Consider the following 57,671-nt stretch of genomic DNA (forward strand, 5'->3'; position numbering starts at 1 on the left):
ACCCCACCCCCCCCCCCCCCCCCCCCCCCCCCCCCCCCCCCCCCGCCCCCCGCCCCCCCCCCCCCCCCCCCCCCCCCCCCCCCCCCCCCCCCCCCCCCCCCCCCCGTGCGGGAGGGACCTACGGACCTACGGGTGAGGCGACGTCAGGTGGTCGGCGGCGGAGTCTGCCCCGGACCCTGGCCCTGTCCCGGAGCCTGCCCCGGACCCGGACCCGGACCCTGGCCCGGACCCGCACTCGGACCCTGGCCCGGGCCCTTAGTGCCGTCGTCGTCCTTGTGGGCGATCCGCTCAAGGGCGTCCTTGGCCTTGCCGGTGCCCGATTCGATCTTGGCGCTGTACTTGCCCTTGGTCTTCTCGTCGACCATCTTCGCAGCCTTGTCCAGACCCTGGTCGATCTTTGCCTCGTGCTGCTGGGCGAGGCCCGAGACCTTGTCCTTGGCCGGGGCGAGCTTGGCCTTCAGTGAATCCAGGAGACCCATGGGTCACCTTCCCTCCGGTGCGTCCGTATGCCGTGCCCTGTCGCCAGGAGCCCGCTACTTCCGGGCGCTTTCGCCGGCCTCGTTGTCCGCGGCCTCGTCCGCCGACTGCTGCTTCGGGATCTCGACGGCCTCGACCACCTCGACGACCTCCACCACGGGGGCCTCGTCGCCCGCCTCGGCCCGGTCGGCCGACTCCGTCGACGTGTCGGCCTCGACACTGTCCGCGGCCTCCGCCTCGGCGGCCTCCCCGCTCCGCGCTCCGGCCTCCGCCTCCTCCGGCGCGTCCGTCACGGCGACAGCCTGGGCCTCCTCCGTCGACGCCTCGGCAGCTTCCTTGCCCTTCCGCCGAAACATTGCAAAAACGCCCATTTCAACTCCATAGCGTACTCGTGTGGGAAAAGCCCCGCGGCGCCCGGAGCGCCCTGTTGCGCCACCCGGCGCAGCCGGTACGGAAAACCGGCGGTCGGAACCTCGCAACTGGCAACGAACCCGGTGGCGGACCGTCACGTCGCTCATTCGGGGACCTGTCGGGAGGTTTGCGAGACTGTGACGGTGAGAAGTGCAGCTCCCGCCCCGCGGGTCATCGCCGTCGTCGGTCCCACAGCGGCCGGAAAGTCCGATCTGGGCGTATTTCTCGCCCAGCAACTGGGCGGCGAGGTCGTCAACGCAGACTCGATGCAGCTCTACCGAGGGATGGACATCGGTACCGCCAAGCTGACGCTGGAGGAGCGCGGTGGCATCCCGCACCACCTCCTCGACATCTGGGACGTGACGGAGGCCGCGAGCGTCGCCGAGTACCAGCGCCTCGCCCGCGCCGAGATCGACCGGCTGCTGGCCGAGGGCCGCACCCCGATCCTGGTCGGCGGCTCCGGACTCTACGTACGGGGCGCGATCGACTCCCTGGAGTTCCCCGGCACGGACCCGGCCGTACGGGCCCGCCTGGAGGCCGAGCTGGAGGAGCGTGGCTCCGGGGTGCTGCACGCCCGCCTGGCCGCGGCCGACCCCGACGCCGCGCGCGTGATCCTGCCCAGCAACGGCCGGCGCATCGTCCGGGCCCTGGAGGTCATCGAGATCACCGGCAAGCCCTTCACCGCCAACCTGCCAGGACCCGACCCGATCTACGACACGGTGCAGATCGGCGTCGACGTGGCGCGCCCCGAGCTCGACGAACGGATCACCGCGCGCGTGGACCGGATGTGGGAGGCAGGACTTGTCGACGAGGTGCGCACCCTGGAGGCGCGGGGACTGCGGGAGGGGCGCACGGCCGCCCGCGCGCTCGGGTACCAGCAGGTGCTCACGGCGCTCGCGGGGGAGTGCACCGACGACGAGGCGCGGGCCGAGACCGTACGCGCCACCAAACGCTTCGCGCGCCGCCAGGACTCGTGGTTCCGGCGCGACCCGCGGGTCCACTGGCTGAGCGGCGCCGTGGCGGACCGGGGGGAACTCCCGGGGCAGGCGCTGACGTTGGTCGAACGAGCGGTTACAGCCTGATCACGTGATGGCATCGGGACGCCATGCCCGTCATTCCAGGGGTCTCTGGCGTGCCATCATCGAGCATCGATCGACCAAGTGGAGTCCGAGTGGGAGGGCGCGTGGCGATGGAGGCCGGCCCTCGTGACACGGAACAGCAGGACGCGGTCCCGGGCGAAGCTCCGGGGACCGCGCCCGGCTTGAGCCCGGACGGACCGGACGACGCCGAAGGCTCGTCCGTCGAGGTCGACGCGGACGAGGTCGAGGTCGAGCTGAGGCCGCAGCGCAGGCTGCGGATCTGGCAGCTCGCGCCCATCGTCGGCCTCGCCGCCGTCGGGTCGCTGATGTTCGCCTTCCCCCTCGCCTTCGGCTCCGGCGACGGCGGTGCCGTCGTCGCCATGCTCGGTCTCCTGATCAGCTCCTGCGCCGCCGGCTGGGGGATGATGGCGGCCCGCAGGGTCGGCTCCGCCTGGCCGGGCCTCCCGGCCCGCGGCTCCGGCGAGCGGCCGAACTGGCGCGTGATCGCCCTGTACGTGTTCTTCAGCGCGCTCCTGGTGGCCCTGGCCGTCTGGCGCGTGGCCCGCCTCCGCTGACGGCCGCCTCCGCTTCCGGCTCGCCCCCACCGCCGGCCCGCCTCCGCCGACGGCCAGCCCCGCTGGCGACGGGCCCCCGCCCGAGGGGTGGGCCTTCGAGCGGCTGTCGGACCCGGCCCGTACAGTTGATCCCGTGACCACCACGCAGACCTCGCCACTCGCATTCCTCAAGGGCCACGGGACCGAGAACGACTTCGTGATCGTCCCCGACGCGGACAACGTCATCGAGCTGCCCGCCGCCGTCGTCGCGCGGCTGTGCGACCGCCGCGCCGGCATCGGCGGCGACGGTGTGCTGCACGTGGTCCGCAGCGAGGCCCACCCCGAGGCCCGCGCGATGGCCGGCGAGGCCGAGTGGTTCATGGACTACCGCAACGCCGACGGCTCGGTCGCCGAGATGTGCGGCAACGGCGTCCGCGTCTTCGCCCGCTACCTGGAGCACGCCGGGCACGTCACGGCCGGCGAGGTCGCCGTCGCCACCCGTGGCGGGGTCAAGCGCGTCCACCTGGACAAGGACGGCTCCGTCACCGTCTCGATGGGCCGCGCCAGGCTCCCCGAGGACGGCGTCACCGTCTCCGTCGACGGCCGCAGCTGGCCCGCCCGCAACGTGAACATGGGCAACCCGCACGCGGTCGCCTTCGTCGACTCCCTCGACCACGCGGGCAACCTCTTCACGGAGCCCCCGTACGCCCCGGCCGAGGTCTTCCCGGACGGCGTGAACATCGAGTTCGTCGCCGACCGCGGCCCGCGCCACGTGGCCATGCGCGTGCACGAGCGCGGCGCTTCCGAGACCCGCTCCTGCGGCACGGGCGCGTGCGCCGTCGCCGTCGCCACCGCCCGCCGGGACGGCGTCGACCCCGCCGTGAGCGGGACGCCCGTCACGTACACCGTGGACGTCCTCGGCGGGACGCTGACCATCACCGAGCACCCCGACGGGGAGCTGGAGATGACCGGCCCGGCCGTCATCGTCGGCGAGGGCACGATCGACCCGTCCTGGCTCGCGGACGCCTGAGCCCGCGCCATCGGCCGGCCCGGGCCTCCACGTCGACGGTCCCGGGCCTCCGCAGGCACGACGGCGCGCGACGGACACATTCGAAACTGTCAACGACTGACCGTTCGCTCGAATGGGTGATCCGTTTCACGCTGGGCGAGAGCGGGACTGCGCCGCGTGGTGGGGTCGGTAGCATCAAGCACCGGCCCTGCGGGCACGCCCTGCCCGTCCACCGCCGGTCGACGTCGCCGGAGGTGCCCCATGAGTGCAGAGGCCACCAACCCTGTGAGCGATGCGGAGGCCACCGGCCCCGACGCTCCCAGCCGCAGGCGCGCCCGTCCGAGGATCGACCTCCGCAGGCTGGGCCGCGCCGCACTGCTCGGTCCCACCACCAGGGGCAGGCTGCCCGACGCCATCGGACACGTCGCCGAGGCGCACCGGGCGCACCATCCCGACGCCGATCTGGCCGTGCTGCGCAGGGCCTACGTACTGGCCGAGTTCTCGCACCGCGGTCAGTTCCGCAAGAGCGGTGAGCCGTACATCACCCACCCCCTCGCGGTCACCCTCATCCTCGCCGAACTCGGCGCCGAGACCACGACGTTGACCGCGGCCCTCCTCCACGACACCGTCGAGGACACGGAAGTGACGCTCGATCAGGTACGGGAGGAGTTCGGCGCGGAGGTCGCCTATCTCGTCGACGGCGTCACCAAGGTGGAGAAGATCGACTACGGCGCCGCCGCCGAGCCGGAGACCTTCCGCAAGATGCTCGTCGCCACGGGCAACGACGTCCGCGTCATGTCGATCAAACTCGCCGACCGGCTCCACAACATGCGCACGCTCGGCGTGATGCGCCCGGAGAAACAGGTCAGGATCGCCAAGGTCACCCGTGACGTCCTCATCCCGCTCGCCGAGCGGCTCGGCGTTCAGGCGCTCAAGACCGAGCTGGAGGACCTCGTCTTCGCGATCCTCCACCCCGAGGAGTACGAGCGGACCCGCGCCCTCATCGCCGACAACACGGGCGCGGGCGACGCGCTGGCCGCCATCGCCGAAAGCCTCTCCGCCGTCCTGCGCGAGGCGGACATCGCCGCCGAAGTCCTCGTCCGGCCACGGCACTTCGTCTCCGTCCACCGTGTCCACCTCAAGCGCGGCGACCTGCGCGGCAGCGACTTCGGACGGCTCCTCGTCCTGGTCGCCGAGGACGCCGACTGTTACGCCGTGCTCGGCGAACTCCACACCTGTTTCACCCCGGTGATCTCGGAGTTCAAGGACTTCATCGCGGCCCCCAAGTTCAACCTGTACCAGTCCCTGCACACCGCCGTCGCAGCCCCCGACGGCGCCGTCGCCGAAGTCCTCATCCGTACGCACCAGATGCACAAGGTCGCCGAGGCCGGCGTCGTCGCCCTGGGCAATCCGTACACGCCCCCGGTCGGCGGCGACGGTGTCGAACCCGCCGAGGACGGCGAGCGCGCCGACCCCACCCGGCCCGGCTGGCTCTCCCGACTCCTCGACTGGCAGCAGTCCACCCCCGACCCGGACACGTTCTGGACCTCGCTGCGCGCCGACCTCGCCGAGGACCAGGAGATCACCGTCTTCCGCGCCGACGGCGGCGCCCCCGGCCAGATCAGCCTGCCCGCCGGGGCGAGCTGTGTGGACGCCGCCTACGCCCAGCACGGCGCCGCAGCCCACGGCTGCCTCGGCGCGCGCGTCAACGGCCGTCTGGCGACGCTCAGTACGGTCCTGAACGACGGCGACACCGTCCAGCTCCTGCTCGCCCAGGACACCGCCTCCGGGCCCTCCCCGGAGTGGCTGGAGCACGCCCGTACGCCCGCCGCCCGGATCGCGATCACCGCCTGGCTCCAGGCGCACCCGGAGGCCGCCAAGGCGCCCGAGGCCGACCCGAGGCCGCCCGTCTCCGTCACGGCCGACCGGCGACGCTCGGGCGCCAAGCTCCACGCCGACCTGCCCGGCGCCCAGGCCACCGCCGTACGCCCGGCAGGCTGCTGCACACCCGTACCCCCCGACGAGATCACCGGCTTCCAGGTACGCGGCGGCTCCGTCACCGTCCATCGCGCGGGCTGCGCGTCCGTCGACACGATGAGGCGCCTCGGGCGCGCGCCCGTCACCGTCCACTGGGGCGACACCGCCGAGTGCCGCGTCACGCTCGTCGCCGAGGCCTTCGGCCGGCCCCGGCTCCTCGCCGACCTCACCGAGGCGATCGCCGCCGCCGACGTGGCCGTCGTCTCGGCGACCGTCGAGCCCCCGAGCGAACAGCGGGTCCGGCACACGTACACCCTGCAACTCCCGGACGCGGCAGGACTGCCCGCCCTCATGCGCGCCATGCGCGACGTGGCCGGGGTGTACGACGTCGGCCGAGCCCAGCACCCCGCCACGCCCGAAGCCTGAGGCGCCTGAGGATCGCGCATCCGGCGGGCCGGGCCTTCGCGCGCCCTGCGGGCCGTCCCATGGACCGGCCGTCCGCGCGTCCGACGGCCCGTGATCGCGTCAGCACGGGGGTGACTCCTTCGGGTGGTCGGCGCGCGCGTCGCCCGGGGGAGCGGCGACGGCACTGGTAGCCGTAGCCCATGCCGCTCACACCACCCCGGAATCCCTCCCCACGCGCGCGGTGGTTGCGCTCCGCCGTCCTGGTCGCCGCATCGGCCGGACTCGTCGCAGCCGCCGTCCCCGCTCCCGCGCCGCTCGGCATCGGGGACCCCCTCTTCCCGCACCTCGGCAACCCCGGCTACGACGTCCTCGCGTACGACATCGCGCTCACCTACCCGGGCGGGAACACCGAACCGCTCGCCGGAGTGACCCGCATCGAGGCGCAGGCCACCGCCGACCTGGAGCGGATCAACCTGGACTTCACGCACGGGACGGTCTCCGCCGTCACCGTCGACGGTGAGCCGGCGACCTTCGAGACCAGCGGCGAAGACCTCGTGATCACGCCCGCGCGGGCGACCGAGAGCGGCGAGGCCCTGACCATCGCCGTCACCCACACCAGCGACCCAAGCGGCCCCCTCGACGCGGGCGGCTGGATCCGCACGGGCGACGGACTCGCCATGGCCAACCAGGCCGACGCCGCCCACCGCGTCTTCCCCTCCAACGACCACCCCGCCGACAAGGCGTACTTCACCTTCCGGATCACCGCGCCGACCGCGCTGACGGCCGTCGCCAACGGCCTGCCCGCGGGCCGGACCACCGACGGGGCCACCACCACCTGGACCTATCGCACGGCCCACCCGATGGCCACCGAGCTCGCCCAGGTCTCCATCGGCAGCACCACCGTCGTCCACCGGACCGGGCCGCACGGCCTTCCCCTGCGGGACGTGGTCCGCACCGCCGACCGCGAGCTCCTGGAGCCCTGGCTCAAGCGCACCCCCGGACACGTCGAGTGGATGGAGCGCCAGGTCGGCCCCTACCCCTTCGAGACCTACGGAGTGCTGATCGCCGACGCCGAGACCGGCTTCGAGCTGGAGACCCAGACCCTTTCTCTCTTCGAGAGAAGGCTCTTCACCGACTCCCGCTTCCCCGAGTGGTACGTCGACTCGGTCATGGTCCACGAGCTCGCGCACCACTGGTTCGGCAACAGCGTCTCGCCTCGCACCTGGTCCGACCTGTGGCTCAACGAGGGACACGCGAGCTGGTACGAGGCCCTGTACGCGGAGGAGACCGCCGGGCAGTCCCTGGAACGGCGCATGAAGGCCGCCTACGGCGCCTCCGACACCTGGCGCGCGGACGGAGGACCGCCCGCCGCCCCCGAGCCGCCCACGCCCGGCCAGAAGATCAGCCTCTTCCGGCCCGTCGTGTACGACGGCAGCGCACTGGTCCTCTACGCGCTGCGCGAGGAGATCGGGAAGGAGGCCTTCGAACAGCTGCAGCGCCGGTGGGTGAGCGAGCACCGGGACGCCACGGCCTCCACCGCCGACTTCACCGCCCTGGCCGCCGAGGTCGCCGGGCGTGACCTCACGTCCTTCTTCACCGGCTGGCTGTACGCCGAGAAGACCCCGCCGATGCCCGGGCACCCGGACTGGCGCTCCCAGCCGGCGGACGAGGCACGGGGCGCCGCGAAAGGCGCGGTGAAACCCGGATGACGCGCCCGGGCCGACCGTGTCACCATCATCAGGTCGACGACGCGGCCGGCCCGGGAATCTTTCCCCGCCGTCACACGTTGTGATCGACGCAACGACTTCCCATCGACGTAAGGATCAAATGACCTCCTCTTCATCCCCTTCCCAGGACGAGCAGAGCTTCGCGGATTCGCGCCGCACCGAGAGCCTTCGGGCCGATGCCCTGATGGAAGAGGACGTCGCCTGGAGCCACGAGATCGACGGAGAGCGGGACGGCGATCAGTTCGACCGCTCCGAGCGCGCCGCCCTGCGGCGCGTGGCGGGCCTCTCCACCGAGCTCGAGGACGTCACCGAGGTCGAGTACCGGCAGCTGCGCCTCGAGCGCGTCGTGCTGGTCGGCGTATGGACCTCGGGGACCGTCCAGGACGCGGAGAACTCCCTCGCGGAACTCGCGGCCCTCGCCGAGACGGCGGGCGCCCTGGTGCTCGACGGCGTGATCCAGCGCCGTGACAAGCCGGACCCGGCCACCTTCATCGGCTCGGGCAAGGCACGCGAGCTGCGGGACATCGTGCTCGAGACCGGTGCCGACACCGTCGTCTGTGACGGCGAGCTCAGCCCCGGTCAGCTCATCGCCCTCGAAGACGTCGTCAAGGTGAAGGTGGTCGACCGGACCGCCCTGATCCTCGACATCTTCGCCCAGCACGCCAAGTCCCGAGAGGGCAAGGCGCAGGTCGCGCTCGCGCAGATGCAGTACATGCTGCCGCGGCTGCGAGGCTGGGGTCAGTCGCTCTCCCGGCAGATGGGTGGCGGCGGCGGTGGCGGCATGGCCACCCGTGGTCCCGGTGAGACCAAGATCGAGACCGACCGGCGTCGGATCCGCGAGAAGATGGCGAAGATGCGCCGGGAGATCGCGGAGATGAAGACCGGCCGTGACATCAAGCGGCAGGAGCGGCGCCGTCACAAGGTTCCGTCGGTCGCCATCGCCGGTTACACCAACGCAGGCAAGTCCTCGCTCCTCAACCGGCTGACCGGTGCGGGTGTGCTGGTGGAGAACGCGCTGTTCGCCACCCTCGACCCGACCGTGCGCCGGGCCGAGACGCCCGGTGGCCGGGTGTACACCCTGGCCGACACCGTCGGGTTCGTACGGCACCTGCCGCACCACCTCGTCGAGGCGTTCCGTTCCACCATGGAGGAGGTCGGCGACTCCGATCTCATCCTGCACGTGGTGGACGGCTCGCACCCGGCTCCGGAGGAGCAGCTCGCCGCCGTGCGCGAGGTGTTCCGGGACGTCGGCGCGGTGAACGTGCCGGAGATCGTCGTCGTCAACAAGGCGGACGCGGCCGACCCGCTCGTCCTCCAGCGACTGATGCGCGCCGAGCGGCACGCGATCGCGGTCTCCGCCCGCACGGGCGAAGGCATCGAGGAGCTGCTCGCGCTCATCGACGCCGAGCTGCCGCGCCCGCAGGTCGAGATCGAGGCCCTCGTGCCGTACACGGAAGGCGGTCTCGTCTCCCGGGTGCACGCCGAGGGTGAGCTGCTCTCCGAGGAGCACACGCCGGAGGGCACGCTGCTCAAGGCTCGGGTCCACGAAGAGCTCGCGGCGTTCCTCATGCCGTTCGTCCCGGCCGCGCACTGACACCGGTTCGTCCCAGAGCCGACAGGAAGGCCCCGCTCCTCATCGAGGAGCGGGGCCTTCCGCATGTCACACCCGTACGGCGATCAGCGGGCGAACTTCTTGCTCACCATCTCGTGCGCGTCCTTCGCGCCCTTGCCCAGCTGCGGTCCCGCCAGCCAGCCGTTGCCGCCGGCCGGGCCGATCGAGGTGTTCGACACCAGCGCCGGCTTGCCGTTCGGCATGGTCCGGATCCAGCCGCCGCCCGAGGAGCCGCCGGTCATGGTGCAGCCGATGCGGTACATGGTGGGCGTCGCGGGGGCCGTGGTCATCCGGGTCGGCCGGTCGACGCACTTGTGCATGATCAGACCGTTGTACGGCGCCGCCGCCGGGTAGCCCCAGGCGCCCATCATGCCCGCCCGGGAGTGGGCCGGGGCCGAGAAGTCGATCGGCAGTGCCACGCCGACGGTCTCCTCCAGCGACTTCTTGCCCTGCTGCGGCTTCACGTGGAGCACGGCGTAGTCGTACGGCCAGGCCGCGTTCGAACCGCCGCGGTTGATCCACTCGCCCGAGGTCACGGCCCAGTCCGCCCAGTACTGACCGTACGGCGCGACCTCGTGCGGCTTCGCGTTGCGCAGCGCGGACGGGGACTTGCCGAGGTCGTTGTAGGCCGGGACGAAGGTGATGTTGCGGTACCAGCCGCCCCGCTGACCGGCGTGGACGCAGTGGCCGGCGGTCCACACCATGTTGGACTTCCCGGGCCGGCGCGGGTCCTTCACGATCGTGCCCGAGCAGACCATGCTGCCCTGCGGCGAGTCGAAGAAGATCTTGCCGACCGGCGCCGCGTTGCGGTGGTACGGAGTCTTCTCCCGCTGCGCCTGGATGGGACGCGGCAGGGGGTCGCTGCCCCCGGAGCCCGCCGCGGTCGTCACCGTCTGGTCCGGGCTCTTCGCGGACTGCATGCGCTCGGGGTTCCAGAGCCCGTCGATCACGGGGTTGACGAAGTCCTCGGCCTCACGGAGCCAGGTGTCCTTGTTCCAGTTCTTCCACTCGCCGTCCTTCCACTTGTCCACGTCGACGCCGTGCTTCTTCAGCTTGTCGGCGATGTCCTGGGGGACGGCGGGGTCCTCGGCGCCGCCCGTGGCGGAAGCGGAGGCGCTGGACTCCGCGGCGGGCTTGTCGGCCGCCGGAGTCTCGGTCGGACCGCAGGCGGTGGCCGTCAGCGCGAGCGCCGAGACCAGGCCGACGGTGGCTGGAAGGAGTCGTATGGAACGCATGTTTCGGGAGCCCCCTGATGAAGTGTGGTGCGGCGCGCGCGGTGAACGGTCCGCGCGCGGCGCCCGATGATGTCGTGGAAAGGGGCGGGACCCCGCGGGATCCCGCCCCGAACAGCCGCCGCCTAGCGGCCGGCGAACTTCTTGCTGACCTCGTCGTAGATGCCCTTGGCCTCCGCGCCCAGCCGCGGACCGGCCAGCCAGCCGGCCGTGACCGGGCCGATCGAGGTGTTGGACACGAGCGCGGGCTTGCCGTCCCGGCCCGCTGCCACCCAGCCGCCACCGGAGGAACCACCGGTCATGGTGCAGCCGATGCGGTACATCGTCGGCTGCTCCGCCTTGACCGAGAGACGCCCCGGCTTGTCCTGGCACTGGTACATCTTCTGGCCGTCGAACGGCGCACCCGCCGGGTAGCCGATCGCCTTCATGTTCGCGATCTTCGCCACCGTCGGAGCGTTGAACTCGACCGGCAGCGCCGAACCGACCGTCTCCTCGAGCGACTTGCCCGTGCCACCCTTCTCCGGCGTCACGTGGATCACCGCGAAGTCGTACGGAGCGCCCTGGCCACCGGTCGACGCGCCCTCCGAGATCCACTGCTCGGAGGTCTGCGCCCAGTCGCCCCACCACACGCCGTACGGAGCGACCTGCTCGCGCGTCGCGTTCTGCAACTGCGCGGTCGGCAGGGCCTTGTCGTTGTACGAGGGCACGAAGGCGATGTTGCGGTACCAGCCGCCCTTCTTGCCCGCGTGCACGCAGTGGCCCGCCGTCCAGACCATGTTGGACTTGCCGGGGTTGGCCGGGTCCTTCACGACGGTGGCCGAGCAGACCATCGAGCCCTCGGGCCCGTCGAAGAACACCTTGCCGGCCTCAGGGGCGTTGGAGTGGTACGGCGCCTGCACACCCTTCGCGCGGACCGGCGCGGGCGTCGGGTCGGTGACCCCCTTGTCGCCCTGCAGGTCCTCCTCCTCCACCGGCTTGTCGGGACGCTGGGCGTCCCGCATCCGGTCCGGGTCCCAGAGGTCCTCGATGATCGGGTTGACGTAGTCCTTGGCCTCACGCAGCCACTTGTCGCGGTCCCAGTTCTTCCACTCGCCGTCGCGCCACTTGTCCAGGTCGATCCCGTGCTCCTTGAGCCGGTCCTTCAGATCGTCCGGAATCGTGATCTTGTCGGCGGTGGGCGAACTCGTGGGCGCGGAGGGCTTGTCCCCCGCGTTCTCCTCGCTAGGGCCGCAGGCCGTCGCCGTCAGCGTCAGCGCCGCGACGGCTGCGGCCGCGGCCAGCAGCGGACGAATCGATCGCATCTCGTGATCCCCCTGGGACTACGTCAACTTGTGCATGAGTGAACTGTGGTGGCGCCGTCGCCGACGCCGAAAGTGCGGCCCCCACTATGCCGGTGCCGGAGGGGACGGTACGCGACAGGTCCACGGTTCCGGCCCCCGCACGGGCGTTGCCGGGTCGTGATCCCCGCCACGCCAAGGATCTTGGGATTCTCCCGTGATCCTTGGCAGTTCCCGTCGTTGGTACGTACGGGGGACACAGAGGGAGCGTTCAGGGGCGCCGTTCGCGGTGCGCTGCAACGTACCGATGTGCAACGCAACTGTTACAGCGGGAGGACACCGAGCCGTGGCCGTGACCGAACCAGCTCCGGCCGTACCGTCGGCCGCGCCGACGCGTCAGGTGGAGCGGAGGACCGCCGAGGGAGCCGCTCTCGAAGGCATCCTGCGCCGCCAGTCGTTGCGCGAGTCCGCCGCGCGCACATACGCGCGCTCGTTGCCGATCGTCCCTGTCCGGGCCAGAGGCCTGACCATCGAGGGCGCGGACGGGCGGCGTTACCTGGACTGCCTCTCCGGCGCCGGGACCCTGGCGCTCGGACACAACCATCCGGTGGTCCTCGAAGCCATCAAGAAGGTGCTCGACTCCGGAGCCCCCCTCCATGTCCTCGACCTCGCGACCCCGGTCAAGGACGCCTTCACCACCGAGCTGTTCGCGACGCTCCCGACCGGACTCGCCGAGAACGCGCGCATCCAGTTCTGCGGACCGGCCGGGACGGACGCGGTCGAGGCCGCCCTGAAGCTCGTCCGCACGGCCACCGGCCGCAGCGGGCTGCTCAGCTTCACCGGCGCCTACCACGGCATGACGGCCGGCGCCCTGGACGCCTCCGGGGGCGCGACGGACGTACGGGTCGCCCGGCTGCCGTACCCGCAGAACTACCGCTGCCCCTTCGGTGTCGGCGGCGCACGCGGCGCCGAACTTGCCGCGCGCTGGACGGAGAACCTCCTCGACGACCCCAAGAGCGGGGTGACGGCGCCCGCCGCGATGATCCTCGAACCGGTGCAGGGGGAGGGCGGTGTCATCCCCGCCCCCGACGACTGGATGCGGCGCATGCGGGAGATCACCGCGGCCCGGTCCATCCCGCTCATCGCCGACGAGGTCCAGACGGGCGTCGGCCGCACCGGCGCCTTCTGGGCCGTCGAGCACAGCGGTGTCGTTCCCGACGTGATGGTCCTCTCCAAGGCCATCGGCGGCTCGCTCCCGCTCGCGGTCGTCGTCTACCGCGCGGAGCTCGACGCCTGGGAGCCCGGCGCCCACGCGGGCACCTTCCGTGGCAACCAACTCGCCATGGCCGCCGGGACCGCCACCCTCGCGTACGTACGGGAGAACCGGCTCGCCGACCGTGCGGCCACCCTCGGCGCCCGGATGCTCGGCCGCCTCCAGGGCCTGGCGGCCCTCCACCCCTGCATCGGCGACGTGCGCGGCCGAGGGCTCATGATCGGCGTCGAACTGGTGGATCCGGACAGCCCCGGCGCCGACGCCTCCGTCCCCCCGGTCGACCAGGCACTGGCCGTGGCCGTCCAGCAGGAATGCCTGCACCGCGGGCTCATCGTCGAACTCGGCGGCCGTCACTCGGGCGTCGTCCGCCTCCTGCCCCCACTCACCCTCACCGACGAGCAGGCCGAGGCCGTCCTCGACCGCTTCGCCGACGCCCTGGCCGCCGCCGAACGCGCCCACCGCCCGCGTCCCGCGCCCGACGCGCGCCTCCTGAACACCACCGGACCGACCCGGCCGACCGGACCGTCCCACTGATCCCGGACCGCCCCCGGACACCCTCACAAGGAAGCCCCCCGTGAACGCCAGCCCCGCCTCCGAAGCGTCCGACACCGGCAGCGCCGCACACGGCCCGCTCACCGTCGAACAGGCCACCGTCCCGCGCCAGCACTCCGGCCCGTACGACACCCAGCCCACGCCCGCGCGGACGGCCGCGGGTGCCGGCGCGACCCGGCAGGACCACCTCGACGACCCGGATCCGCAGCGCGCCGCCGACACGGCGACCATCGAGAACCTGCTCCGCTGCTGGGTACGGGAGAAGAACCTGCCCGCCCCCGGCTCGAACACCCTGCGCATCCCCCTCGAAGCCAGCGGCACCGCCCTCCTCGTCCCCGTCCTCTACTGGTCGCCCACGGGATGGCACCGCTTCGGAGCCCCCGCCCTCGAAGGCCTTCACCCCACCGCGCCCCGCGTCGACGCGGTCACCGTCGCCGCCCTGATCAGCCGGGAGACCGGCCGCCCCGAAGGCACCGAACTCGTCGGCCGTGTCGCCGACTCGGCCCGTCGCACCGCCGACTTCATCACCGACCGGCGCCGCCGTCCGACCCCCGGCCCGGAGGCGGACCTCTTCCTCGCCGCCGAGCAGTCCCTGCTCCTCGGCCACCCGCTCCACCCGACCCCCAAGAGCCGCGAAGGACTCTCCGACGCCGAGGCCCGGCTCTACTCGCCCGAGCTGTACGGCTCCTTCCCGCTCCACTGGATGGCTGTCGCCCCCTCACTCCTCGCCTCCGACTCCGCCTGGACGGAACAGGGCCGCCCGGTCAGCGCCGCCCAACTCGCCACCGGACTCGCCGAAGGCCTCGAAGTGCCCGCCGGTACCGTCCCGTTGCCGCTGCACCCCTGGCAGGCACGCGAACTGACCCACCGCCCCGCCGTCGCCTCCCTCATCGACGCAGGTCTCCTCCACGACCTCGGCCCCTCCGGCGCCGCCTGGCACCCCACCTCCTCCGTCCGCACCGTGCACCGGCCCGGCGCCCGCACGATGCTCAAGCTCTCCCTCGGCGTCCGCATCACCAACTCCCGCCGTGAGAACCTCCGCAAGGAGCTCCACCGCGGAGTCGAGGTCCACCGGCTCCTGCGCACGGGCCTCGTCGACCAGTGGCAGGCCGCGCACCCCGGCTTCGACATCGTCCGCGACCCCGCCTGGCTCGCCGTCGACACCCCGGACGGAGCGCCCGTCCCCGGGCTCGACGTCATGATCCGGCACAACCCCTTCGCCGCCGGCGACGACGCCGTCTGCATCGCCGCGCTCACCGCCCCGCGCCCCTGGCCCGGCACCACGCGGATGCGCTCCCGGCTCACCGACATCGTCACCCGCCTCGCCGCCCGCACCGGCCGCCCGACGGCCGCCGTCGCCGCCGAGTGGTTCCTGCGCTACCTCGACCAGGTCGTCCGCCCCGTCCTCTGGCTCGACGGCGTGGCCGGAGTCGCCCTGGAGGCCCACCAGCAGAACACCCTGGTGCTCCTCGACCCGGACGGCTGGCCCATCGGCGGCCGCTACCGCGACAACCAGGGCTACTACTTCCGCGAGTCCCGCCGCGACGAGCTGGAGAGCCGCCTCCCCGGCATCGGCGCCACCAGCGACACCTTCGTCTCCGACCAGGTCACCGACGAACGCTTCGCCTACTACCTCGGCATCAACAACGTCCTCGGACTCATCGGGGCCTTCGGCGCCCAGCACCTCGCCGACGAACGCGTCCTACTCGCCGGATTCCGCCAGTTCCTCACCTCCGCCACCAGCCTCGGCTCGCCGCTGCCGCACCGGCTCCTGGAGGCCGCCACGCTGCGCTGCAAGGCCAACCTCCTCACCCGTCTGCACGGCCTCGACGAACTCGTCGGACCCGTCGACACCCAGTCCGTCTACGTCACCATCACCAACCCCCTCCGCTCCTGAAACTCACACCCCGACCGCACGGCCGAGAGACCGCCGGCCGACCGAACCGCCGAGAGGAGAGCCCCGCTGTGCCTCCCACCGATGCGCGACCCGCCACCGACACGGGCGGCGACGACACCCTGGACCTGCACCTCTCGGACGAACTCGTCGCCCTGATCGCGGCCGGTGAGGGCCCGGCGACCACGGACGGCCACCTCCTCGACGCGGTCGCCTCGTGGGGCCCGGTCACCACCCCCGTCGGCTCGTTCCGCCTCGTACCCGTCCGGCTCGAACGCGACCTGGACCTCATCACCCGGTGGATGAACGACCCGGCCGTCGCCGCCTTCTGGGAGCTCGCCGGCCCCGAGACCGTCACGGCCACCCACATCCGCGCCCAACTCGACGGCGACGGCCGCAGCGTGCCCTGTCTCGGAGTCCTCGACTCCACCCCCATGAGCTACTTCGAGATCTACCGCGCCGACCTCGACCCGCTCGCCCGGCACTATCCGGCCCGCCCGCACGACACCGGCATCCACCTCCTCCTCGGCGGCGTCGCCGACCGAGGCCGTGGTGTCGGCAGCGCGCTGCTCCGTGCCGTCGCCGATCTCGCGCTCGACCATCGCCCCCGGTGCAGCCGTGTCATCGCCGAACCCGACCTACGCAACACCCCTTCCGTCTCAGCCTTCTTGAGCGCCGGCTTCCGCCTCTCGGCGGAAGTCGACCTTCCTGACAAGCGAGCCGCCCTCATGGTCCGCGAACGCGCCCTTCGTCACGTCCTGTGAACGCCTCCCTGCCTTACATACACCGCTCGACCCACAGCGGTTCCCACCCCGAGGAGTCCTCGTGCCGATGTCCCCTGCCACCCACGACTCCGTACTGCTCGCACCGCCCGAGCTGACCTCCGAGGCCTGGAACCGGGCCGCCGCCCGCCTGCTCACCAAGACCATCGCCGAGTTCGCGTACGAAGAGATCGTCGAGCCCGTCCCGGCGGACGACTCCGCGTCCGACACTCCGCCCGACACCCCGCCCGGCACCGCGTCCGAAACCCCCGACGGCCCCCGCCGCTACGCCCTGCGCCTCGACGACGGCTCGACCCTGACGTTCACGGCCCGCCGGGGCGCCTACGGAAGCTGGCGCCTCGCCCCCGACTCGCTCGCGCTCGACGGGGGGCGGCCGCTGACCGACCCGCTCGACTTCCTGGTCCGCGCGCGCCGCCTCCTGAACCTCGACGGCGCCACCCTCGGCCATCTGATCCGCGAGCTCACGACCACGCTCGCCGCCGACGCCCGCCTCGACCAGTCGGCCCTCACGTCCGACCGCCTCGCCGACCTCGGATACGCCGAACTCGAAGGCCACCAGACCGGTCACCCCTGGCTCGTCCTCAACAAAGGCCGGATCGGCTTCTCCGCCACCGACGCGGCCCGCTGGGCCCCCGAAGCCCGCCGCCCCGCGAGCCTGCCGTGGATCGCCGTCAGCACCGACCTCGCCGCCTATCGCGGAGTCCCCGGCCTCGACACCCCCGACCGGCTCTACGACCGCGAACTCGACACCGACGTCCGCGAGACCTACCGGGCCACGCTGCGCGCCCGCGGCCTCGACCCCGACCGGTACCTCCTCCTGCCCGTCCACCCCTGGCAGTGGGACGAGATCATCCTTCCGCTCTACGCCCCCGCCGTCGCGGCCGGCGCGATCGTCCCCCTGCCCGCCGACGGAGACCTGCGCCTCCCGCAGCAGTCCATCCGCACCTTCCTCAACACGAGCAGGCCCGACCGGCACACCGTGAAGCTGCCGCTGTCCGTGCTCAACACGCTCGTCTGGCGCGGACTCCCCACGGAGAGGACCCTCGCCGCACCCGCCGTCACCGCCTGGGTCCACGGGCTCCGCGACGCCGACCCCTTCCTGCGCGACGAATGCGGGGTGGTCCTGCTCGGTGAAGTCGCCTCCGTCACCGTCGAGCACCCCCTCTACGACCGGCTCCCCGAGGTCCCGTACCAGTACAAGGAGCTCCTCGGCGCGATCTGGCGCGAACCGCTCAGGCTCCCGCCCGGCGAACGCGCCCGGACCCTGGCCGCCCTGCTGCACACGGACCCGCACGGCCGCGCCTTCGTCGCCGAACTCGTCGAGCGGTCCGGGCTCGCCCCCACGGTCTGGCTCCGACGGCTCTTCGCCGCCCTGCTCCCTCCGCTGCTGCACTTCCTCTACCAGTACGGAACCGTTTTCTCCCCGCACGGCGAGAACGCCATCGTCGTCTTCGACGACAGTGACGTTCCCGTACGCCTGGCGATCAAGGACTTCGTCGACGACGTCAACATCAGCGCCCACCCCCTGCCCGAGCACGACCCCATGCCCGACGACGTCCGGGCCGTCCTGCTCACGGAGGAACCCGACTTCCTCACCCAGTTCATCCATTCAGGGCTGTTCGTCGGCGTCTTCCGCTACCTGGCGCCGCTCTGCGAGGACCAACTCGCCGTACCGGAAGCCGACTTCTGGGCGCTCGTACGGGCCGAGATCCTGCGGCACCAGGCGCGCTTCCCGGAGCTGAAGGAACGGTTCGAGCTCTTCGATCTCCTGGCCCCACGGATCGAGCGGCTCTGCCTCAACCGGAACCGTCTGCACCTGGACGGCTACCGCGACCGCCCCCAGCGGCCCCACGCCGCCGTGCACGGAACGGTGCCGAATCCGCTCGCGTGAATCCGACTGTCAGTGCCGCGCCGTAGGGTGGACGCGCTATGACGAAGCCATCCCTCCCCGACCTCCTGCACGCCGCCGTCTCCGCCGTCGGCGGGGTGGAGCGGCCCGGCCAGGTCACCATGGCCGAGGCCGTTGCCGAGGCCATCGACGACAGCTCCCACCTGCTGGTCCAGGCCGGCACCGGCACCGGAAAGTCCCTCGGCTATCTGGTGCCGGCGCTGGCACACGGTGAGCGCGTGGTGGTCGCCACGGCCACCCTGGCGCTCCAGCGCCAGCTGGTCGAGCGCGACCTTCCGCGCACGGTCGAGGCGCTGCACCCGCAGCTGCGCCGCCGTCCGGAGTTCGCGATGCTCAAGGGGCGGTCGAACTACCTCTGCCTTCACCGCCTCCACGAGGGCGTGCCCCAGGACGAGGAGGAGGGCCTCTTCGACCCCTTCGAGGCAGCGGCCCCGACCAGCAAGCTGGGACAGGACCTGCTGAGGCTCCGCGACTGGTCGGACGAGACGGAGACCGGGGACCGGGACGATCTGACCCCCGGTGTCTCGGACCGCGCCTGGGCCCAGGTGTCGGTCTCCTCGCGCGAGTGTCTGGGCGCGACCAAGTGCGCGTACGGGGCCGAGTGCTTCGCCGAGGCGGCCCGGGAGCGGGCCAAGCTGGCGGAGGTCGTCGTCACCAATCACGCCCTGCTCGCCATCGACGCGATCGAGGGTGCTCCCGTGCTGCCGCAGCACGAAGTGCTGATCGTGGACGAGGCCCATGAGCTCGTCTCGCGGGTCACCGGGGTCGCCACGGGCGAGCTCACCCCGGGCCAGGTCAACCGCGCGGTCCGCCGGTCGGCGAAGCTGGTCGACGAGAAGGTCGCCGACCAGCTCCAGACGGCCGCGGAGGGCTTCGAGCGGCTGATGGAGCTGGCCCTGCCGGGCCGTCTTGAGGAGATCCCCGAGGACCTCGGCTACGCGCTGATGGCGCTGCGGGACGCCTCGCGCGCGGTGATCTCGGCGCTCGGCACCACCCGGGACAAGTCCGTCCAGGACGAGGACGCCGTCCGCAAGCAGGCCCTCGCCTTCGTGGAGAACGTCCACTCCGTCGCCGAGCGCATCACTCAGGGCTCCGAGTGGGACGTCGTCTGGTACGAACGCCACGACCGTTTCGGCGCATCCCTGAGGGTCGCGCCGCTCTCCGTGTCGGGGCTGCTGCGCGAGAAGCTCTTCGCGGACCGCTCCGTCGTCCTCACCTCGGCCACCCTGAAGCTGGGCGGCGACTTCAACGGGGTCGGCGCCTCCCTGGGGCTGGCTCCCGAGGGCACCCAGGGCGACGACATCCCGGAGTGGAAGGGCATCGACGTCGGCTCGCCGTTCGACTACCCCAAGCAGGGGATCCTCTACGTCGCCAAGCACCTGGCCCGCCCGGCGCGGGACGGCGACCGGACGGACATGCTCGACGAGCTCACGGAGCTGGTGCAGGCGGCGGGTGGCCGGACGCTCGGCCTGTTCTCCTCGATGCGGGCCGCCCAGCTCGCCGCCGAGGAGCTGCGCACCCGGATCCCCGAGTACCCGATCCTCCTCCAGGGCGAGGACACGCTCGGCGAGCTGATCAAGAACTTCTCCGCCGACCCGCAGACCTGCCTCTTCGGCACGCTCTCCCTCTGGCAGGGCGTGGACGTTCCGGGGGCGAGCTGTCAGCTGGTCGTCATGGACAAGATCCCCTTCCCGCGCCCCGACGACCCGCTGATGAGCGCCCGCCAGAAGGCGGTGGAGGACGCGGGCGGCAACGGCTTCATGGCCGTGGCGGCCACGCACGCGGCCCTGCTGATGGCCCAGGGCGCCGGACGTCTCGTCCGGGCCACCGGAGACCGTGGAGTGGTCGCCGTACTCGATCCGCGGCTCGCCACGGCCCGGTACGGCAGCTATCTCAAGGCTTCGCTGCCCGACTTCTGGTACACGACGGATCGCAACCAGGTGAGGAAGTCGCTTGCGGCGATCGACGCCGCGTCGAAGGCGGCAGGAGTCTGAGACCGCGGCAGGAGCCTGAGGGGCTGAGACATGGACCGGGTCCTGCCGCGGCAGGGCAGGACCCGGGAGAAGACAGAGCAGGGCCCCGGGACCGGCGCAGTGGGTCCCGGGGCCCGGTCAGAGCCGGCCAGGTGCTGTCACACCCGCCGCAGTACCGCCACGACCTTGCCGAGGATGGTGGCCTCGTCACCAGGGATCGGCTGGTACGCCGCGTTGTGCGGCAGCAGCCAGACGTGGCCGTCCTCGCGCTTGAAGCGCTTGACGGTGGCCTCGCCGTCGAGCATGGCGGCGACGATGTCTCCGTTCTCCGCGACCGGCTGGCGGCGGACGGTGACCCAGTCCCCGTCGCAGATCGCGGCCTCGATCATCGAGTCGCCGACGACCTTCAGAACGAAGAGCTCGCCGTCACCCACCAGCTGGCGGGGGAGCGGGAAGACGTCCTCGACGGACTCCTCGGCGAGGATCGGGCCACCTGCGGCGATCCGGCCGACGAGGGGGACGTACGACGCGGCGGGCTTGCCGGTCGTGTCCGTCGGCTGGGTGCTCGGCTGGTCGGAGCCGCGAACCTCGTACGCCCGGGGGCGGTGCGGGTCACGGCGCAGGAAGCCCTTGCGCTCCAGCGCCATCAGCTGATGCGCGACGGAGGAGGTGCTGGAGAGGCCCACCGCCTGACCGATCTCGCGCATCGACGGCGGGTATCCGCGCCGCTGGACCGAGTCCCGGATGACCTCGATGACCCTGCGCTGGCGGTCGGTGAGGCCCGAGCTGTCGGCCCGGATGCCTGGAGGTCGTCCGGGCAACGAGCGCGCAGGTCGGCCTGGCTCCCCGTCCCCGTTCGTGGCTGCGTCATTCATGGCATGCACCGGCTCGAGTCGGCCCTGGGAGCGGTCCTGGGCAGTGATGGTGGCACTGTCTGCGGTGGTGGTCACGTCGGCGGCCCCTCTCGAATGGTCTCCCTGGCTGGCACAACGGTAGTGGCTTTCGAAAGGTTGCGCCAAACACACGTTCGAGTGAAAAAACGCAGATTGCCTTACGTGTGTTCGCGGCTGGGTGTATATGCGAGCCCGGGCGCCGATGGCAATTCGGTCATTACGGTACCGTTCGGCCGTGCGCCGCACGCGGGCGGGGGGTGCCGTTCCAGTCTCGCACCCGGCGGGCCCGAATCGGCGGAGCCGCGCGTTTCCCGTACCCTCGTGGCCGGTCGGGGTCCATGGACCGCGCGACACGCGCGAAGTGCCGGAAACGGGCTGAACCCTAGATCTAGTGGTTGGATTGCATCAGCCACCTACAAGTAGTGGTCCCCGGTCTTCCGGGGGGATCCGCATCGCCTATGCTGGTGGTCGCTTCGAGGGCCTTGACGGGCCCGGCGAGGCTATTCAGTCGTGCCGCGAGGGAGGGTCGGAACCATGCATTGCCCCTTCTGCAGGCACCCCGACAGCCGTGTCGTCGACAGTCGCACCACCGACGACGGGACGTCGATCCGACGCCGCCGCCAGTGCCCCGACTGCTCCCGTCGTTTCACGACGGTGGAGACGTGCTCGCTCATGGTGGTGAAGCGCTCGGGCGTGACCGAACCCTTCAGCCGCACCAAGGTCATCTCCGGTGTGCGCAAGGCATGCCAGGGGCGGCCCGTGACCGAGGACGCCCTCGCCAAGCTCGGCCAGCGGGTCGAGGAGGCGGTGCGCGCCACCGGGAGCGCCGAGCTGACCACCCACGACGTGGGTCTGGCCATCCTCGGCCCATTGCAGGAGCTCGACCTCGTCGCGTACCTGCGCTTCGCATCCGTTTACAAGGCTTTCGAAAGCCTCGACGACTTCGAGGCCGCCGTCGCGGAACTCCGCGAGCGACGGCCCTCCGCAGAGGGTGGCGGGACCGGAGCGACCCCCGAGGTCCCCGTTCCCGCCACCGCCGCCGACTGACCGGCGGGCCGGACCGAGGGGTCCGGTCGTGGCCGGCCGCGTCGCGGCCGAAAAGACGTGTCACGGGCGCTCTCAGCGGCGTTCGCGACAGCAGACAAGAAGACAGTGCCCTGGGATTATCTGGGCACTTAAGCGTGTTTTGCCCGTATATGGGAGGCGGCATGACAGAGACGGCGAGCGGTCCGGCACGAGGTTCCCGCGCCAAGGGAACCAAGGCCAGCAAGGGCCTGCGTATCGAGCGCATCCACACCACCCCCGGCGTGCATCCGTACGACGAGGTTGTCTGGGAGCGTCGTGACGTCGTCATGACCAACTGGCGCGACGGCTCGGTCAACTTCGAGCAGCGTGGCGTCGAGTTCCCCGACTTCTGGTCGGTGAACGCGGTCAACATCGTCACCAGCAAGTACTTCCGCGGGGCCGTCGGCACCCCGCAGCGCGAGACCGGTCTCAAGCAGCTCATCGACCGGATCGTGAAGACCTACACGAAGGCCGGCGAGGAGCACGGCTACTTCGCGTCCCCCGCCGACGCCGAGATCTTCGAGCACGAGCTGGCCTACGCCCTCCTGCACCAGATCTTCAGCTTCAACTCCCCGGTGTGGTTCAACGTCGGCACGCCGCAGCCCCAGCAGGTCTCCGCCTGCTTCATCCTGTCCGTCGACGACTCCATGGAGTCGATCCTCGACTGGTACAAGGAAGAGGGCATGATCTTCAAGGGCGGCTCCGGCGCAGGCCTGAACCTCTCCCGCATCCGCTCCTCCAAGGAGTTGCTCTCCTCCGGCGGCAACGCCTCCGGCCCGGTCTCCTTCATGCGCGGCGCCGACGCCTCCGCAGGAACGATCAAGTCGGGCGGCGCCACGCGCCGTGCGGCCAAGATGGTCATCCTCGACGTCGACCACCCCGACATCGAGGACTTCATCGAGACCAAGGTCAAGGAGGAGGAGAAGATCCGCGCCCTGCGCGACGCGGGCTTCGACATGGACCTGGGCGGCGACGACATCACGTCCGTCCAGTACCAGAACGCCAACAACTCGGTCCGTGTGAACGACGAGTTCATGAAGGCCGTCGAGACCGGCGGCAAGTTCGGCCTGCGCGCCCGCATGACCGGTGAGGTCATCGAGGAGGTCGAGGCCAAGTCGCTGTTCCGCAAGATGGCCGAGGCCGCCTGGGCCTGCGCCGACCCGGGCATCCAGTACGACGACACCATCAACCGCTGGCACACCTGCCCCGAGTCCGGCCGGATCAACGGCTCGAACCCGTGCAGCGAGTACATGCACCTGGACAACACGTCCTGCAACCTCGCCTCGCTGAACCTGATGAAGTTCCTCAAGGACGACGGCAAGGGCAACCAGTCCTTCGACGTCGAGCGCTTCGCCAAGGTCGTCGAGCTGGTCATCACCGCGATGGACATCTCCATCTGCTTCGCCGACTTCCCCACCCAGAAGATCGGCGAGAACACCCGCGCCTTCCGCCAGCTGGGCATCGGCTACGCCAACCTCGGCGCTCTGCTCATGGCCACCGGCCACGCGTACGACTCCGACGGCGGCCGCGCCCTCGCCGGTGCCATCACCTCGTTGATGACCGGCACCTCGTACAAGCGCTCCGCCGAGCTGGCCGCGGTCGTCGGCCCGTACGACGGCTACGCCCGCAACGCCGAGCCGCACCAGCGCGTCATGAAGCAGCACGCCGACGCCAACACCGCGGCCGTCCACGTGGACGACCTCGACTCGGCGATCTGGGCCGCCGCCACGGAGGCCTGGCAGGACGTGATCCGCCTCGGCGCCAAGAACGGCTTCCGCAACGCCCAGGCGTCGGTCATCGCCCCGACCGGCACCATCGGTCTCGCGATGTCCTGCGACACCACCGGCCTCGAGCCCGACCTCGCCCTGGTCAAGTTCAAGAAGCTGGTCGGCGGCGGCTCGATGCAGATCGTCAACGGCACGGTCCCGCAGGCCCTGCGCCGCCTGGGTTACCAGGAGGAGCAGATCGAGGCGATCGTCGCCCACATCGCCGAGCACGGCAACGTGATCGACGCTCCCGGCCTCAAGACCGAGCACTACGAGGTCTTCGACTGCGCCATGGGCGAGCGTTCCATCTCCGCGATGGGCCACGTCCGCATGATGGCCGCCATCCAGCCGTGGATCTCCGGCGCCCTCTCCAAGACCGTGAACCTGCCGGAGACGGCCACGGTCGAGGACGTCGAGGAGGTCTACTTCGAGGCCTGGAAGATGGGCGTCAAGGCGCTCGCGATCTACCGCGACAACTGCAAGGTCGGCCAGCCCCTCTCCGCCAAGAAGAAGGAGGAGGAGAAGGCCGAGGTCACCGCGAAGTCCGAGGCGACGATCCGCGAGGCCGTCGAGAAGGTCGTCGAGTACCGCCCGGTCCGCAAGCGTCTGCCCAAGGGCCGCCCGGGGATCACCACCTCCTTCACCGTCGGTGGCGCCGAGGGCTACATGACCGCCAACTCCTACCCGGACGACGGTCTCGGCGAGGTCTTCCTGAAGATGTCGAAGCAGGGTTCGACGCTCGCCGGCATGATGGACGCCTTCTCCATCGCCGTCTCCGTCGGTCTGCAGTACGGCGTCCCCCTGGAGACGTACGTCTCGAAGTTCACCAACATGCGCTTCGAGCCGGCCGGCATGACGGACGACCCGGACGTGCGGATGGCGCAGTCGATCGTCGACTACATCTTCCGCCGCCTGGCGCTGGACTTCCTGCCCTTCGAGACCCGCTCCGCGCTCGGCATCCACTCGGCCGAGGAGCGCCAGCGCCACCTGGAGACGGGCTCCTACGAGCCCACCGACGACGAGGTGGACGTCGAGGGCCTGGCCCAGTCCGCCCCGCGCCAGACGGAGCCCCTGAAGGCCGTCTCGAACCCGCCGAAGGCGGAGGTCCCGGCCCCGAAGCAGGCGCACACCTCGGCGGAGCTCGTCGAGATGCAGCTGGGCATCAGCGCCGACGCCCCGCTCTGCTTCTCCTGCGGTACGAAGATGCAGCGGGCCGGCTCCTGCTACATCTGCGAGGGCTGCGGCTCCACCAGCGGCTGCAGCTGAGCCACCGGCTGAACGGTGAATGAGAAGGGGACCGGCCTTGGGCCGGTCCCCTTCCTCGTGCCCGGTCCGGCCACTCGTGGCCGGCCTCCCGTGGGGAGTCCGGCTCAGGCGGGCCGGCCGCCCATCAGCGTGGCGAAGGTCTGCGGGTCCGTGTCGAATCCGCGGCGCACGGACCGGTAGGACCAGCCCTCCGATCCGTCGCGGGTGAACTCCATGACCGTCGCCGCCGTGGCTCCGGCGACATCGTCGAAGCCGTGGGTGGCGAGATCGGTGTAGCCCTCGCGCACCCGTACGCCGGTGTTGGCGATGTCGCCGAACGTCAGCCTTCCGGAACCCTGCTGTATGGCCACTCCCACCACCACGCGCGCGTAGAGCGGCGCGAGCCGGTTCAGCTCCAGGACCATCGCCTCGTCGTAGCCGAAGCCCTGGCCCGTACGGCTGTCCCGGGTGAGGGTGATCGTGCCGTCGGGGGAGCGGCTGTCGAAGTGCACCAGGTAGGCGGGCGAACCGTACGGATCGTCCACCGTGTAGACCCCGGCGATGATGTCCAGATCGTGCGCCGAGGCGCCGATCGGACTGGGGTCCCACTTGAGCGTCACCTCGACCTTGCCGACCCCCTTGTTGAGTCCGCTCACCGTGAATTCCCTCTCTGCGTACGACTGGTACCGCGGGCCCGGTCAACTGCCCATGGTCTCCGACCGGTTGTTCATGGTGTCATGCGTACTCGGTGCGAGAACGGGGTGGCAGAGGGTGAATGCCCCGTACGATGGCGCCGTGCTGGTCAAGTGGATTCGCTGCACCGTGGTGGACCGTCGGGGGTTCGAGCGGGGGCAGCGGAAATGGGCGGGGTTGCTGGGTGAGCCGGGATTCCGGGGCCAGGGCGGAGGGTGGAGCCGTTCGCGGCCCGATGTCGCCCATGTCTTCTCGTTCTGGGAGAGCCGCGCGTTCTACGACTCGTTCATGGCGCGATCGCACGACCGGCTCGCGGCCGCACAGTCGGGCTCGTTCAAGGATCTCCAGGCCAAGCTCTTCGATCACCGTTTCGACGTGAAGACCGGCTTCGAGCCGAAGTTCACGGACGCCGATGTGGCACGGGTGGCGCACTGCCGCGTCCACGAGGACCGGGTCGAGCACTTCGCGCTGATGCAGGAGAAGGTGTGGAACCCGGCGATGGCCGGTTCTCCCGGGATGCTGCGCGGGGTCTTCGGGGAGGCGCCGGGGAACGAGTTCGTGGTGCTCTCGATGTGGCGGTCCGCCGCGGAGCACGGCAAGTACCGCGTGGAGCGCGTCGAACGGCTCGGGCTGCGGGCCCAGACGGAGGCCGACGTGGCGGCCCTGAGCGGGGACGTGGTGCAGCTCGAACCGTCCTGGACGGTCTGACCACCCCTCGTCGGGGTCGACGAGCCCGCCGACCCCCGGCCCCTCTGCCTTGCCGAGGGGCCGGAGGAGCGCCGGACCAGTGGGCGATCTAGGGTCGTGGCATGGCACGACCGCGGCGCATCGTCCTCGTACGGCATGGAGAGTCCGAGGGCAATGCCGACGACACGGTGTACGAACGGGAGCCCGACCACGCCCTCAGGCTCACCGAGACAGGCCTGCGACAGGCACGGCAGACGGGGGAGCGGTTGCGGGAGCTGTTCGGCGAGGAGCAGGTCAGCGTGTACGTCTCTCCGTACCGCCGAACGCACGAGACCTTCCGGGAGTTCCGGCTCGACCCCGAGCAGGTCCGGGTACGGGAGGAGCCGCGGCTGCGGGAGCAGGACTGGGGAAACTGGCAGGACAGGGAGGACGTACGCCTGCAGAAGGCGTACCGGGACGCGTACGGGCACTTCTTCTGCCGCTTCGCGCAGGGCGAGTCCGGGGCCGACGTGTACGACCGGGTCGGGGCGTTCCTGGAGAGCCTCTACCGCTCCTTCGAGGCGCCCGACCACCCGCCGAACGTCCTGCTGGTGACCCACGGGCTGACGATGCGGCTGTTCTGCATGCGGTGGTTCCACTGGTCCGTCGCCGACTTCGAGTCGCTGTCCAACCCGGGCAACGGCGAGACGCGGGCGCTGCTGCTCGGCGAGGACGGCAGGTACAGCCTGGACCGGCCGTTCGAGCGCTGGCGTACCCCGGAACCGTACGGCCACACCGGATAGAGTGGTGAAGCGATGACCGCTGACTCCTCTCTCGACCGGCGCTTCGAACGCGCCCTGGCCAGCCTTCGAGGGCTGGCCGTGGGAGACGCCCTGGGCTCCCAGTTCTTCGTCCCCGCCAACTATCCGCTGCTCAAGCGACGCGAGCTGCCTCCCGGCCCCTGGCAGTGGACCGACGACACCGAGATGGCCGGCTCGGTCCTGGCCGTGCTCGTACGGCACGGGCGGATCGACCAGGACGCACTCGCGCAGTCGTTCGCCGAGCACCACGACTTCGACCGGGGCTACGGGCCCGCGGTCAACCGGATGCTCCGGCTCATCCGGGAGGGCGGCGACTGGCGCGAGCTCGCGGCCGCGCTCTTCAACGGGCAGGGCTCGTGGGGCAACGGCGCCGCGATGCGGATCGCCCCGCTCGGCGCCTGGTACGCGGACGACCCGGAGCAGGCGACCCACCAGGCCGAGATCTCCGCGTACACCACGCACCAGCACCGTGAGGCCGTCGTCGGCGCCATGGCCGTGGCGGCCGCCGCCGCGCTCGCCGCGGATCCCGCGGGTCCGCCCACGCCCACGGACCTCCTGGACGGAGTGATCGCCCTCGTACCGCGCAGCGCCGTTGGCGCGGGGCTGCGCAGGGCCCGCGACATGCTCGACTACGGCGACGCGGGGACGGTCGCGGCGGTGCTGGGCAGCGGGCGCCGTACCAGCGCCCACGACACCGTGCCGTTCGCGCTCTGGTCGGCCGCCCGGGCCCTCGGCGACTACGAGCAGGTGTTCTGGACGACCGCGCAGGTCGGCGGCGACGTCGACACCACCTGCGCGATCGCCGGCGGAGTCGTGGCTTCCGGCACGGCCGGTGCGCCGCCCGCCTCCTGGTCGGAGCGGACGGAAGCCCTGCCGGACTGGGTGCCGGCCGCCATCCACTCCTGATCCGGCCCGTTCCCGTACCCACGGAGCGGGTCGGTGAGTGTCACGGTCCTGCCACAGCGCCGCTCGGTCGGGTCCGAACGGCGGGACCGCCGTTAGAGTCGGCCACTCCGCAGCGCTGATCATGTCAAGAGCGCGCCGACGCGACACCCGGACCGCAGCCCTCCGCCGCCCTGGCACCGAGCGCGAGCCGGGTCGGGAGGGGGTCCCGTGTCCGACATACCGTCCGATCCACCACCGAAGGACAGAGCTCAGCCCGCCGGCGAGCCCGCGCCCGGGCCCAAGCCTGAGCACGCCGCCGAGCCTGCCGCCGATACGAAGCCGGAGCCTGCGCCGGAGCCCAGGCCTGAGCCCAGGCCTGAGCCCAGGCCTGAGTCTTCTGGCGGGCCCAGGCCGCAGGCCGCCGCCGAGCCCCGGCCCGAGCACGCAGCCTCCGTCGGTACGCCGCCGGGTGGAGCCGTACCGACCGGAGCCGTACCGCCGCGTGCCGTGACGGCCGGTCCCGTGCCGCCCGGGCCGTACCAGCCTCCGCAGCACCGGGCCGTGGCGGCCACGGCGTGGCAGGGCGGTCCGGCCCCGTACCCCTGGGCGCCGCCCACGCCCCCCGCCGACACCTGGCTCACCCGACTGCGCCCCGCCGCACCGGCCCAGGTCACCGCTCCGACGCTCTGGGCCGTCCTGGCCACCGCCGTGCTGTGCGCCCTGCTCCTCGACGGGGGACTCGGCCTCAACCTGATGATCGTGGCCGCTCCCGCGGTCCTCGCCGCCGCCTTCGCCGCGCGGGCGGCGGGCCGCCGACTCCGCCCCTGGACCCTGGTCTGGGCCGTCGGAGGCCTCGCCCTCCTCGCCGTACCCGCCCTGCGGGACGCCGGGTGGCCGACCTTCCTCGCGATCGTCACCGCGCTCGGCGTGACGGCGCTCGCCCTGCACGGCGGCCGGGGCTGGCCGAGCGTACTCCTCGCGCCCCTCGGCCTCTTCGACTCCCTCGGCTCAGGCACCGCCTGGGTCTGGCGCGGCGTACGCGACCGGGCCGACGGCTCCCGCGGCCGGTGGGGTCCGGTCGTGCGGACCGTCGGGGTGGCCGTCGCCCTGCTCGTCGTCTTCGGCGCGCTGTTCGCCGGCGCCGACGCCGCCTTCGCCGACCTGCTCGGCTCCCTGATGCCCGACATCTCGCTGGAGCAGGCGCCCTGGCGACTCTCGCTCTTCCTGCTCGGACTCTTCGGCGCCATCGCCCTCGCCCGTACCGCCGCCGCGCCGTTGCGCTGGGACCGGATGGCGATCCGCCCCGGCCGGGCCCGCGCGCGACTGGAGTGGGCCCTTCCACTCATCGTGCTCAACCTGCTCTTCGCGGCCTTCAACGCGGTCCAACTCGCCGTTCTTCTCGGCGGGTACGACAACGTCCTCAGCGAGACCGACCAGAAACTCTCCGAGTACGCCCGGGAGGGTTTCTGGCAGCTCCTGATGGCCACGCTGCTCACCCTCGTGGTGATCGGCCTCGCCCTGCGCTGGGCGCCGCGTACGGACGCCCGCGACCGCACGCTCGTCCGTGCCGTCCTCGGCACCCTGTGCGTGCTCACGCTCGTCGTGGTCGCCTCCGCGCTGCGCAGGATGGACCTGTACGTGGACGCCTACGGGCTCACGCGGCTGCGCATCTCGGTGGCCGCCATGGAGATCTGGCTGGGTCTGGTCATTTTGCTGATCATGGCCGCGGGGATCTTCGGCGCCCGCCTGCTGCCGCGCGCCGTGGCCGTCAGCGCCGCCGCGGGCGTACTCGCCTTCGGTCTGGCCTCGCCCGACGCCCTCGTCGCCGAGCGCAACGTCGAGCGGTTCAGCAGCTCCAAGAAGATCGACATTCCCTATCTCGCCCGGCTTTCGGCCGACGCCGTGCCCGCACTCGACCGGCTTCCCGAGCCGCAGCGCTCCTGCGCCCTGCTCGGCATCGAGATCCGCCTCCGCGCCGACGAGGGCGCCTGGTACGCCACCAGCTGGTCGCAGGAGCGGGCGCGCACGCTCCTGGCGGAGCGGGGGATCGACCGGACCCCGGCCGAGTGCGGAGCGATGACGAGAGGGGACGACTACGACCCCTACGGGAACGGTGATCCGTACGGCGACCCGTATGTCGATCCGTACGACACCCCCTGACATTCGGATCGCGGGAACGCTCGTCGGCAGGCCGTCGCGCACCCCGGTTCCTCGCCGCTCACGAGCGGAAGGGACCGGGGTGCGCGCGTTCCGGATGCACGCGAGCGATCAGATCAAGCCGCCGCAGAACGGCTTCGCGGGGTCCGTTCGGACATCCGACGGGAATCCGGGTATCGCGGCCGGGGTTCATCGGCGTAACCTGTCTGGCGCCATGCCCTATGAACCACCCACTCACACGGTCGAGCGCTCGCTCCGAGCCACCACCGGCGCCAAGATCGTCGCCGGGGTCGACGAGGTCGGACGCGGGGCATGGGCCGGTCCCGTCACGGTCTGCGCGGCCGTCACCGGCCTCCGCCGGCCCCCCGAGGGGCTCACCGACTCCAAGCTGATCACCCCCAAGCGCCGTACCGCCCTGGCCGCGGAGCTGGAGAAGTGGGTCACCGCCTACGCCCTCGGCGACGCCTCCCCCGAGGAGATCGACGAACTGGGCATGACCGCCGCGCTCCGGCTGGCCGCCGTACGCGCGCTGGACGCCCTGCCCGTCCGCCCCGACGCGGTGATCCTCGACGGGAAGCACGACTACCTCGGCAGCCCCTGGCAGGTCCGTACGGTGATCAAGGGCGACCAGTCCTGCATCGCCGTGGCGGCGGCCTCGGTGATCGCCAAGGTCCGGCGTGACGCGATGATGGCCGAGCTCGAGAGCGAGGCGGAGGAGTGCGCGGCGTTCGGTTTCGGCGCCAACGCGGGCTACCCCTCGCCGATCCACAAAGCCGCTCTGGAGGAGCGGGGGCCGACCCCGTACCACCGGCTTTCCTGGGCGTACCTCGACGCGCTGCCCCAGTGGCGGCACCTCAAGAAGATCCGGATCTCCGCCGAGGCGGTCGCACTGGAAAGCGGGGGCCAGCTCGGCTTCGACTTCTGAACTTCCCGGCAGGCTTCGCCGACAGCCGGGTCGCACGATTGTGCCCACCCGCCGGAGCCCCGCGCACCGGCGTTTGATAGACAACCTTCCATGCCTCTCATCCCCGAGGAGCCTCAGATTCACGAGAGTGCCCAGGGTCCCCGCGGCACGGCCGCAGGCCACCCCGCGCCGACCCCCCGTCCCGTACCCGGTCCGCGTTCCGCGGCCTCGCCGCGTCCCGGGCGTCCCGGTCCAGGACCGGCCAGGCCCGGACCGCCGGTACCCCGCCCGCACCCCGCTGCCGGGCAGTCCCCTTCCGCCCCGGAGAATCGTTCCGAGCAGCGGACCGGCCCGCAGATCCAGCTGATCCCGGCCCCGGTCGACGGCGCGCTCGACGCCGCCGAAGAGGCCGTCGATCTGCTCCTGGAGACCGGCCGCGCCCCCGGCGACATCCTTGTGCTCACCACCGGTGAGCAGCACCCGTGGACGGCGCACGAGCTGTCCTTCGGCGAGACCGCCTACTGGGCCCAGCAGGACGCCCGCGACGACGTGTTCTTCGCCGGCGCCGGCGCCGTGGAGCGGGCGGCCGCCCGGCCCGTGGTCGTGGTGGCGGTCAACGGCGGAGCCGAGGAAGCCGTCGCGAAGGCGCTGCCCCTGGCGAGGGGACGGGCGACCGCGCTGCTCATCGTCTGCGGTGACCCGGAGCGCATCAACGCCGTGCTCGGCGCGGGTGTCTGAGCGGGATCACCTCTCGCGGTCCTGACCCGGCTGCCCTTCGGGGTGGCCGGGCCGTGGTTCGCCGCTTGATGCCGTGGCGCCGCGTTCTGGGCTTGCCCTGTGTTCTGCCCAGGCCCCGCCTTCTGCCGGGGCTGCGCGGTCGCCTCAGCGGGCAGCCGTACGGCGCAGCGGTTCGGCCGCGCCTCCGGCTGTACGCGGCGTCAGGAGGCCCAGCTCGGAAGGGGCATCGCCGAGTGAAGCGGGGCGCGACCCCGAGCCTGGGTACCGACCGCCACGGCCTTCTCCCAGCACCTGCCAGCCGCCGCGCGTCAGCGTGATGTACGCGCCACAGCGCAGCCCGTGGAGCGTGCAGGCGTCCCGCAGGCCCCACATCCAGGCGCCGTCCTCCTCGGTCCACCGCTCGTCGCCGTCACGGCAGTAGAGCAGCACCGCCGTCCGCACTGGGGTCCGGCGTCGCAGATCGTGCGGGATGACGCGGCGCAGATGGGCGAGGAGCGCGTTGCGGAACTCCCAGCCGTCCGCAGGGACCGGACGACGCGTGAACGACGCGCTTGCGGTGAGTCGCTCCTCGTGGTCGAGCACGGCGACCACCGCCGTCGCCGGTGTCGGCCGGTGACGGGTGTGCAGACCGCTGACGACCTCGCGAGGGTTGCGGAGCAGCGGGATTCCGGCCGCCGCCCACTCCGCCGGCTCCAGCATCCGAGCGAGGCGGCTGGCGGACTCGGACGACGAGTTGATCGAAGTGGCTGCGGACGGAGCGAATCCGAAGGTCACGGTCCTCCCTTCGGATACGCGCCCGCTGGGCGGGCAGGGTCGAGTGAGGGCGCACCACGGCACAGTCCTTCCGGACCGCGTACGGGGCCATGCCGGGCGGGTTCCCAATTCTTCCTGGCCCGTGCGCGAGCGGCAACGAGCAATTGATGCCGCTGACTGGAATGGGACGGTATGGCTCTCATATCCCTGCCCAGACACCTAGTGTTCACTCCACGTTTCACAGTCGGACGGCAAGCGCCAGGGGAAAAGGCCTCGCGCCTGATGGGCGCAGGACGGCCTGCGAACCCTTCGCGTGCGCCATGTCGCTCTGGGTGAATTGGCCGACTGTCAGTGCCATCCGGTTGCATGGGGGTATGGACAACCTGGAGCTCCGCACCGAAGCCGACGCCATCCTCGCTGAGCTCGTCGGCGCCCCAGGGGGTTCCGCGCGGCTGCGGGAGGACCAGTGGCAGGCCGTGGCGGCCCTGGTCGAGGATCGCCGCCGGGCGCTGGTGGTGCAGCGCACCGGCTGGGGCAAGTCGGCGGTGTACTTCGTCGCCACCGCCCTGCTGCGCAGGCGTGGGTCAGGTCCGACGGTGATCATCTCGCCGCTGCTGGCGCTGATGCGGAACCAGGTCGAGGCGGCGGAGCGGGCCGGTATCCGGGCGCGCACCATCAACTCGGCCAACCCTGAGGAATGGGACGCCATCTACGGGGAGGTCGAGCGCGGCGAGACCGACGTTCTCCTCGTGAGCCCGGAGCGACTCAACTCCGTGGACTTCCGCGAGCAGGTGCTTCCCAAGTTGGCGGTCACGACCGGTCTCCTGGTGGTCGACGAGGCGCACTGCATCTCCGACTGGGGACACGACTTCCGGCCCGACTACCGCCGGCTGCGGGCCATGCTCGGCGAGCTCGCCCCCGGCGTGCCGGTACTGGCCACCACCGCGACGGCCAATGCTCGGGTCACCGCGGATGTGGCCGAGCAGCTGGGTACGGGCGCGGGCGAGGCCCTGGTCCTGCGTGGCTCGCTGGAGCGGGAGAGCCTCCGGCTCGGAGTCGTCCAGCTGCCGGACGCCGCCCATCGGCTGGCCTGGCTCGCCGAGCACCTGGACGAGCTGCCGGGCTCCGGGATCATCTACACCCTGACCGTGGCCGCGGCCGAGGAGGCCACGGCGTTCCTGCGGCAGCGCGGCTTCACGGTGGACTCCTACACGGGCCGTACGGAGAACGCGGACCGGCTCCAGGCCGAGGCCGATCTGCAGCAGAACCGGGTGAAGGCGCTGGTGGCGACCTCGGCGCTGGGCATGGGCTTCGACAAGCCCGACCTCGGCTTCGTGATCCATCTCGGCTCGCCGTCCTCGCCGATCGCGTACTACCAGCAGGTGGGTCGTGCCGGGCGCGGGGTGGAGCACGCGGAGGTGCTGATGCTGCCGGGCAAGGAGGACGAGGCGATCTGGCGCTACTTCGCCGACACCGCCTTCCCTCCCGAGACCCAGGTCCGCCAGACCCTTGCGGCCCTCGCCGATGCGGGACGGCCGCTGTCCGTGCCCGCACTGGAGGCGGCGGTGGATCTTCGGCGCACCCGGCTGGAGACGATGCTCAAGGTCCTCGACGTGGACGGGACCGTCAAGCGGGTGAAGGGCGGCTGGGAGAGCACGGGACAGCCGTGGGTGTACGACACGGAGCGGTACGCATGGGTGGCACGGCAGCGGAAGGCCGAGCAGCAGGCGATGCGCGACTACGTGAGCACGTCCCAGTGCCGGATGGAGTTCCTGCGGCAGCAACTGGACGACGAGGGCGCGGCCCCGTGCGGGCGGTGCGACAACTGCGCAGGCGCCTGGATCGGCTCCTCCGTGTCGACCGAGGCGCTGACGGGAGCCACACGGGAACTGGACCGCCCGGGTGTGGAGGTCGAGTCGCGCCGGATGTGGCCGACCGGCATGCCGGCGCTGGGCATCGACCTCAAGGGGCGTATCCCCGCCGGTGAGCAGAGTTCGACAGGTCGCGCCCTCGGCCGGCTCTCGGACATCGGCTGGGGCAACCGCCTGCGCCCTCTGCTGGCGGAGAACGCCCCGGACGGTACGGTTCCCGACGACGTCCTGAAGGCGGCGGTGGCCGTCCTGGCCGACTGGGCACGCTCTCCGGGTGGGTGGGCGCCGAACGTGGCGGGCGCCTCCGCCCGGCCCGTGGGCGTCGTGGCCGTGCCGTCCCTGCGCCGACCGGAGCTTGTCGGCTCCCTCGCGCAGGGGATCGCGTCCATCGGCCGCCTGCCTTTCCTGGGCAGCTTGACGTACACCGGACCGAGCGGCGCTCAAGCGGCACGTCGTAGCAACTCGGCGCAGCGGCTCAGGGGTCTGTTCGATGCTTTCACCGTTTCGGAGGAGCTGGCCGAGGCCGTTGCGGGAGCCGCCGGTCCTGTCCTGCTGGTGGACGACTACGCCGACTCCGGCTGGACTCTCGCTGTCGCGTCCCGTCTGCTCCGCCGTACCGGCAGTGGGCCGGTTCTGCCGCTGGTTCTCGCGGCTTCAGGGTGAAGTCGCGCGGCAGAAGGGCTGGTTGGGGCTGCTCGTAGCTGCGGTCTACCAGTAGTGACGTCGGCCTCCCACCGCGTGTCCGACAGCTCCCAGGATCCACAGGACGACGCCGATGACGGCGAGTATGAGCCCGATGGTCCACAGGATCGAGATGCCGGTGACGAATCCGATGACGAGCAGGACGACTCCGATGAGGATCATGGTGTGCCTCAGTCTCTGTATGGAGGACCTCGCGGTGCGACGAGGTCACGGCGCATAGGGCGGGTGGTTGGTGCGGGGCGGGGTGGCGCGGTGCGGTGAAGGCGGCTTGCCCCGTCGCCCGTGAGCCGCGTGTGCCCGTATCCCGCCGCTGTATGCCCGGCGGTACTGTCCCGGCCGCCCTGGAGCGGGAGCTCGACCCGGCCGCCACGCCGCCTGGGCGGTGCGTGATGAATGCGGTCCATGTGCTCGGGTAGCCGCAGGACAGGTCCGTAGCGGACTCGCCGAAGAGATCGCACACGAGTCAAGGAGTGGAGTCACCATGCCTCGCGGTTCCAGCCCCAAGCGTGAGCGCCAGTACGAGCACATCAAGGAGAGCGCCGAGGAGCGCGGCGAGAGCCCCAAGCGGGCCAAGGAGATCGCCGCGCGTACCGTCAACAAGGAACGGGCCCGCTCGGGTGAGTCGAAGACCGCGAGCCGCTCGTCCATCCAGGACATGTCGTCCTCCAAGCGCGGCGGGCAGCGCTCCCACAGCGGCTCGCAGGGGCCCACGAAGGAGCAGCTCTACAACGAGGCGAAGCAGCGCAACATCGAGGGCCGCTCGAAGATGGACAAGGCGGAACTCAAGCGCGCGCTCGGCCACTGAGGGCCCCGCCCCACCGCATAGTCCCGTACAGCCCGGGCTCGCGCCCGGGCTGTACGGGACTATGCGGCGTCGGCACTCGGACGCGGCGCTGACACACGGACTATGACGGGCCGTCGAGTGCGACCTATGACGGGCCGTCGAGTGCGACGGCCCGTCGATCGAGATCGACCGAGGGCGCGTCCGGAGGCCGGACGATGCCCGGTTCCGAAAGCGCCCCGATGGATGGGCTGGTGTCAGTCCTTCATCGTGTCCTTTATCTTCTCCTTGGCCTGACGTGCGTCTCCCTTGGCCTGCTCGGCGCGGCCTTTCGCCGTGAGGCGCTCGTTCCCGACGGTCCGGCCGGCGGCTTCCTGGGCCTTGCCCTTGGCCTGTTCCTTCTTGGCTCGCATCTTCTCCTCACCCGACACGGTGACAACTCCTCTCGTGCGCTATGGCTTGCTTTGTCGCGGGTAGCCGTTCAGGAGTTCCGTAAACGTCGCTCGGGAGAGGCGGGGGCCCAGGGCCTGGTCATCCCCCATGCAACCCGACGCTTCGGACATCGCGCGAGCGAGCCGACCCGGGGCTGTGGAAAACCCGGCGGGGCCGTCCGGGCGAGTTATCCACAGGGGTTTCGGAGTTGGCGGTCGCCGCGAGACCGTCGTGACCATGAACACGAACCCGCACGAATTCCGTGGAACGACCGAAAACCAGCAGATCACGCTGCGCGGCCCCGCCGAACTGGCCGACGCCCTCCCGTTCATGCTCGGCTTCCATCCGAACGATTCCGTCGTCCTCGTCGCGCTCCACGGTGAGCACGGCCGGTTCGGCGGCCGGGTCAGGCTCGGCATCCCGCGTTCGGCGAGCGAATGGCCCTCGACGGCCGAACACCTCGCCGACTGCCTCGTCGACGGCTGCACCCGGCGCGGGACGCGACCGGACGGAATCGTCGTCTTCCTCTGCCAGGACCCGGAACCCGGTGAGACGGGCCGTCATGTGATGGAGCGGTTGCGCCCCTTCGCCCAGCGTCTGCGCGTCGCCTGCGGCGCGCTCGACATTCCCGTGTACGAAGCGCTCTGCATCTCCGACGGCCTGTACTTCTCCTACTGCTGCCCCGACACCCGCTGCTGCCCGTCCGACGGCACGCCCCTCGCGCTGACCGGCACGTCGGTCATGGCGGCCTCGGCCGCCTACGCCGGAATCCAGGTCCGGGGATCCCTGCGGGACATGGAGGCCCGGCTCACGCCCCGTGCGTCGCCGTCGCCCGAGGACGAACGGCAGCGCAAGGCGCTGAACGAGGCCTCGGCCGTGATCGTTCCCAAGGTCTTCGACGGCGCGCCGGGCGAAGGCCGGGCCGAGGTCAGGGAGGCGACGCTCAGGCTCGCCCGCGAGATCCTCCGGCGCTTCGACGCCCCGTCCGCCGAAGCCGCAGCCGGGGCCGGTGGTGCTGGGACCGGCGCCGATGCCACGGCGTGGACACCCGTCGCGACCGGCGTGCGGGGCACCGGAACGGCCGAGCAGGACGCGGCCGACGACGCGATCATCGACACCGACGAGGCCGCCGCCCTGATCCTCGGGCTTCAGGACCGGGAGACACGGGACCAGGCCGCCGAATGGATGGAGGGCCCCGAGGGCGCCGCCGCCCTGCGGCTGTGGCGTGTGCTGGCCCGGCGCTGCGTCGCACCGTTCGGCGAGCACGCGGCGGCTCCGCTCACGCTCGCCGGCTGGGTGGCCTGGTCCACCGGCGACGAACCGGCCGCCCGCGTCGCCCTGGGGCTCGCCCTCGACGCCGACCCCGAATACGTCTTCGCCCGGTTGCTGCACCAGGCCTGCAACGAGGGACTCGACCCCGAATCCCTGCGGAGCTGCCTGCGGCAGGAACGGGGGTCGAGGGCGGCGGCCCTGGAGACGCGCGCCGCCGCGCTCCGCCCGGCCCCACCGGCGACCGCGTCGGCGAAATCGGTGAAGTCGCTGAAGTCGGTGAAGGCCGCACGGAAGGGGGCGAGGAAGGGGGTGCCGTCCGCCGGGACCCGTCCCGGCAAGGGCTCACCCCAGCGATCGCGGGCTGCCGCGACCCGGCAGGGCGCGCCGCGCGGCGGGCGGCGCGGGACGAGGAGCGGGCGATGACGCCCGTGACCAGGCTGCCCACAGCGGCGTTCACGTCTGTGGCGGAGCCCGACGACCCGTGCCGCCGACCCCACACCGGCAGCCCGGATCGCACAGAGAGCACCGCACACCACCCATGGCCTCCCGTCCCGCCCCCGCTCCCGGACTCCCGGCCGGACAGGCACCCGCCGGCGGTCTTACGCCTCCTGCCTCCGCGCGACCCGGGGAACCGCCCTCGGTGCACCACGCGCTCCTCTGCGTGGCCCTGCCCGCCCTCGCCGTCTCTCCCGATCACGGCCAGCTCACCGGACACGGCCTCGAAGGGGTCTACGCTTCCGGACGCCGCCTCCTCGCCCGCTCCGTGCTGCGGGTGGCCGGTCGCGAGCCCCTCGCCCTGCAAGGCCGCCAGGCCTCGGCGGACCGCGCGGTCTTCCTCTCGGCCGTCCGTACGGCCGGAGACATCGGACCGGACCCGGGTCTCTCCGTCGAGCGCTCACGCGACGCGGACGGAACGGAGCGGATCACCCTGCGCAGCTCCGTCGGCAGGCCCCTCCGGCTCCCGGTGGAAATCGCTCTGGGCACGGATCTCGCGGACCTGGGTGCCGTGGCGGCGGGGCGGGCCGGCCCCGAAATCGCCGCGAGCGTCCACGGCACGGGCATGCGCTGGACAGCGGGGGACGGACGGTACTCCGCCGTCAGCGCCGACCCGCCGCCGACGGACGCGCTGGCCGCGGCCGGACTCCTTCGCTGGGAGTTCGAACTGGCCCCCGGGGCCTCCCGGACCATCGAACTCAGGGTGCGCGGGGACCGCACCCCCCGAACCTCTGCAGCCGTGGGCCCCGGTACGGGCGCCGGTACGGCCCGACCCGGCGGGGCCGTCTTCGCGGAAGCCCGTGCCGAGGGGGACGATCCCCGGATCGGCGAGCTCCTGCGGGTGGCCGTCGACGACCTGCGGGCCCTCCTCCAACGCGACCCGGAACACCCGGCTGACGTCCACCTCGCCGGCGGGGTGCCCTGGCGCTGCGGACCTGCCGGCGCCGAGGCGCTCTGGGCGGCGCGGATGGCCCTCCCGCTCGGCACCCGGCTCGCCGTCACGACGCTCCGAGCCCTGGCCCGCACCCAGCTCGACGGGCCGGGACCGGCAAGCGGGCGTATCCCCGGCCCTCTCAGAGACGCCGGCCCCTTCCTCCCTCCTCGCTGCACGGGCATCGAGGCCACCCTCGCCTTCCCCACGGTCCTGGCCGAGGCGAGGCGGTGGGGACTCCCGGAGCAGGACCTCGCGGAGCTCCTTCCCACGGCGGAGCGGTGCCTCCAGTGGCTTCGCGTCGCATCCGACCCGCAGGGGTTCGTCCCGGACCCGGGGCCCGCCGGGCCGTGGCGGGCGGAGACCCAGGCCCACGCCCACCGCGCGGCCCTGCTCGGTGCCGACCTCCTCGACGGCTGCGGCAGGCCCGGGGGAGAGGAATGGCGCGACTGGGCACGTGCCCTGCGCGAGCGGTTCGGGGCGGTGTTCTGGCTCGACGACCGGTCCGGCGGCAGACCCGCCGCGGCCCTGGCCCCTGGCGGCCGACCCTGGACACAGCTGGGCGGCTGGGCGGCACACCTCCTCGACACCGGGCTCCTGGGCGGCGGTCGGTACGCACCCGGCCTGCTGGACAAGGCCTCCACCGAACAGCTGGCCCGTCTGCTGGGCACGCCCGCACTGGACTCCGGCTGGGGGTTGCGGAGCCTCGGTGCCAAGGAGCCCGGACACAACCCCTTCGGGCACCGGGCCGGTGCGGTGCGGGTCCACGAGACGGCGGTGGCCGTCGCCGGTCTCGCCGCGGCGGGGTACGAGAAGGAGGCGGGGTCCTTGCTGAAAGGGACGGTGGACGCAGCCGAGGCGTTCAGCTATCGGCTGCCCGAGATGTACGGCGGCGGACTGCGGACGGCCGGGGCGATCCCCGTTCCCCATCCGACGGCCTGCCGGCCGGCGGCGGTGGCCGCGGCCGGTGCGGTCCACCTCGTGACGGCCCTCGTGGGGATCCGGCCGGACGCCCCGGGAGGGACCGTCGCCCTGCAGCCCGTCCGGTCGGCTCCCCTCGGAGCCGTACGGCTGTCGGGGGCCCGGGTCGCCGGAGAGGCCTTCGCCGCGCGGGTGAGCCGACTGGGCCTCGGGATGGTCGAGGAGGCCGCCGCCGGACTCCAGCTGGGGGTCTGACCGGATGGCGCCCGACCAAGGCCGCGAAGTCCCCGGACAGCGAGAAGAAGTCGAGTTCGATGCACGAGAGGGGCGTGTTTATCGTCAGGAAGACGACTATGATCACGGCATGCCTCCCTACGACCCGTCGGCCTTTCCGCCCTTTGCCGTCACCGTCGATCTGGTCGTGCTCACCGTGCGCCGCCACGCGCTGTGCACCCTGGTGGTACGACGGGGAGAGCCGCCGTTCCAGGGCAGGTGGGCACTGCCCGGCGGGTTCGTCCGGGCCGACGAGGACCTCAGTGCGGCCGCCGCGCGGGAACTGGTGGAGGAGACCGGTCTCTGCGTCCACGACCCGGGTGCCCCGGCGCCCGTGCCGAGCAACGGCGCCCACCTGGAGCAGCTGGCCACCTACGGCGACCCCGAGCGCGACCCCCGGATGCGGGTGGTCAGCGTCGCTCACCTGGCGCTCTCGCCCGATCTGCCCGCACCGCGCGCGGGAGGCGACGCGAACAGCGCCCGCTGGGCCCCGGTGGAGGAGCTGCTCGGCAAGGACGGATCTGTCGACGACGGGCAGGCCGAGCCGCTCGCCTTCGACCACGCGAGGATCCTCGGCGACGGTGTCGAGCGGGCCCGCTCGAAGATCGAGTACTCCTCGCTGGCAACGGCCTTCTGTCCGCCGGAGTTCACGGTCGGCGAGCTCCGCAGGGTGTACGAGGCCGTGTGGGGTGTCGCGCTCGACCCGCGCAACTTCCACCGGAAGGTGACGGGCACACCCGGCTTCCTGGTGCCGGCGGGCGGCACCACGACCCGTCAGGGCGGGCGTCCCGCACAGTTGTTCCGGGCGGGCGGGGCGACGCTGCTCAATCCGCCGATGCTCCGTCCCGAGGTCTGATCGCTTGGTTCCGGTGGTTCCGGGGCGACCCGTGACTCCAACCCTGCGCCAAAAGTCCGAAATGTAGCGTTATCTTGCTTCGATAGCCGCCCTGCCGCGGAGCGGTCTCACCTACCGCGAGAGAAGCGATGCTCCAGGCCATCGGACTCACCAGCAGCCCCCGCCGCGACCTCCCGCCCGCCGTGGACGATCTCACCTTCGACGCACGGCCGGGCCAGGTCACCGCCCTTCTCGGCCCCGGCGGATCCGGGAAGACCACCGCCCTGCGGCTGATGCTCGAACTCGAGCCAGGCCGAGGCGTCACCTACTTCCGTGGCCGCCCCCTCCAGCGCATCGCCCACCCCGCCGGCGAGGTGGGGGTGCTGTTCGGCGACGTTCCCGGGCACCCCTCGCGGACCCTGCGCAGCCAGTTGCGGATGCTGAGCGCCGCAGCGGGGGTCCCCGCGTCCAGGGCCGACGAGATGCTGGAGTTCGTGGGGCTCGCCGGCCTGCACGACCAGCGCATCGGCCGGCTGTCCCGGGGCATGGACCGTCGACTCGGCCTCGCATCGGCCCTGTTGGGCGATCCGCACGCGCTGCTGCTCGACGAGCCCGGGGCAGGCCTCTCCGCGCGCGAGCGCGCCTGGCTGCACGAACTGCTGCGCGCCCACGCCACCGAGGGCGGCACCGTCCTCTACACCACCGAGGACCCCAAGGACGCGGCCCGTAACGCGGACCGGATCGTCACCCTCGACAATGGGCGACTCGTCGCGGCGCAGGCCGCCGCCGACTTCGCGCACACGCGGCTCCGACCGCGTGTGGCCGTACGTACACCCCATGCCGCACGGCTCGCCGCCGCCGTCACCCAGGAGGCGCGCGCCGCGCGGCGCACCGTCGAAGTGATCACCGAGCGGGGCAACCGCCTGTCCGTCTACGGCAGTGACTGCGCCGCCGTCGGCGAGACCGCCTTCCGCCACGGCGTCCTCATCCACCGGCTGACCGACGAGGTGGGCGACACCGCCCCCGTCGGCGCCGAGCCCGACCGGCCCGCCGCTGCCGCACCGGCACCCGGACAGCCGGAACCCGGACAGCCGGAACCCGGACAGCCGGAGGCCGGGCAACGGAAGCCCAGGCAGCCCAAGCAGCCCGAGTCCGGGCGGTCGGAGCCCCGGCGGCGGCCGGCCCGTTCGCCGTTGCGGCCGCTGAGGTACGAGATCCGCAGGCTGCTCGGCGTCCCGGCGACACCGCTCGTCGTGGCGGGGGTCCTGGTCGCCTCCGTGGTGATCTCCCTGCTCCTCGCGCGCAGCGGTCGTACGCCCCTGCCGACGGTCCTCGCCGGCTGGCCCGTGTTCTCGCCGCTGCCCCCCGCCGCCCTCGGTGCGGGGCTGCTCGGCGCCTTCTCGTTCGGCGACGAGTACCGCTACCCGGCCCTCACGACCGGTCGGGGCGCCGTTCCGCGCAGGCTGGGGCTGCTGCTCGCCAAGCTCGCCGTGGCGGCCGCCGTGGCCCTGGTCCTCGCCGCGCTCGCCGTCGTGGCCGACCTGGAGGCGCTGCGCCTCGTCTACGGCGGCGAGTTGATTCCCGTACCGAAAAACTGGCCGACCCTGTGCGCGAGTTGGCTCGGCCTGATCGTCGGCTGTGCCTGGGCCGGGGTGCTCGGGGCCGGGGTCTTCCGGGTGGCGGCGGCGGGAGTGGCCGCCGTGCTGGCGGTGCCCGTCGTCGTGGCTCCGCTGCTGCGCCAGGTCACCTTCGGCCCTGCGGGCAGGTCGATCACCGGACTCCCCGGTCGGCTGAGGGAATTCGTCAGCATGGAGTGGCCGGTGGCGGCCGACCGCTGGCTGCTGGGCGTGCTGCGGGTGGTCGCCCAGCCCGTGGGGGTGGCGCTGGCGCTCGCGTTGACCGCACTGCTCTGTGCGTATGTGATCACCGGCCTTCATCGCAAGGCGCGTTGGTGATCAAATCCGGATCGAAAGCTTCCGGTTCCCTGGCAACTCTCTTGAAAATGCCCGGCTATGTCCGAATAATCGTCAATTGTGTAGGGGGTGCCGATCACCCTTTCGTGTGCTTTTCACCAAAGACCTCAAGGGTCACGAGGGCAACGCCGACAAAGGATGCGTGAGTACCCTTGCGCACACCATGATGACCGCCGCCCGCCCCGTCGACTCCGGCCTCGGCGCCCCGGGCGATCTCGATCGATACCCGTACGCGGAGGCGCCCGTCGCCGAGCGTGTGGGTCCCCCCTCCTGGGAGGGGGTGGAGACGGACCTCGGCCGGGTCGGTCGTCGCAGCGCCGGCAGCCGCGGCCGCGGACTGCACGGCCAGCTCGTCCAGCAGCTGGGTCAGATGATCGTCTCCGGCGACCTCGGCGCCGACCGCCCGCTCGTCCCGGAGGAGATCGGTCAGCGCTTCGAGGTCTCCCGCACCGTCGTGCGCGAGTCGCTGCGCGTGCTGGAGGCCAAGGGTCTGGTCAGCGCCCGCCCCAACGTCGGCACTCGGGTCAGGCCGGTCAGCGACTGGAACCTGCTGGACCCCGACATCATCGAGTGGCGCGCCTTCGGGCCGCAGCGCGACGACCAGCGCCGCGAGCTGAACGAGCTGCGCTGGACGATCGAGCCCCTCGCCGCCCGCCTCGCCGCGGGTCACGGCCGCGAGGACGTCCAGCAGCGACTCTCCGACATGGTCGAGATCATGGGCCACGCCTACGCCCAGGGTGACGGCATCACGTTCTCCCGGGCCGACGCCGAGTTCCACTCCCTGCTCATCCAGCTCGCCGGGAACCGCATGCTGGAGCACCTCTCCGGCATCGTGGGCGCCGCGCTCCAGGTCTCCGGCGGCCCGGTCACCGGCTGTGACCGTCCGGGCGAGCCCTGCCTGGCGCACCACGCGCGCATCGTCGACTGCCTCGGGACGGGAGACGCCCAGGGGGCCGAGGCGGCCATGCGGCAGCTGCTGACGGTCCACCCCGAGGTGGAGCGCGTCGTGCCCGCTCCGCGCGAGCACTGACCCGCGAGCCGTGGCCGGGGCACGTGAGGCGTACGCGCCACGTGCCGCCGGAGCCGTGCGGAACCCGGGGACATGACGAGCCCCCGGGGCTGCGGGGGCTCCGGCGGCACGAATGTGCGACGAACGCCCGTTCTGGCCGTTTCGTCGGACATGGGGTGTGACTCGGGCCACGCGGATTGGGCGTAACACTCCTCGAAGCCGTGCGATGACTTAAGAGGTGACAGCCGAGGAAGGAATACAGCAGCCGTCTCAGGCGCTGTGCAGTTCCCCGGTCCAGCCCGCGCCGTCGGCACATTCCCCGTCGACGGTCGTCGGCTCCGGCCCGATCCCGGGCGGAGCCGGAAGCCGTTTTCCATCGTTCCGAGAGGTTGTTCGTGTCGGCCAGCACATCCCGTACGCTCCCGCCGGAGATCGCCGAGTCCGAGTCTGTGATGGCGCTCATCGAGCGGGGAAAGGCTGATGGGCAGATCGCCGGCGATGACGTGCGTCGGGCCTTCGAGGCTGACCAGATTCCGCCAACCCAGTGGAAGAATGTTCTGCGCAGCCTCAACCAGATCCTCGAGGAAGAGGGTGTGACGCTGATGGTCAGTGCAGCGGAGTCGCCGAAGCGCGCCCGCAAGAGCGTCGCAGCGAAGAGCCCGGCCAAGCGCACCGCCACCAAGACCGTCACCGCCAAGACGACCGTGACGAAGACTGTCGCGGCCGCCACGGCGGCACCGGCGGAAGAGAGTGCGGACCTGGCCGACGAGGCCGGAGCGCCGGCGAAGAAGGCGGCCGCGAAGAAGACCGCGGCCAAGAAGACGGTGGCGAAGAAGACCGTCGCCAAGAAGACGACGGCCAAGAAGACCGCCGCCAAGAAAGACGCCGACGAGGCTGTCGAGGGCGAGGAGCTCCTCGACGACGTCGCGCCCGGCAAGGGCGAGGACGAAGAGGCCGAGGGCGAGAACAAGGGCTTCGTCCTGTCCGACGAGGACGAGGACGACGCTCCGGCGCAGCAGGTCGCCGTCGCCGGTGCCACCGCCGACCCGGTCAAGGACTACCTCAAGCAGATCGGCAAGGTCCCGCTGCTCAACGCCGAGCAGGAGGTCGAGCTCGCCAAGCGCATCGAGGCCGGTCTGTTCGCCGAGGACAAGCTGGCCAACTCCGACAAGCTGGCGCCCAAGCTCAAGCGTGAGCTGGAGATCATCGCCGAGGACGGCCGCCGTGCCAAGAACCACCTCCTGGAGGCCAACCTCCGCCTGGTGGTCTCTCTGGCCAAGCGCTACACCGGCCGCGGCATGCTCTTCCTGGACCTGATCCAGGAGGGCAACCTGGGTCTGATCCGTGCCGTCGAGAAGTTCGACTACACCAAGGGCTACAAGTTCTCCACGTACGCCACCTGGTGGATCCGTCAGGCGATCACCCGCGCCATGGCCGACCAGGCCCGCACCATCCGTATCCCGGTGCACATGGTCGAGGTCATCAACAAGCTCGCGCGCGTCCAGCGCCAGATGCTCCAGGACCTGGGCCGCGAGCCCACCCCGGAGGAGCTGGCCAAGGAACTCGACATGACCCCGGAGAAGGTCATCGAGGTCCAGAAGTACGGTCGCGAGCCGATCTCCCTCCACACCCCGCTGGGTGAGGACGGCGACAGCGAGTTCGGCGACCTGATCGAGGACTCCGAGGCGGTCGTCCCGGCCGACGCGGTCAGCTTCACGCTCCTCCAGGAGCAGCTGCACTCCGTCCTCGACACGCTCTCCGAGCGTGAGGCCGGCGTGGTCTCCATGCGCTTCGGTCTCACCGACGGTCAGCCGAAGACGCTGGACGAGATCGGCAAGGTCTACGGCGTGACGCGTGAGCGCATCCGTCAGATCGAGTCGAAGACCATGTCGAAGCTGCGCCACCCGTCCCGCTCGCAGGTGCTGCGCGACTACCTCGACTAGTCCGCCAGTCCGCGATTTGTTCGAGCCGAAGGGCCCGGTTCCCCGAAAAGGGGACCGGGCCCTTCGGCATTGCGCGGGTGCATGGCGGGAAGGCCTGGACGACGCTGGGTGAACAGATGTCACCGGAGAGTCAGGAGGCTCTATGCGTCGCCCCATCGCCCGAGCAGTGACCACTGCCCTGGGCCTGATCTCGGCGGCGGCGGGCCCGTTCGCCGCCACCGCTCCCGCGGCCGCCGACAGCGTCGTGGTGGGCGGGCAGCCCGCGGCGGCCGCGGAGGCCCCGTGGGCCGTGGCGCTCTCCAGCCGTGACCGGTTCGGGGGTACGCGGGCGGGCCAGTTCTGCGGGGGAGTCGTCGTGGCGCCCACCCGGGTCCTGACCGCGGCCCACTGCGTGGGCAGGGACGTCCTGGGAGGCGAGGCCTGGGAGCTGCCCGACTTCAAGGTGATCGCGGGCCGGAGCGCCCTGCTCGGCCAGGACGGACACGAGGTCCGCGTCTCCCACACGTGGATCAGTCCGGACTACGACCCGACGGCCAACGCGAACGACCTCGCCGTACTGACGCTGGCGAGTCCGCTGCCGAAGTCGTACGTGATCAAGACGGCCGTCCGCGGGGACGCGGCCGAGGAACCGGGGACGGCGGCGGACGTGTACGGCTGGGGGGACACCACCGGAAACGGGACCTACGCCTCCGGCCTGCGCTCGGCGCGCGTCCAGGTGCTGCCCGACGCCGCGTGCGAGCGGGCCTACCCGGGTGGCTTCGGAGCCGCGTACAGGGCCGCCACGATGCTGTGCGCGGGCGATCCGCAGGGGGGCAGGGACGCCTGCCAGGGGGACAGTGGCGGGCCGCTGGTGGCCGAGGGTCGGCTCATCGGGCTGGTGTCCTGGGGCAGCGGCTGCGGACAGCCCGAGAACCCGGGTGTCTACACCCGTGTCTCGACGGTGCTGCCGGAGAAATTCTGAGCCTTCGGGCGCGAGAACGGGCGGCCACCCCCCTGGGTGCGGGGGTGGCCGCCCGTCGTCCGGTCAGCGACCGGCCCATGGCTCGTCGTGGATGCGAGGCGTCAGCGGTCCTCGTCTACTGCCTTGGCCGGCACGTCGGTGAGCCGGTCAGTCTCATCCTGTATTTCCGCGGCGATCTTCTTGAGTTCCGGCTCGAACTTGCGACCGTGATGGGCGCAGAAGAGCAAGTCACCACCGCTGGTCAGGACGACGCGCAGGTACGCCTGGGCGCCGCAGCGGTCGCAGCGGTCAGCGGCCGTCAGGGGGCTCGCGGGGGTCAGAACAGTAGTCACGTCGCCTCTTCTCTAGCTCGACGAGCTGTCGTACCAGGGTCAACATCCAACCAGGCCGAAAACGTTCCCGCTCGTGGCTTTTCCTCGAAACTTCTTCCCGAGGTGGCTGTCTGCTGCCGGTTGGCGGCGAATGAGCCGTATTGCGTCGCTCTACGGATTTCGCATTGCTTGTCTCGGTTTCGTCCTCCCGGCTGGGTTGCCGGTTGTTCATGAGGACGTGCCCGGAGCCTAAATGGTTCATGCCTGGAAGGGAACGTGATGTTCGCGTCACCCCTTCGAGGGATCGAACACCCATGCGACTCTGCACTAGCATGAGAATTCAGGAGGGTGGCGTGACAACGGCTCTACCAGGCATCGGTACCCTCTGACCGGTGACCGACGCCGGGCCTTACCCCACCGGGCCAGTTTTCAAATTCAGCGAGGAGCGAACCGCGTGACCGCCGAAACGTCCGTGCCGTCCAGTGCGCTGCTGACCGCAGACCGTGACGGTTCCAACTACACCGCGCGGCACCTGCTCGTACTCGAAGGGCTCGAAGCGGTCCGCAAGCGCCCCGGTATGTACATCGGGTCCACCGACAGCCGCGGCCTGATGCACTGCCTCTGGGAGATCATCGACAACTCGGTCGACGAGGCTCTCGGTGGCTACTGCGACCACATCGACGTGATCCTCCACGACGACGGCTCCGTCGAGGTGCGCGACAACGGCCGAGGCATCCCGGTCGACGTCGAGCCCAAGACCGGGCTCACCGGCATCGAGGTCGTCATGACCAAGCTGCACGCCGGCGGAAAGTTCGGCGGCGGCTCGTACGCCGCCTCCGGCGGTCTGCACGGCGTCGGCGCGTCCGTGGTGAACGCGCTCTCGGCCCGGCTCGACGTCGAGGTCGACCGGAACGGCGCCACGCACGCGATCAGCTTCCGCCGGGGCGTCCCCGGCATCTTCACCGAGCAGGGCCCCGACAGCCCCTTCGACCCGTCCAACGGCCTGCTGAAGGGCAAGCGCGTCCCCAAGACCCGCACCGGCACCCGCGTGCGCTACTGGGCGGACCGCCAGATCTTCCTCAAGGACGCCAAGCTCTCCCTGGAGCACCTGCACCAGCGCGCCCGGCAGACCGCCTTCCTCGTCCCCGGCCTGACCATCGTCGTCCGCGACGAACGCGACCTGGAGGGCGTGGGCAAGAGCGAGGAGACGTTCCGCTTCGACGGCGGCATCAGCGAGTTCTGCGAATTCCTCGCCCAGGACAAGGCCGTCTGCGACGTCCTGCGGCTGACCGGCCAGGGCACCTTCAAGGAGACCGTCCCGGTCCTCGACGACCGCGGGCACATGACGCCCACCGAGGTCACCCGTGAGCTGGGCGTCGACGTCGCCCTGCGCTGGGGCACCGGCTACGACAGCACGGTCAGGTCGTTCGTGAACATCATCGCCACCCCCAAGGGCGGCACCCACGTCTCCGGCTTCGACCAGGCCATCACGAAGACGGTCAACGAGGTCCTGCGCTCCGCGAAGATGCTGCGCGTCGCCGAGGACGACATCGTCAAGGACGACGCCCTGGAGGGGCTCACCGCCGTCGTGACCGTCCGGCTCGCCGAGCCGCAGTTCGAGGGGCAGACCAAGGAGGTGCTCGGCACCTCTGCGGCCCGCCGGATCGTCGCCAACGTGGTCGCCAAGGAGCTGAAGGCCTTCCTGACGTCCACCAAGCGTGACGCCAAGGCGCAGGCCCGGGCCGTCCTGGAGAAGGCCGTGGCCGCCGCCAGGACCCGTATCGCGGCCCGCCAGCACAAGGAGGCGCAGCGCAGGAAGACCGCGCTGGAGTCCTCCTCCCTGCCCGCGAAGCTCGCCGACTGCCGCAGTGACGACGTGGAGCGCAGCGAGCTCTTCATCGTCGAGGGAGACTCCGCGCTCGGCACCGCCAAGCTCGCCCGGAACAGCGAGTTCCAGGCGCTGCTGCCGATCCGAGGCAAGATCCTCAACGTCCAGAAGTCCTCCGTCTCGGACATGCTCAAGAACGCCGAGTGCGGGGCGATCATCCAGGTCATAGGGGCCGGCTCGGGCCGTACCTTCGACATCGACGCGGCCCGCTACGGCAAGATCGTGCTCCTCGTCGACGCCGACGTCGACGGCGCGCACATCCGCTGCCTGCTGCTGACCCTCTTCCAGCGCTACATGCGCCCCATGGTCGAAGCGGGCCGGGTCTTCGCCGCCGTACCGCCGCTGCACCGGATCGAGCTCGTCCAGCCCAAGAAGGGCCAGGACAAGTACGTGTACACGTACTCGGACAACGAGCTGCGCCAGACCCTGCTCGAGTACCAGCGCAAGGGCGTCCGCTACAAGGACGCCATCCAGCGCTACAAGGGCCTCGGCGAGATGGACGCCGACCAGCTGGCGGAGACCACCATGGACCCGCGCCACCGGACCCTGCGCCGGATCAACATCGGCGACCTGGACTCCGCCGAGCAGGTCTTCGACCTGCTCATGGGCAACGACGTGGCGCCCCGCAAGGAGTTCATCACCAGCTCCGCGGCGACGCTCGACCGCTCGCGGATCGACGCCTAGGAGCCGTCCACCCAGGGGTGGAGCCGTAAAGCTCCACCCCTGAGCCGATCACAGCCGCGCCTCCCCTCCGTAGCATCGAAGCGACGGAGGGGGACGGACGTGGAAAGCGACAAGTCGACGAGCCGATGGCTCGAATGGCCCGCGTCGGAGGCGCTGACACGGATCGGCGTGCCACGCGTCCGCCTCGTGCTCGACGCGGTGCTTTTCGCCGCGATCAGCGGCGGGACCGTGGTCAGCGCCTATCTCTCGGGCGCCTTCCCCGGCTGGTACGGGGTCCTGCCGCCGCTGGGGCTCGCCCTCGCGGTGGCCGCGATCGCCGCCTACCACCGGACGACCCACGCCAACCAGCTCGCGCGCTCCCTCGGTCTGCTCGCCGCCGTCGCAGGACTCGGCCTCGCGGCGCACGTCGCCGGAGCGCACGTGTCCGCCACCCTGCTCTGGATCGTCGTCTCCGTCACCGCGCTGGAGAGACTGCCTCTCCTCGTCGCCCTCGCGACCGTGCTGGTCCTGTCGGGAGGGTTCGTCGACGCGGACGAGACCGGGGTTCTGGGGGCCGGAGTCACCACCGTCGCCGTACTGCTCACCGGGTACTCCCTCCGCCTGGACTCCGAGGCGCGCAGCGCCGGATTCCGGCTGCTGACGCAGGAGCGTGCCGCACGCGAGGCCGAGGCGGCCTCAGCGGCCCTGGCCGAGCGGGCCAGGATCGCCCGCGAGATCCACGACGTCCTGGCGCACAGCCTCTCCGCGCAGATGGTGCACCTGGAGGCGGCCAGGCTGCAGATCGACGCCGGAGCCGAGCGGGAGACGATCCTGGAGCGGGTGGTCGCGGCCCGTGCCATGGCCCGGGAGGGGCTGGCCGAGACCCGGCAGGCGCTCTCCGCGCTCCGCGGCGACGTGGCGCCCGTCGAGGACTATCTGCGGGAGCTGGCGCACGAGGACAGGGCGGAGGTCCGGGTGGTCGGCGCCCGCCGACAGCTTCCGGCGGAAGCCTCACAGGCCGTACGGCGAGTGGCGCAGGAAGCCCTCACCAACGTCCGCAAGCACGCCCCCGGCGCCAGGACACGCGTGCTCTTCGCCTACGGAACGGGGGAGGTCGCCTTGGAGGTACGGGACTCGGGCGTGCCGGGCGGGGCCGGCGCGGCCGGCGCCGCCGGAACCGTCGGCGTGGTCGGGGCGGCCGGGGCGTCCGGCCTGGTCGACGGAGCGGGGCTGAGTGCCTCGGGTTCCGGTTACGGGCTGCTCGGGATGCGGGAGCGCGCCGAGCTCCTCGGCGGGACGCTGGACGCCGGACCCGAGGGCGACGGCTTCGCGGTGCGACTGAGGGTGCTGGCATGAGCGCGCCCGGGAACCGGCACGGCGACCGCAGGGTCGCGCGCGTGATCGTCGCCGACGACCAGTCCATGGTGAGGGAGGGAATCGTGCTCGTGCTCGGGCTGCTGCCCGGCATCGAGGTGGTAGGGGCGGCCCGGGACGGCGAGGAGGCCGTCGCCCTCACCGCCGAACTGGCCCCCGATGTCGTGCTGATGGACCTTCGGATGCCGCGCTGCGACGGAGTGGAGGCGACCCGGAGGATCCACGCCGAACACCCCGGCACCGAGGTCGTCGTCCTCACCACCTACGCCGACGACGACTCCCTCTTCCCGGCGCTCCGAGCGGGGGCGCGTGGCTATCTCACCAAGGACGCGGGAGGCGAGGAGATCGTACGGGCGGTGCATGACGTGCTCGACGGGCGGGCCGGGCTCGCTCCCGCCGTCCAACGGCGGCTCCTGGAACAGCTGATGGCGGAGCCGGAGCGGCGCGGCGCACCCGACGGCGACCCGTCGCGAGGCCGGCCGCGGCGGCAACCCGACCCCCTGCCCGACGGGCTCACCGAGCGTGAGGTCGAGGTGCTCACGCTGGTCGCGGACGGCCTCTCCAACCAGGAGATCGGCGCCCGGCTGAGCATCTCCACCGCCACGGTGAAGACCCACATCAACAACCTCTTCGCCAAGGCGGGAGTACGCGACCGGGTGCAGGCCGTCCGGTACGCATATCGGTCCGGGCTCGTCGTACCACCCGGGCAAACCATCACCTGATGGGGTGAATGGGAGGAGGAGAAGAGTCCAGGATCTTCCCGCTCTGTCCATCCTTGGCACGCGGCTGAAACGGTTCGCTGACAAGGAGAGTTCAGCGGTGGAGAAGCACGAAGGGCCGGGCGTCCCCGCGGTGCGGATCGACGACCCCTGGTACGACGCACTCGCCTCCGGCTGGGGCGAGTCGGCCGACGCGGAGACACCGGCCGCCGAGGCCGGGCCCGCCGCGCCGACGACCGGAGCGGTACCGCGACAGCAGCCGGAGCAGGGCTCGGGGCACGGCTCGCAGTACGGGTCGCAGTACGGCTCGCAGCGCGGCTCCGACCGCGGCGCGGCCGCCATCTATCTGGAGGTCCAGCGCAGCCCGGCCTTCCAGGAAGTACGCAGCCGCTACCGGAGGTTCGTGATCCCGGCGTCCCTGGCCTTCCTCCTCTGGTACCTCGCCTACGTCGTGGCGGCGACGGCGGCACCCGGGCTGATGGCCCGGCCCGTCGTCGGGATGGTGAACGTGGCGATGGTGGCCGGTCTCGGACAGTTCCTCACCACCTTCCTGCTGACCTGGGCCTACGCCCGGCATGCCCGGCTCCGGCGGGACAGGGCCGCACTGGAGCTGCGCTGGACCGTGTTCGACGAGACGCGGGCGCAGGAGATGACGCGGGGAGTGCAACGGTGACCAACGACCATCAGATGCTCGCGCTGCTGCTGTTCAGCGCGTTCGTCGCCGTGACGCTCGGGATCACCACCTGGGTGAGCAGGAACCGGCACGGCTCGGCCGAGGAGTTCTACGCCGGGGGCCGGCTCTTCTCGCCCTTGGAGAACGGTTTCGCCATCGCCGGCGACTACATGTCCGCCGCCTCCTTCCTCGGCATCTCCGGCCTGATCGCGCTCTTCGGCTACGACGGCATGCTCTACTCCGTCGGATTCCTCGTCGCCTGGCTGGTCGTCCTCCTCCTGGTCGCCGAACTGGTCCGCAACTGCGGCCGGTTCACGCTCGCCGACGTCGTCGCGGCCCGGATGGCGGAGCGCCCCGTCAGGATCGCCGCCGGAACCTCCTCCGTCACCGTCTCCGTGCTCTATCTGGTGGCCCAGATGGTCGGGGCCGGCAGCCTGGTCGCCCTCCTCCTCGGGGGCACCAGCGAGGCAGCCCGCTCCTGGACCGTCGTCGGCGTCGGCGCCCTGATGGTGATCTACGTGTCGCTCGGCGGGATGCGCGCCACCACCTGGATCCAGATCGTCAAGGCCGTACTGCTCATGGCCGGCACGATCGCCCTCACCGTGCTTGTCCTGCTCCGCTTCCACGGGGACTTCAACCAGTTGCTCGCCACGGCCGCCGAACGCAGCGGACACGGACGGGACTTCCTCGCACCGGGACTGCGCTACGGCGGCGAATGGACCGCACGCCTCGACTTCATCAGCCTCGGTCTCGCCCTCGTCCTCGGCACCGCGGGCCTGCCGCACATCCTGTCCCGGTTCTACACCGTGCCGACCGCGCGGGCCGCCCGCCGCTCGGTCGTCTGGTCCATCGGGCTCATCGGCGGCTTCTACCTCATGACGATCGTCCTCGGCTTCGGCGCCGCCGCGATCATCGGCCCGGACGCCGTCCGCGCCTCCAACGCCGCCGGGAACACGGCCGTACCGCTGCTCGCCCTCGACCTCGGCGGGGGAGCGGGGTCGACCGGAGGCACGGTGCTCTTCGCGATCGTCGCCGCCATCGCCTTCGCCACCATCCTGGCCGTCGTCGCCGGCATCACCCTCGCCTCGTCCGCCTCCGTCGCCCACGACCTGTACGCCTCGCTGCGCCGCCGGGGGGCCCGGGCGAAGCAGTACAGCGAGGTGACCGTGGCGCGGATCGCCGCCGCCGGGATCGGCGCGGCCGCGATCGGGCTCGGCCTGCTCGCCCGCGACCTCAATGTGGCGTTCCTGGTCGGCCTCGCCTTCGCGGTCGCGGCCTCGGCCAACCTGCCGGTGCTGCTCTACTCGCTGTTCTGGCGGAACTTCACCACGCGCGGCGCCGTCTGGTCGGTGTACGGAGGGCTCGTCCCCGCGGTGCTGCTCGTCGTCCTCTCCCCGGTCGTCTCAGGCAGCCCCGAGGCGCTCTTCCCCGGCGTGGACTTCCACGTCTTCCCGCTCCAGAACCCCGGCCTCGTCTCCATCCCGCTCGGCTTCCTGGCGGGCTGGATCGGCACCGTCACCTCCGCCGAGCCGCCGGACGCGGCCAAGCACGCGGAGACCGAGGTCAGGGCGCTGACGGGCGCCGGGGCGGTCTGAGGCCGGGGGGAGCCTCCGTGGGGCTCAGCCGGTGGACTTCACCCAGACGTACCGGTGTTCGGGGCGGCCCGTCTCGCCGTACTTCAACGAGAGCCGCACCCGGCCGGCCCGTTCGAGCAGCTTCAGATAGCGCTGGGCGGTCTGCCGGCTCACCCCCGCCCGCTCGGCGATCTCCTGCGCGGACAGGGCCCCGCCGGCGGCCAGCAGCACCTGGCGCACCAGCTCGGCGGTGGTGGGGGAGTGGCCCTTGGGCAGGTCGGGCTCCACCGCCCCGGCGGAGAGGGCGCCGAAGATGCGGTCGACCTCGGCCTGCTCGGCCTCGCCGCCGCCTTCGAGGGTGTGGCGCAGGGCCGCGTACGCCTCCAGCTTGGCGCGCAGCCCGGCGAAGGCGAAGGGCTTCACCAGGTACTGCAGCGCGCCGTGGCGCATCGCCGCCTGTACGGTCGCCACGTCGCGCGCCGCCGTCACCATGATCACGTCGGTCTGGTGGCCGAGGCGGCGCAGCTCCCGTACCACCGCGAGCCCGTTCTCGTCCGGCAGGTAGTGGTCGAGCAGGATCAGGTCGACCGGTACCTCGCTCAGCCGGGCGAGCGCCTCCGCCGTGGAGTGGGCGGTGGCGACGACCCGGAAGCCGGGCACCTTCGTCACGTAGGCCGCGTTGATCCGCGCGACGCGGGTGTCGTCGTCCACGACCAGTACGTCGATCATCGCGGCTCTCCCACGGCCGTACGCTCCGCCGGCTCCGGCTCGTTCAGAGCCTCCGGGAGGACGACGGTGAACTCGGCGCCGCCGCCGTCCGGGCCCGTGCCGACCCGGGCGCTGCCGCCCTGGCGTTCGGCGAGCCGGCGCACCAGGGCCAGGCCGAGGCCCCGCTTGCCGTGGGAGGGCAGCTCCTTCGTGGTCCAGCCCTCGGTGAAGATGAGCTCGCGCCGGTCGTCAGGGACGCCAGGACCGCTGTCGGTGACCCGAAGGACGGCCGTACGGCCCTCGGCCCGCACGGCGATCTCCACGCGCGCGTGGACGGTGCCCGAGGCGGCGTCCAGGGCGTTGTCGACGAGGTTGCCGACGACCGTGACCAGCTCGCGGGGGTCGACCAGCCGGTCGGGGAGGAGCGAGTCGGCCGAGATCCGCAAGGACACGCCCCGCTCGGCGGCGACCGTGGCCTTGCCGACCAGGAGCGCGGCGAGCAGCGGATCGTGGATCTTCTCGGTGACCTGCTCGGCCGTGGCCCGGTGGACACCGACGACCTCGGTGACGAATTCGACGGCCTCCTCGTGCATCTCCAGCTCCAGCAGGCCCAGGAGGGTGTGCAGCCGGTTGGCGTGCTCGTGGTCCTGGGCGCGGAGGGCGTCGATCAGGCCCCGGGTGGAGTCCAGCTCGCGGCCGAGCCGCTCCAGCTCGGTCCGGTCGCGCAGGGTGGCCACGGCACCACCGTCGTCCGTCGGCATCCGGTTGGCGATCAGCACGCGGTTGCCCCGGACGGTCACCAGGTCCTCGCCCGTGACCCGGCCGGCCAGCACATCGGCCGTACGGCCCGAGCCGAGCGTCTCCTCCAGCGGCCGCCCGGTCGCCTCGGGGCCTATGCCGAGCAGCCGCTGCGCCTCGTCGTTCATCAGCCGGACGCGTCCGGCGCGGTCGAGGGCGACGACGCCCTCGCGGATGCCGTGGAGCATGGCCTCGCGCTCGGCGAGGAGCGCGGAGATGTCCGAGAACGCCAGGTCGTGCGTCTGCCGCTGGAGCCTGCGGGAGATCAGGTACGCGGCGAGGGCACCGGCCGCCAGCGCGCCGCCCGCGTACGCCAGGAGCCCGGGGATCGCCCCGAGGAGCCGGTCGTGGACGCTGTCGTACTCGATGCCGACGGACACCGCGCCGACGATGGCCCCGTCCGCGTCCCGCAGCGGGGCCTTGCCCCGGGCGGAGCGGCCGAGGGTGCCGTTGTCGATCTCCATGACCTCACGCCCGGAGAGGGCGGCGCTGGGGTCCGTGGAGACGACCTTGCCGATCTGCGTGAGGTCGGTGTGGGACCAGCGGACGCCCCGGGTGTCCATGACCACGACGTACTCGGCGCCCGTGGCCTGCCTGATCCGCTCGGCCTCCCGCTGCACCGGGCCCTCGGCGGAGGGACCGGAGGCCCGCAGCGCGTCCGCGACCTGGGGGGAGGCGGTGGTCTCGGCGATGGCGAGGGCGCGTCGCATGGCCTGGTCGTCGAGCTGGTCGCTCAGCGGGGCGAGGAAGAGGCCGGTGGCCAGCACCGTGACGCCGGCTGCGATGGCCAGCTGCATGAGCAGGACCTGGGCGAAGACCCGCCGCGGCCAGCCGAAACGCCTGCGTCGCGCGGGGGGCGGCGTGGGGGTGGTCGGTGCGGGGGTCATGGCAGGAACGGTACGGGGCGGGGGCTGGGACCGGAAATGTGCGGGGCCCTTGGGCGGGCGGCGGCCGGGGGTGACGGGGCCTGGGGTGGGCGTGGGGTGGTGTGGGCGTGGGTGGTCGGCCGCGGGCCGGGGGGTGCGCCCGGCCCGCGGCCGGGCTGGGGTTCCCACCCGCACCACACGTGCGAGTAAGGAGACAGAGGTGCGGGTCCGCCTGTGGGCGGTTGCTCGCCGTCGGCGGCCGCGGCAGGGGAGTCGCCATCGCGCGTCGGCTGCGGCGGGTGCGGGGTTTCCCGCGGTCGTGCCTATTCTGGGGGCTTTGGGCGTCTCGTCTTCGGAGGGTTTCCTTGGTCACGCAGCAGATTCCCGTCGTCGTCCTCTCCGGGTTTCTCGGGTCAGGGAAGACGACGCTGCTCAACCATCTGCTGCGCAGCGCCCGGGGCACTCGGATCGGAGTCATGGTCAACGACTTCGGCGACATCGGGATCGACGCCATGACCGTCGCCGGGCAGGTCGGCTCCACCGTCTCGCTCGGCAACGGCTGCCTGTGCTGCGCCGTCGACGCGAGCGAACTGGACGAGTACCTGGAGGCCCTCACCCGGCCCGAGGCCCGCCTCGACGTGATCGTCATCGAGGCGAGCGGGCTTGCCGAGCCCCAGGAGCTGGTGCGGATGGTGCTCGCCAGCGAGAACGAGCGGGTCGTGTACGGCGGGCTCGTGCAGGTCGTCGACGCCGCCGAGTTCGCGCGGACCCGGTCCGCGCACCCCGAGACCGACCGGCATCTGGCCCTCGCCGACCTTGTCGTCCTCAACAAGGTCGATCGGGTGGGGGAGGACGAGGTGGACGCCGTCCACGAGGCCGTCGGCCGGCTCGCGGGAACCGCCGCCGTGGTCCGCGCCGCGCACGGCCGGGTCGATCCGGAACTCCTCTTCGACCGGGTCGTGCCCGAGG

General features: G+C 71.7%; 46 protein-coding genes (1 of these 46 only partly in view). 34 read left to right on the forward strand and 12 right to left on the reverse strand.

Features of this window, described 5'->3' with window-relative positions:
• Positions 1-143: 143 nt before the first annotated feature.
• On the reverse strand, positions 144-479 hold the full coding sequence (locus ACGFYP_RS31675) for an antitoxin (protein WP_393500945.1): 336 nt from the start codon (positions 477-479) through the stop codon (positions 144-146).
• A gap of 54 nt (positions 480-533) precedes the next feature.
• Complete coding sequence (locus ACGFYP_RS31680; protein ID WP_393500947.1) at positions 534-848, reverse strand: hypothetical protein; 315 nt, start codon at positions 846-848, stop codon at positions 534-536.
• A gap of 183 nt (positions 849-1,031) precedes the next feature.
• Here ACGFYP_RS31680 and miaA point away from each other — a divergent pair, with 183 nt between their 5' ends.
• The 6 genes from miaA (at position 1,032) to hflX (ending at position 9,233) form a co-directional block, all read left to right on the forward strand.
• On the forward strand, positions 1,032-1,970 hold the full coding sequence (miaA, locus tag ACGFYP_RS31685; RefSeq protein WP_393500950.1) for a tRNA (adenosine(37)-N6)-dimethylallyltransferase MiaA: 939 nt from the start codon (positions 1,032-1,034) through the stop codon (positions 1,968-1,970).
• Positions 1,971-2,077: 107 nt separating this feature from the next.
• Positions 2,078-2,542 (forward strand): hypothetical protein, encoded by a 465-nt coding sequence (locus ACGFYP_RS31690; protein ID WP_361966269.1) that lies wholly within the window; start codon positions 2,078-2,080, stop codon positions 2,540-2,542.
• A 133-nt stretch (positions 2,543-2,675) separates the two neighbouring features.
• Positions 2,676-3,551, forward strand: a complete 876-nt coding sequence (dapF, locus tag ACGFYP_RS31695; protein ID WP_393500953.1) for a diaminopimelate epimerase — start codon at positions 2,676-2,678, stop codon at positions 3,549-3,551.
• A 240-nt stretch (positions 3,552-3,791) separates the two neighbouring features.
• On the forward strand, positions 3,792-5,933 hold the full coding sequence (locus ACGFYP_RS31700) for a RelA/SpoT family protein (protein WP_393500956.1): 2,142 nt from the start codon (positions 3,792-3,794) through the stop codon (positions 5,931-5,933).
• 179 nt (positions 5,934-6,112) lie between these two features.
• Entirely contained in the window at positions 6,113-7,621 is a 1,509-nt protein-coding gene (locus tag ACGFYP_RS31705) for a M1 family metallopeptidase (protein WP_393500961.1), read from the forward strand.
• A 118-nt stretch (positions 7,622-7,739) separates the two neighbouring features.
• On the forward strand, positions 7,740-9,233 hold the full coding sequence (gene hflX, locus ACGFYP_RS31710) for a GTPase HflX (RefSeq protein ID WP_393500965.1): 1,494 nt from the start codon (positions 7,740-7,742) through the stop codon (positions 9,231-9,233).
• Between the two features lie 83 nt (positions 9,234-9,316).
• Here hflX and ACGFYP_RS31715 read toward each other — a convergent pair whose 3' ends face one another.
• Both ACGFYP_RS31715 and ACGFYP_RS31720 read right to left on the reverse strand, forming a co-directional pair.
• Positions 9,317-10,486 (reverse strand): trypsin-like serine peptidase, encoded by a 1,170-nt coding sequence (locus ACGFYP_RS31715; RefSeq protein WP_393500967.1) that lies wholly within the window; start codon positions 10,484-10,486, stop codon positions 9,317-9,319.
• Between the two features lie 122 nt (positions 10,487-10,608).
• On the reverse strand, positions 10,609-11,784 hold the full coding sequence (locus ACGFYP_RS31720) for a trypsin-like serine peptidase (protein WP_393500970.1): 1,176 nt from the start codon (positions 11,782-11,784) through the stop codon (positions 10,609-10,611).
• A 322-nt stretch (positions 11,785-12,106) separates the two neighbouring features.
• On the opposite strand from ACGFYP_RS31720, the gene ACGFYP_RS31725 reads away from it, so the two are divergent.
• From ACGFYP_RS31725 to ACGFYP_RS31745, 5 genes are all read left to right on the forward strand, one after another.
• Positions 12,107-13,567, forward strand: a complete 1,461-nt coding sequence (locus ACGFYP_RS31725) for a diaminobutyrate--2-oxoglutarate transaminase family protein (RefSeq protein WP_393500973.1) — start codon at positions 12,107-12,109, stop codon at positions 13,565-13,567.
• Positions 13,568-13,607: 40 nt separating this feature from the next.
• Positions 13,608-15,482 (forward strand): IucA/IucC family protein, encoded by a 1,875-nt coding sequence (locus ACGFYP_RS31730; protein ID WP_393500975.1) that lies wholly within the window; start codon positions 13,608-13,610, stop codon positions 15,480-15,482.
• 68 nt (positions 15,483-15,550) lie between these two features.
• On the forward strand, positions 15,551-16,243 hold the full coding sequence (locus ACGFYP_RS31735; RefSeq protein WP_393500982.1) for a GNAT family N-acetyltransferase: 693 nt from the start codon (positions 15,551-15,553) through the stop codon (positions 16,241-16,243).
• Between the two features lie 67 nt (positions 16,244-16,310).
• The gene (locus ACGFYP_RS31740) at positions 16,311-18,152 is read left to right on the forward strand and encodes an IucA/IucC family protein (RefSeq protein ID WP_393500985.1); all 1,842 of its coding nucleotides are present in this window, start codon (positions 16,311-16,313) and stop codon (positions 18,150-18,152) included.
• A gap of 38 nt (positions 18,153-18,190) precedes the next feature.
• Positions 18,191-20,164: an ATP-dependent DNA helicase gene (locus ACGFYP_RS31745; RefSeq protein ID WP_393500988.1), complete on the forward strand. Its 1,974-nt coding sequence runs from the start codon at positions 18,191-18,193 to the stop codon at positions 20,162-20,164.
• Between the two features lie 137 nt (positions 20,165-20,301).
• Here the strand turns inward: ACGFYP_RS31745 and lexA are convergent, their stop codons facing one another.
• Complete coding sequence (lexA, locus tag ACGFYP_RS31750; protein WP_361966148.1) at positions 20,302-21,093, reverse strand: transcriptional repressor LexA; 792 nt, start codon at positions 21,091-21,093, stop codon at positions 20,302-20,304.
• A 477-nt stretch (positions 21,094-21,570) separates the two neighbouring features.
• Here lexA and nrdR point away from each other — a divergent pair, with 477 nt between their 5' ends.
• On the forward strand, positions 21,571-22,083 hold the full coding sequence (gene nrdR / locus ACGFYP_RS31755) for a transcriptional regulator NrdR (RefSeq protein ID WP_393500991.1): 513 nt from the start codon (positions 21,571-21,573) through the stop codon (positions 22,081-22,083).
• Between the two features lie 161 nt (positions 22,084-22,244).
• The gene (locus ACGFYP_RS31760) at positions 22,245-25,133 is read left to right on the forward strand and encodes a vitamin B12-dependent ribonucleotide reductase (protein WP_393500994.1); all 2,889 of its coding nucleotides are present in this window, start codon (positions 22,245-22,247) and stop codon (positions 25,131-25,133) included.
• Between the two features lie 104 nt (positions 25,134-25,237).
• Here ACGFYP_RS31760 and ACGFYP_RS31765 read toward each other — a convergent pair whose 3' ends face one another.
• Positions 25,238-25,768 carry a TerD family protein gene (locus ACGFYP_RS31765; RefSeq protein WP_361966144.1) on the reverse strand — a complete coding sequence of 177 codons (531 nt, stop codon included), beginning with the start codon at positions 25,766-25,768 and terminating at the stop codon, positions 25,238-25,240.
• A gap of 139 nt (positions 25,769-25,907) precedes the next feature.
• On the opposite strand from ACGFYP_RS31765, the gene ACGFYP_RS31770 reads away from it, so the two are divergent.
• The 6 genes from ACGFYP_RS31770 (at position 25,908) to ACGFYP_RS31795 (ending at position 31,976) form a co-directional block, all read left to right on the forward strand.
• Entirely contained in the window at positions 25,908-26,513 is a 606-nt protein-coding gene (locus tag ACGFYP_RS31770; protein WP_361966142.1) for a YdbC family protein, read from the forward strand.
• 101 nt (positions 26,514-26,614) lie between these two features.
• Positions 26,615-27,274 carry a histidine phosphatase family protein gene (locus ACGFYP_RS31775; RefSeq protein ID WP_393500998.1) on the forward strand — a complete coding sequence of 220 codons (660 nt, stop codon included), beginning with the start codon at positions 26,615-26,617 and terminating at the stop codon, positions 27,272-27,274.
• A 12-nt stretch (positions 27,275-27,286) separates the two neighbouring features.
• On the forward strand, positions 27,287-28,198 hold the full coding sequence (locus tag ACGFYP_RS31780) for an ADP-ribosylglycohydrolase family protein (protein ID WP_393501001.1): 912 nt from the start codon (positions 27,287-27,289) through the stop codon (positions 28,196-28,198).
• 486 nt (positions 28,199-28,684) lie between these two features.
• Entirely contained in the window at positions 28,685-30,337 is a 1,653-nt protein-coding gene (locus ACGFYP_RS31785; protein ID WP_393501004.1) for a DUF4153 domain-containing protein, read from the forward strand.
• Positions 30,338-30,548: 211 nt separating this feature from the next.
• The gene (locus tag ACGFYP_RS31790) at positions 30,549-31,259 is read left to right on the forward strand and encodes a ribonuclease HII (RefSeq protein WP_361968696.1); all 711 of its coding nucleotides are present in this window, start codon (positions 30,549-30,551) and stop codon (positions 31,257-31,259) included.
• A 90-nt stretch (positions 31,260-31,349) separates the two neighbouring features.
• Positions 31,350-31,976: a hypothetical protein gene (locus tag ACGFYP_RS31795; RefSeq protein ID WP_393501009.1), complete on the forward strand. Its 627-nt coding sequence runs from the start codon at positions 31,350-31,352 to the stop codon at positions 31,974-31,976.
• Between the two features lie 144 nt (positions 31,977-32,120).
• On the opposite strand, the gene ACGFYP_RS31800 is transcribed toward ACGFYP_RS31795, so the two are convergent.
• Positions 32,121-32,750, reverse strand: coding sequence for a hypothetical protein (locus tag ACGFYP_RS31800; RefSeq protein WP_393501012.1), 630 nt, complete (start codon positions 32,748-32,750; stop codon positions 32,121-32,123).
• A gap of 353 nt (positions 32,751-33,103) precedes the next feature.
• Between ACGFYP_RS31800 and ACGFYP_RS31805 the strand changes: the two genes are divergently transcribed.
• Complete coding sequence (locus tag ACGFYP_RS31805; RefSeq protein WP_393501015.1) at positions 33,104-35,263, forward strand: RecQ family ATP-dependent DNA helicase; 2,160 nt, start codon at positions 33,104-33,106, stop codon at positions 35,261-35,263.
• A gap of 45 nt (positions 35,264-35,308) precedes the next feature.
• On the opposite strand, the gene ACGFYP_RS31810 is transcribed toward ACGFYP_RS31805, so the two are convergent.
• Positions 35,309-35,464: a DUF6131 family protein gene (locus ACGFYP_RS31810; RefSeq protein WP_393501018.1), complete on the reverse strand. Its 156-nt coding sequence runs from the start codon at positions 35,462-35,464 to the stop codon at positions 35,309-35,311.
• A gap of 319 nt (positions 35,465-35,783) precedes the next feature.
• Here ACGFYP_RS31810 and ACGFYP_RS31815 point away from each other — a divergent pair, with 319 nt between their 5' ends.
• Complete coding sequence (locus tag ACGFYP_RS31815; protein WP_361968687.1) at positions 35,784-36,107, forward strand: plasmid stabilization protein; 324 nt, start codon at positions 35,784-35,786, stop codon at positions 36,105-36,107.
• 233 nt (positions 36,108-36,340) lie between these two features.
• Here ACGFYP_RS31815 and ACGFYP_RS31820 read toward each other — a convergent pair whose 3' ends face one another.
• Positions 36,341-36,514, reverse strand: a complete 174-nt coding sequence (locus tag ACGFYP_RS31820; protein WP_393501022.1) for a CsbD family protein — start codon at positions 36,512-36,514, stop codon at positions 36,341-36,343.
• A 238-nt stretch (positions 36,515-36,752) separates the two neighbouring features.
• Between ACGFYP_RS31820 and ACGFYP_RS31825 the strand changes: the two genes are divergently transcribed.
• The 7 genes from ACGFYP_RS31825 (at position 36,753) to ACGFYP_RS31855 (ending at position 47,128) form a co-directional block, all read left to right on the forward strand.
• Positions 36,753-38,210, forward strand: coding sequence for a DUF4192 domain-containing protein (locus ACGFYP_RS31825; protein WP_393501025.1), 1,458 nt, complete (start codon positions 36,753-36,755; stop codon positions 38,208-38,210).
• A 115-nt stretch (positions 38,211-38,325) separates the two neighbouring features.
• On the forward strand, positions 38,326-40,389 hold the full coding sequence (locus ACGFYP_RS31830) for a glycogen debranching N-terminal domain-containing protein (RefSeq protein ID WP_393501027.1): 2,064 nt from the start codon (positions 38,326-38,328) through the stop codon (positions 40,387-40,389).
• Between the two features lie 109 nt (positions 40,390-40,498).
• Positions 40,499-41,263 carry an NUDIX domain-containing protein gene (locus tag ACGFYP_RS31835; protein ID WP_361968679.1) on the forward strand — a complete coding sequence of 255 codons (765 nt, stop codon included), beginning with the start codon at positions 40,499-40,501 and terminating at the stop codon, positions 41,261-41,263.
• 128 nt (positions 41,264-41,391) lie between these two features.
• Complete coding sequence (locus ACGFYP_RS31840; protein ID WP_393501031.1) at positions 41,392-43,197, forward strand: ATP-binding cassette domain-containing protein; 1,806 nt, start codon at positions 41,392-41,394, stop codon at positions 43,195-43,197.
• 160 nt (positions 43,198-43,357) lie between these two features.
• Entirely contained in the window at positions 43,358-44,245 is an 888-nt protein-coding gene (locus tag ACGFYP_RS31845; RefSeq protein WP_393501034.1) for a FadR/GntR family transcriptional regulator, read from the forward strand.
• Between the two features lie 374 nt (positions 44,246-44,619).
• The gene (locus tag ACGFYP_RS31850; RefSeq protein WP_361968673.1) at positions 44,620-46,167 is read left to right on the forward strand and encodes an RNA polymerase sigma factor; all 1,548 of its coding nucleotides are present in this window, start codon (positions 44,620-44,622) and stop codon (positions 46,165-46,167) included.
• A gap of 142 nt (positions 46,168-46,309) precedes the next feature.
• Positions 46,310-47,128 carry a serine protease gene (locus tag ACGFYP_RS31855; RefSeq protein WP_393501038.1) on the forward strand — a complete coding sequence of 273 codons (819 nt, stop codon included), beginning with the start codon at positions 46,310-46,312 and terminating at the stop codon, positions 47,126-47,128.
• Between the two features lie 101 nt (positions 47,129-47,229).
• Here ACGFYP_RS31855 and ACGFYP_RS31860 read toward each other — a convergent pair whose 3' ends face one another.
• The gene (locus ACGFYP_RS31860; protein WP_137992866.1) at positions 47,230-47,460 is read right to left on the reverse strand and encodes a hypothetical protein; all 231 of its coding nucleotides are present in this window, start codon (positions 47,458-47,460) and stop codon (positions 47,230-47,232) included.
• A 433-nt stretch (positions 47,461-47,893) separates the two neighbouring features.
• Between ACGFYP_RS31860 and ACGFYP_RS31865 the strand changes: the two genes are divergently transcribed.
• The 5 genes from ACGFYP_RS31865 (at position 47,894) to ACGFYP_RS31885 (ending at position 54,351) form a co-directional block, all read left to right on the forward strand.
• On the forward strand, positions 47,894-50,011 hold the full coding sequence (locus ACGFYP_RS31865; protein WP_361968669.1) for a DNA topoisomerase IV subunit B: 2,118 nt from the start codon (positions 47,894-47,896) through the stop codon (positions 50,009-50,011).
• 99 nt (positions 50,012-50,110) lie between these two features.
• Positions 50,111-51,346 carry a sensor histidine kinase gene (locus ACGFYP_RS31870; protein WP_393501043.1) on the forward strand — a complete coding sequence of 412 codons (1,236 nt, stop codon included), beginning with the start codon at positions 50,111-50,113 and terminating at the stop codon, positions 51,344-51,346.
• A complete protein-coding gene (locus ACGFYP_RS31875; protein ID WP_393501046.1) occupies positions 51,343-52,086 on the forward strand; it encodes a response regulator in 744 nt (247 codons plus the stop codon). The genes ACGFYP_RS31870 and ACGFYP_RS31875 overlap by 4 nt, the downstream gene beginning before the upstream one ends.
• A gap of 97 nt (positions 52,087-52,183) precedes the next feature.
• Positions 52,184-52,756: a DUF485 domain-containing protein gene (locus ACGFYP_RS31880; protein ID WP_393501049.1), complete on the forward strand. Its 573-nt coding sequence runs from the start codon at positions 52,184-52,186 to the stop codon at positions 52,754-52,756.
• Complete coding sequence (locus ACGFYP_RS31885; RefSeq protein ID WP_393501052.1) at positions 52,753-54,351, forward strand: cation acetate symporter; 1,599 nt, start codon at positions 52,753-52,755, stop codon at positions 54,349-54,351. The genes ACGFYP_RS31880 and ACGFYP_RS31885 overlap by 4 nt, the downstream gene beginning before the upstream one ends.
• Positions 54,352-54,375: 24 nt before the next feature.
• On the opposite strand, the gene ACGFYP_RS31890 is transcribed toward ACGFYP_RS31885, so the two are convergent.
• Together ACGFYP_RS31890 and ACGFYP_RS31895 are read right to left on the reverse strand one after the other, a co-directional pair.
• Positions 54,376-55,059, reverse strand: a complete 684-nt coding sequence (locus ACGFYP_RS31890) for a response regulator (protein WP_393501055.1) — start codon at positions 55,057-55,059, stop codon at positions 54,376-54,378.
• Positions 55,056-56,723, reverse strand: coding sequence for an ATP-binding protein (locus ACGFYP_RS31895; RefSeq protein WP_393501058.1), 1,668 nt, complete (start codon positions 56,721-56,723; stop codon positions 55,056-55,058). Before ACGFYP_RS31895 ends, ACGFYP_RS31890 begins: the two co-directional genes overlap by 4 nt.
• A 344-nt stretch (positions 56,724-57,067) precedes the next feature.
• Here ACGFYP_RS31895 and ACGFYP_RS31900 point away from each other — a divergent pair, with 344 nt between their 5' ends.
• A protein-coding gene (locus tag ACGFYP_RS31900) for a CobW family GTP-binding protein (protein WP_393501060.1) crosses the window boundary here: on the forward strand, positions 57,068-57,671 show its 5' portion. Its footprint extends 482 nt past the window's final position; 604 of the gene's 1,086 nt are visible here — the first part of the coding sequence; the start codon lies at positions 57,068-57,070; the stop codon falls past the right edge of the window.

This window comes from Streptomyces sp. NPDC048370, assembly GCF_043200825.1.
Lineage (GTDB): Bacteria > Actinomycetota > Actinomycetes > Streptomycetales > Streptomycetaceae > Streptomyces.

Bases quoted from the DNA above. Each gene is read 5' to 3' on its own strand.
- ACGFYP_RS31705 (WP_393500961.1), top strand. From the start codon at position 6,113: ATGCCGCTCACACCACCCCGGAATCCCTCCCCACGCGCGCGGTGGTTG.
- ACGFYP_RS31835 (WP_361968679.1), top strand. From the start codon at position 40,499: ATGCCTCCCTACGACCCGTCGGCCTTTCCGCCCTTTGCCGTCACCGTC.
- hflX (WP_393500965.1), top strand. From the start codon at position 7,740: ATGACCTCCTCTTCATCCCCTTCCCAGGACGAGCAGAGCTTCGCGGAT.
- ACGFYP_RS31795 (WP_393501009.1), top strand. From the start codon at position 31,350: ATGCCTCTCATCCCCGAGGAGCCTCAGATTCACGAGAGTGCCCAGGGT.
- nrdR (WP_393500991.1), top strand. From the start codon at position 21,571: ATGCATTGCCCCTTCTGCAGGCACCCCGACAGCCGTGTCGTCGACAGT.
- ACGFYP_RS31840 (WP_393501031.1), top strand. From the start codon at position 41,392: ATGCTCCAGGCCATCGGACTCACCAGCAGCCCCCGCCGCGACCTCCCG.
- ACGFYP_RS31830 (WP_393501027.1), top strand. From the start codon at position 38,326: ATGGCCTCCCGTCCCGCCCCCGCTCCCGGACTCCCGGCCGGACAGGCA.
- ACGFYP_RS31890 (WP_393501055.1), bottom strand. From the start codon at position 55,059: ATGATCGACGTACTGGTCGTGGACGACGACACCCGCGTCGCGCGGATC.
- ACGFYP_RS31745 (WP_393500988.1), top strand. From the start codon at position 18,191: ATGACGAAGCCATCCCTCCCCGACCTCCTGCACGCCGCCGTCTCCGCC.
- ACGFYP_RS31790 (WP_361968696.1), top strand. From the start codon at position 30,549: ATGCCCTATGAACCACCCACTCACACGGTCGAGCGCTCGCTCCGAGCC.
- ACGFYP_RS31825 (WP_393501025.1), top strand. From the start codon at position 36,753: ATGAACACGAACCCGCACGAATTCCGTGGAACGACCGAAAACCAGCAG.
- ACGFYP_RS31680 (WP_393500947.1), bottom strand. From the start codon at position 848: ATGGGCGTTTTTGCAATGTTTCGGCGGAAGGGCAAGGAAGCTGCCGAG.
- ACGFYP_RS31775 (WP_393500998.1), top strand. From the start codon at position 26,615: ATGGCACGACCGCGGCGCATCGTCCTCGTACGGCATGGAGAGTCCGAG.
- ACGFYP_RS31875 (WP_393501046.1), top strand. From the start codon at position 51,343: ATGAGCGCGCCCGGGAACCGGCACGGCGACCGCAGGGTCGCGCGCGTG.
- ACGFYP_RS31805 (WP_393501015.1), top strand. From the start codon at position 33,104: ATGGACAACCTGGAGCTCCGCACCGAAGCCGACGCCATCCTCGCTGAG.
- ACGFYP_RS31855 (WP_393501038.1), top strand. From the start codon at position 46,310: ATGCGTCGCCCCATCGCCCGAGCAGTGACCACTGCCCTGGGCCTGATC.
- ACGFYP_RS31760 (WP_393500994.1), top strand. From the start codon at position 22,245: ATGACAGAGACGGCGAGCGGTCCGGCACGAGGTTCCCGCGCCAAGGGA.
- ACGFYP_RS31675 (WP_393500945.1), bottom strand. From the start codon at position 479: ATGGGTCTCCTGGATTCACTGAAGGCCAAGCTCGCCCCGGCCAAGGAC.
- ACGFYP_RS31690 (WP_361966269.1), top strand. From the start codon at position 2,078: ATGGAGGCCGGCCCTCGTGACACGGAACAGCAGGACGCGGTCCCGGGC.
- ACGFYP_RS31720 (WP_393500970.1), bottom strand. From the start codon at position 11,784: ATGCGATCGATTCGTCCGCTGCTGGCCGCGGCCGCAGCCGTCGCGGCG.
- ACGFYP_RS31740 (WP_393500985.1), top strand. From the start codon at position 16,311: ATGTCCCCTGCCACCCACGACTCCGTACTGCTCGCACCGCCCGAGCTG.
- ACGFYP_RS31700 (WP_393500956.1), top strand. From the start codon at position 3,792: ATGAGTGCAGAGGCCACCAACCCTGTGAGCGATGCGGAGGCCACCGGC.
- ACGFYP_RS31715 (WP_393500967.1), bottom strand. From the start codon at position 10,486: ATGCGTTCCATACGACTCCTTCCAGCCACCGTCGGCCTGGTCTCGGCG.
- ACGFYP_RS31810 (WP_393501018.1), bottom strand. From the start codon at position 35,464: ATGATCCTCATCGGAGTCGTCCTGCTCGTCATCGGATTCGTCACCGGC.
- ACGFYP_RS31895 (WP_393501058.1), bottom strand. From the start codon at position 56,723: ATGACCCCCGCACCGACCACCCCCACGCCGCCCCCCGCGCGACGCAGG.
- ACGFYP_RS31780 (WP_393501001.1), top strand. From the start codon at position 27,287: ATGACCGCTGACTCCTCTCTCGACCGGCGCTTCGAACGCGCCCTGGCC.
- ACGFYP_RS31815 (WP_361968687.1), top strand. From the start codon at position 35,784: ATGCCTCGCGGTTCCAGCCCCAAGCGTGAGCGCCAGTACGAGCACATC.